Origin of the sequence: Stenotrophomonas sp. UBA7606 (assembly GCF_002477705.1) — a bacterium.
Classification (GTDB): domain Bacteria; phylum Pseudomonadota; class Gammaproteobacteria; order Xanthomonadales; family Xanthomonadaceae; genus Stenotrophomonas.
The window spans coordinates 1-49,982 of record NZ_DLJW01000069.1 but is presented as its reverse complement, the minus strand read 5'-3'; the positions used below and the strand labels follow the sequence as shown (position 1 = coordinate 49,982).

The following is a 49,982-nucleotide window of genomic DNA, read 5'->3' as shown; positions in this document are numbered from 1 at the left end:
GCCGAGGTCAGCCGGCGGGGTCGCCACCTTTTCAAGCCCTTGAGAATGGCGCTGCTGATGAAGCGGCGGCGTTGTCCGTGCGCGCCGTAGCGTCGTAGCGCCGTAGCCCGGGTAAGCGCAGCGCACCCGGGGCTTTTAGGACAGAACCTCGGCGGGACGATCGACTGGTTGCCGGCTACGGCTTGGCCTTTCAAGGACTACGAGCCACCTGGCATGCGCTCCCCGGGTGCGCTGCGCTTACCCGGGCTACGTTGCTTCGGATGGGACTGACAGAGGCTGGCTCCGGCCTTGCCCTCACCCCACCCCCTCTTCCGCAGACGGGCGAGGGGCTCAGCCCTCATTGCTCCCATCACGTTGGGCGCTACGTGCCCTCAGACTTCGCGGGGCCGAAGCCCACCACTCAGCCTTCGAACGGCTCGGCGCGTGGCGCCGTCGGTTCGGCCAACACAATGCACTCACCCGGCATCGCCACGCGGTGGCCGCGCGCGCGCAGTGCTTCGCCATCGGCGGCGCTGGCGTAGTGGTAGAGCATCATCCGCGCCCGGGTGGCGGCGTCGTATTCACGCTCCAGATCATCCACACCGGTGTGCGAGGGGTTGCCGTGCAGGCCGCAATCGTGGGCGATCAGCTCGTTGTCGGCGGCAAAGCGCGCCAGCATTTCCGGGATGGGGCGGGTGTCGCCACTCCATACCAACGCGCCCTGCAGACGAAGCCCATAGGCGGTCTCCGGCCAGTGGTGGCGCACCGGGAACACCTCCAGGCGCACGCCCTCATGCCAGAACGCCTCGCCCACCACGATCAGCTGGAAGGCATCCCAGAAGTTGGCGCCGCCTTCGGCCAGCACATTGGGGTAGTCGCCCACCCGCCTGTGCAGCAGCGGCACCAGCGGCGCCGGCACGTACAGCCGCACCTTGCCGCGCCGCTGCGCATTGAAGAAGGCATCGACGAACAGGCGCTCGAAACCGGCCACATGGTCCAGATGGATATGGGTCACGAACAAGGCATCGGGCATGCGGCCGTAATGATCGCGATAGGCAGTCAGCCCTTCACCGCCGCAATCGATGGTCAGCCACGGCGCTCCGCCGCGCTCGATCACCGACATCGGCGAACCCAGTTCCACCGCCGACGCGTTGCCGACGCCCAGAAAACGCAAGGCCCAACTCATTTCACACGCCCCGGTTCCAGGCCAGATCATAGGCGCGGCGCAGCCGCGCGTAGTCCTGCTCCACGTCCTCGCGGCTGCGCTCACCGCGCAGCTTCAACAAGGACCGCAGCAGGCGTTTGAGGTTGCGCTCGCGCCAGCGGGTGGCGGGGATGCGCATCACGCCACGATCGAAATCGATCAGCCAGCCATGGCCGTTGGCGTCAAACAGAATGTTGTGGGCATTGAGGTCGGCGTGGTCCAGCCCGGCGCGGTGGAAGCGCGCGATCATCCGCCCGGCCTCTTCCCAGGGCGCACCGCGGCCCGCCACCAGCGCACGATCGGCCAGCGAGCGTACATCCTCCAGCCGCTCCATCAGGATCGCCGCGCGGTAGCGCAGGCCCTCGCGCATGTAGAACGCCGCCAGTGGCCGCGGCACCGGCAGCTTCAGCGCTACCAGCTTACGCATCAGCCGAAACTCGGCAAAACTGCGGGTGCGGTGCGAGCCTTGCCAAAGGTAGCTGTCGCGACTGAACCGGGCAGCCACGCCGCCGCGCAGGTAGTGCCGCAGCACGCAGCGGCCAAACGGCGCATCCACGAACCAGGCACCGCCACGTCCGCCCTCGCCTACCGGCCGCGCACGCTCGCCCCAGTGGGCGGGCGCAAACAGGCTCGGTTCGGCTTGCCGCAAGCGTTCGCGGTCGAACAGAATGGCGCCATAGCCACGACCATCGCGGCACGGCGTCAGCGCTTCAGTGGCGTCAAATGCGACCATTCATTGCGAGTCTAACAACACATGCCTGCAACGTCCCCCCCACTGTGTCTCTTGCGCCTCTCCGCGCTGGGGGATGTGACCCACGTCGTCCCCCTGGTACGCACCCTGCAGGGCGCAATGCCGGGCACACCGCTGCATTGGGTGATCGACAAGGCAGGCCACAAGCTGCTTGATGGCCTGCCCGGCGTGCAGTTCCACGTCTACGACAAGAAGACCGGCCTGGCGGGAATGCGTGCGCTGCGTCGCGAATTTCCCGGTGGAGGCTTCCAGGCCCTGCTGCAGATGCAGGTTGCCGCGCGCGCCAACCTGTTGTCGGCCTTCATCCCGGCGCGGCGCCGCATCGGCTACGACAAATCGCGCTCCAAGGATCTGCACGGGCTTTTCATCAACGAGCGCATCCCCGACCGGCCTGGCATCCATGTGCTGGATGCGATCGGCAGCTTCTGCGAACCGCTGGGCTTCAAGCAGACGGAGGTGAGCTGGGACCTGGCCACGCCGCCCGAGGCGCACGACTGGGCCCGTGCGCAGTGGCAGGACGATGGCCGCCCGGTACTGATGATTTCGCCCTGCTCCAGCCACCAACGCCGCAACTGGTATGCCGAGCGCTATGCCGCCCTGGCTGACCACGCCGCCAGCCAGGGCTGGCGGGTAGTGCTGTGCGGCGGCCGCAGCGACCTGGAACGCAGCACCAGCGACGCCATCCTTGCCGCCATGCGGCATCCGGCATTGGACCTGGTCGGCAAGGACACGCTCAAGCAACTGCCCGCCCTGCTGGCCCGCGCACAACTGGTGGTCACCCCCGATTCCGGCCCGATGCACATCGCCAACGCGGTGGGCTGCAAGGTGCTGGGCCTGCATGCGGCCAGTAACCCGGCACGCAGCGGTCCTTACTCCGACCGTCGTTACTGCGTGGACCGCTACGACGATGCCGCGCGCCGCTACCTGCACACGCCTGCGGCCGAGCTCAAGTGGGGCACCAAGATCGAGTTTGACGAGGTGATGTCGCTGATCACGGTTGACGACGCCATTGCCGCCTTCGAGCGTTACCGCGCGGATCATCCGAACTGAGAGGCTGCCAGGCTGCGATGCGGGAGCTGCATAAGCCGCGAAGCGCGTGGTTCACGAGAAAGCCTGAAAGCCAACCCCTCCCCAACCCTCCCCTGCTGCGCAAGGGAGGGAGCAAAGCGAGGCAGCACTGCAGCTGTCAGCCTGCGCGATAGTCCTGGTAGGACTTCTCTTCCACGTAGCTGGAGCCCAGCGCCAGATTGATGGCCTTCTTGATGCGCGCGCGCTCGTCGTTCTGGATGTAGACACTGCGTGCCAGTTGCACGAAAGCATCATCAAAGGCCTGCGCCTTTTCCTTCAGGCGGATATCGTCCTCGATATCCCACAGGCGTTCGTTCACTGCCTTGAGTTCGCCCCGCAGCCCCGCGATGTCCTGGGCGGCAGCCGGATGCGCCGCCCAGGTGGCATCCAGTGCGGCCAGTTCCTTGCGCACATTGGCCAGCTTGGCTGCATCACTCATCCGCTCGGACTTGATCTGCAGGATCGAGATCTTGTCCAGCAACTCGCCAAAGGACACGGGCACAAGGATTTCAGACATGGAAGGCACCTACATAACGTGGCGCTTAGTCTAACCGCTCGCTGCCGCCGGCCCGGGCTGGAACGCTGCGTCATGGCGAGACGATTGCGCCGCCCCTTACCCTTAAATGATAATGGCTCTTATTTGCAAATGAGCCAGAAGCATGCGCGTCGATCCCTCCCGCTTCCCGCTGGTCTGGCTGGACAGTTCACCCGCCAACGCCGAGCCCACTGACAAGGTGCTGGACGACATGTCAGCCCTGCTTGCCCGCCAGCAGCCTTTTGTATTCCTTGCCAGAGGTGGCTTCGACGACGCCGAGCCCGATCTCGATGCACGGCGCAAGGTCGCCAGCTGGATGAAGGCCAACAAGCCCGCCATCGTGCGGTACATCAAAGCGCAGCTGCATGTTGCCGACACTGTGGAGGCACGCGACAAGGCACTGGAATTCGGCCGCATCTTCGAGAACTTCTGGGGCTATCCGCTACTGGTCGTGGGCAGCTGCGACGAAGCGGAAACCAGGGCACGTGCGCTGCTGGGTTGAATCAGCCGACCGCCCCTGCCCGCTTGCCGCCAAGCAATAGAAAGCCGCCCAGTGGGCGGCTTTTCGGTATCTGGCGGAGCGGCGATTGATTCGGCGTTTCGCATCTCACCCTTCGGCGGCTGCGCCGTCTCACCAGCTACGCCGGCGGTCGAACCCATTGGGGTTCTCACCTCCCATGCTTCCCCAAGCTGAAAAAGAAAAGGCCACCCGATGGGTGGCCTTTTCTTTTTAATCTGGCGGAGAGGGGGTCTGCCTCCGCCCAATCCGCAGCGTTCCGCGACAGCCCGTGAAACCAGTCTCAGCCCTTGATACGCCTAGGTTTCACACTCCGCCACGATCCGCCAATTTCCACTACAATCCGCGCTCAGTGGGCGGGTAGCTGGGCGGGTTGCAATGGAGGGCATTCATGGGAATTGAGCTGCACAAGCTGTCAGCCAGGAAGGTGGCAACAATCAGCGAGGCTGGCTACTACGCCGACGGCGGCGGCCTGTATCTGCAGGTGACCGCCAGCGGGGCCAAGTCCTGGATCTTTCGGTATAGGTTCGAGGGCAAGCGCCCCGAGATGGGCCTAGGGCCAACTCACACTATATCCCTGGCCGAGGCCCGGGATGCCGCTCAAGCTGCCCGGAAGCTGTTGTTAGCTGGGCACGACCCTCTGGCTGGACGGCGGCGGGCCAAGGCGACCGCAGCAGCAACGCCGACTTTCTGGGAGGCGGCCGAGACGTACATCGCCGAACGCCGGGCCGGCTGGAAGAACGCCAAGCATGCCGACCAGTGGACCAACACTCTGGAAACCTACGCCAAGCCGATCATCGGCTCCAAACGCGTGGACCGGATCGAAACCGAGGACGTGCTGGCCGTGCTGCGCCCCATCTGGGCCACCAAGACCGAGACTGCAACCCGCGTGCGCCAGCGAGTCGAGTGCATCCTCGATGCCGTGAAGGTCCAGAAGCACCGATCCGGGGACAACCCGGCCAGGTGGAAGGGTCACCTCGCCATGATCCTGCCCAAGCCAACCACCGTCACCAAGGTTGAGAACTTCCCGTCCCTGCCTTATGGCGAGATGGCGGGGTTCATGAGGGAGCTGCGCAAACGGATCGGCGAGTCGGCGCGAGCCTTGGAGTTCACCATCCTCACAGCGGCTCGCACGGGGATGACCACGGGCGCAGTGCCAGCCGAGCTAGACGCCAAGGGCCTCAACTGGACCGTGCCAGGCGACCGAATGAAGGCGAAGAAAGAACACGTCGTGCCCCTACCTCTGGCCGCGCAGGAGCTGGCCAGGCAACGGCGTGATCGTGAGCTTCTATTCCCGAACGACGCCACCGGGGAGCCCTTGTCCGAGAACGCGATGCTGGCGCTGCTGAACCGCATGGGCTACGGCCACGTCACCGTTCATGGCTTCCGGACCACTTTCAAAACGTGGGCGGATGAGGTCGGCGAGTACCCGGACGACCTTTCCGAGGCGGCGCTGGCACACACCATCAAAGACAAATCCAAGGCTGCTTATAAGCGCGGAACGATGCTTGAGCGACGGCGAGAGATGATGGAGGCCTGGGCTAAATTCTGCGGTTGCTAAAAGAGAAAATAGAACCCTCTGCCGCGCACGAATCGTTCACGGCATCAAATGCATCCTTGGTCTCCGCTACTACGTACCGAGAGCCCACAATGAAGCCGCGCGACGAGAGGTCAGCCCGAATTTGGACCACGGTCATATGCATTCTACTGGGCGCCCTTCTCTCATCGCTACTGCAAGCGATATAGATACAATTCGAGATAGATCCCTTATTGAATGACGGGGTCTTTGAACGCCACAAGCAGGCTGAACGTCAAAAAAGATCGCACGGCGAACTCTCTATTTACCATGCCTCGATCGTATGAAAAACTCCGGCTCCAATTTGATCGCCTTGCGTATCAGCTCCTGATCGAAGCGCGGAATAACCAGCAGTTGGCCCCAACACAAAACTATTAGAACTTCGGAAACTGGCTGCACAAATAGTCGCAGCAGTACGCGACCGTCAAGACGAGAATAGAATCCTATTAAACGTCCAAAAAATCGTGTTACAAGCCACAATGCATGCTTCAGCATCCACCCTAGACAACGATAACGATCCTAAGGAACCTTAAAGAAGCCGGAATCACGACGAGCCTTGCGGGCGTCACGCGCGCAGTTTGGGCTACGCGGCCGGCACGCCGGAGTTTGGGCTCGCAGCGCAGAGACCACCCTTCCCAAGAGGAAGGATGCTGATGGCCGGTGAGCCATCACCGCAAATTCTAGCTCATAGTCGCCATATCACCTAGTGGCAAAAGCACGCGCTCACCAGCGCCATCCACACAGCCAAAAGATGTGGCGCGTCTAGCTAGGGTGGAGCATGACGCGTGAGCATCCACCGACTGGATCCCAGGGCAAATGGCGATGAACCTCATATGCACCAGGCGAATGGCCTCCTATCAGTACGCACAATGCTCAACTCTCTCGGCCCCTTCAGGAGCCCACCTGCGACCCCAAAAACCATCAATCGTTGGAGAACGATCGATGGGAGAGAGAAAACAGATTCACATAGCTCTGCTATCGCGCGGAAGACCCACACCCCACCTAGGCGGAACCAATGTCCTTCAATCTTCGAATGGAATTTGTAGAACATTGACATAAGTCACAAAACAGATCGCTTAACCATTAATTTAAATCTACTTGTGGGCGGTCCCAAGGAGGCACATGATCTTCGCAAAAAGCATCGAGAGAAAGCATGACTATTCAGCAAACCCAGTATGCGCTCCTAAGATGCCGTTTTGATCTTGCAGCCCATGAGCTCATAGCGAACTCCGCGCATACGCCACTACCACAGCGATCCGCGTTATTCAAAAGGCTTTTACAGATAGCGGTTGAAATCACCAAAGAGGTTCAAGACGCACAGGACGAGGTAGCGATACTCCACAGCTTACAACGCATTCTCGAACGGGCGGGCAAGGCAGTCAGTTCTCCAGATTGCTTTAACCCATTAGTTACTTCCCGATCTCCGCCTTACCAATTCGTAGTAGACGGATCATCAGATGATGCCAACCACTCAAGGAACCGAGCTCACAGAAGCTGAAGTTACGCGGCTCCGCCACGCCTACGAGCATTATGGAGCCACGGACGGCTTTTGGCTAATTCTGGATGAAGTTACGGATGCTATAGTAAGTCGAACCAATTGCACTAAACATGCGGTTAACGTGCAGATAAGAAAAGAGTTCAAACAGTTGGCAGAAACGGATCCCCGATTCGAAGCAGCTTTCTGACAGTTTTACGTCCGTTGCATCCGCCTCCATACGATACTCTTTTCGCGAATAGGCATAAGGCGCGGAGCCCTCGGACCCGCCCAAATCCGCAATAAAAATCCCCTTCACGAACACGAGCCACTGTGGGAATGTATGCCACCCTCAGCATCAGCTACCACTATGCCCTACCGTGCCATTGCTTACATCAGCCGTGCGATCTCCGGCCTTAGGATCACAGAGTTAGACAACTTGTTGGTTGATGCTCGAGCACACAATCAGATTGCGAACGTAACGGGAATCCTTCTGTACGATGGCTCGCGTTTCTTTCAGTATTTTGAAGGACCAGCGGATGGAGTAGACCGAATTTATGGTCGAATTCGGTCGTCGACACTTCATCACGACATACAGGAACTGCATAACTACCCCATAGACCTCCCCTACTTCACTCAGTGGAACATGGGATGCAAAGACGTTGATGGCAGTGTGCTACAGAAGCTCAGCACTCAACAGTGGGTACGGGAAGCCGAACAGCTTCAGCAGATAGGCCCGCAGTCAGACTCCCCTGCGTTGTTGGATTTGCAGCGGTTCTGGACAACCGATCAGCTCTAGATTGGCTGCCCAGCAAGTCGTAGAAACACCCATCGTCAGATTGATCAGGCCGCTAGCAGTTCATCTACCTCATGATTTACTTGGGGCCACACAAACAGCCGATAGAGAGAGAGGGTTATGGAATCAGTTGCCATGTACCTAGAGGGGCCAGGACAAGAGCGTCGACCAGTGAAGCTACTCTCCACGGAGCCAATGCGACCACGCCCGGGAGCTAGCGACGGAAAGAGGATCATGCACCCTAAAGGTGCCACCGTAGAAATGCGGACCCTGATCGATGACCAAGGCAAGATCGCGAAGCAGACCGACTTCGATGGTTTCAGGTTCAAGTACCAAGATTCCGACATCCCATGGAACTTGGTGTTCGGATAAGACGACAAGAGCCCAGCTACCCCCCCCGGGCTCTTGATATGGAGCAGAACGATTGAGCCTTAAAGAGAAAAAGCCCGGCGAACCGGGCCCCCTACTCCCCAGTAGAGGGGGCGGATCATGACCATCGCCCTCAATTCAGTCAAGCATTTCTGCGAAGTCCGAGCGGAGATAGGCGGGGTTGCCCTGAAGGCCTAAAGCAAACCGAGCTGCAAAGGGGGATATCTAAGGTCCTCGCCTACCGCTTGGGCCATTGGATTGAGGTGGTGCGGTTCTGCCGCTCGTTCGCTCTGGATATGCAGGACCTTGTGCCCCCGGTGTACCAAGAGGTCCGAAATCAAGCGCCGATGGCAGCGCCACCACAACAGCTCTGCACACATCAAGGCCGTGCGCCCTTGCGCAGCTGCGGCCAAGGCTTGCTCAAGCCCGTTCGCAAACTCCGCGCTGGCCATGTGATCCGCGTACCCCTGAAATGACGAGTTTCTCCACCCGCCATTCGGCGACCCCGGCAGCACTGATCGCCGCCCTCCTAATTGAGGAATCCATTCGTAGCCAACGCCGTCCCGGGGCAATTGTGAGCTCATCGCGTCGCTGCCGAACCACGGAAACTTTCGGGAGCCAGGAAACCGCCTTACGTCCACGATTGAGTCGATTCGGTGGGCTTGCAGAACATCGACAAAGGCCTCCCAGGCGTGCGTGGAGTGGCCAATCGTCCAGATAGTCGCCGGTTCGAATCCCACCTGACTACGCTGCAATTCTGTGTTCATAGAACGGGTGCCGTTTGTCATCGAAGATGGCGTACAGGGTCTGCAGGTCCTTCGGGTCTGGGTTGAGCCAGGCCTGCACGTGCTCGGGCTTGATGTTGATGATGGTCCGGTCGTGGCCAGCTGCTGCTACCTCTGGCTCCGGGTCATCGGTGACCGCAGCGAAGCTCAGTAGATCCGGCTCCACCCCCTTCGGATCCTTCCAGTGCGACCACAGGCACGCGATGAGCATGTCCTCCCCGGTGCGCGGGACGAACTCCAGCACCTGGTTTTCGCCATCGACCTCGACGTGCTCATAGAAGCGGCTGGCCACGACCAGCCCATGCGTATGTCCGAACTCGCCCTTCCAGAACCCTTCCAGGTTGTCCCGACGTGCGTTGTACGTCCCTGGGTACTTCGCATCGTAGGCGGCAGGTTTGCCGGCCGGCCGGCACTGGTAGCGCATCGGCTTCACGACCAGCTTGCCGTTTTCGCTGACCAACACTGGGCAGTAGTAGCCCGGGAACATGCGGAAGTCGCGCGCCTCGGGCTTCGACCGCTTCAGGTCCGCGATCTTCCGCTTGATCTGCTCGATCTTGTTGCCGGCGATGCGTTGCTCGTTGGCCGCCGTCTTGGTCGGCTTCTCGGCCAGCTTCCGCTCGGCGTCGGCTAGGCGCTTGGCCTGCTTGAACAGCTCCGTCTCAAGCTGTGCGACCTGCTCGGTGTCCCATTCCCGAATCTCGTTTGCGAGGCGCACCATGGCCGGCTCCTTCGACTTCAGGAACGATAGGTCCATCGCCCTGGGCGTCTTGGGGCGCGGCTTGTCCCCTTCGCGCAGCCAAAGCTTGGCGAAGGTCTGAAGGTCAACCACCGCACCGTAGTTCAAGACGAACTTCTTGTAGTCGGCCTCAATCTGAGCTGAATAGCACACGCATCACCTCCGTTTGACCGGAGCATAACGCCCGCCGGGCATAGGATCTGTCCATGAACGCAAAACTGACCCGCTCAGAACTGGACGACCGCTTGGACGACCTGAAGGCCCGGGCGGCGATCATCGCCAAATCCAGCCCGGAAGGTGAACAGGCCGAGGAAGTAGCCGGAGAGGCCGAGGTGATCGAACAATACGTTGCCCCCGAGGACTGGGCTTACTTTCACGGTTGCGTGGATAGGATCATCCGAGAGGCTGGGATGGTTGAGCCGGATAGTGACGATGAGTAGCCAGCAGAAAGCCGACTATGAGCTGGCGTTCAACGGAATCAGCCATGCTCTGCTGCAGCACGGCGAGTCAGAGGCCTTCTGGGAGGTCTGCGACGACGTCGAAGAGCGCCTGATTGACGCCTACCCGGAAGACGAAACGGCCATGATCGAGCTGGTCGCTACGTGGCTGGTGAAGCTCGGCGTAGCGCCGGAAGGCAGCCTGCATGGGCTCGTTTAGCCCTACAGGACCGCGCCTGCGTCCACTGGCCCGCTGATTGGCGCTGCAGCCAGGGATACCCGGATGCTGACACTGGACAGCAGCACGTCGGCCCACGGTCGGGTGACCGGCTCGCCCAGAACGGCCAGCAGGCAATCCCGCGATATGACGGACGCGGTTTCAGCATCCACCACCGCCACCGGCGCCACATGGGACAGCTCGGTCACCACTGGCCGGCCCTCCGCGTCTAGGACTGGCGCACCTGTGCTGTCGATCGCCCTGGCCTTTGTGCGGAATGCCACGCCCGTGGCCACACGTTCGCAGCTGCAGCTCGTGGCCACGAGAGCGCCGGTGTCCAGCTCCACTACCTGTTCACCAGCGAGGCACGGCACGTCATTTCTCTTCTCGTAGGTCATACCGCTTGCTGCTCCGCTGCTGGGTTCTTGGCGCCGCCGCCACCGCCGCCGCCACCGATCCCGCCGCCGCCGGTAGTGGGTGGCGCGCCTACGGCAGGAAACGTGATCTTCAGGGTGGTGATCGCAATGCGGCCATTGCCGGCAGTTGATGTGATGTAGTCCTCGGTGACTCCGAGATCCACAGATCCACCCTCAAGCCGGGGGTCGTCATAGAACAAGTAGATTGTCTTCTCTGTTTCAGGCGCGCCGGCGACCGACGCGCTGCTGGCACCGTAGTTGATCGTGGTCCCTCCGATCACGAGCGTGCCGGCGCTGACGCTCACCGTCGCGACGCTGTCGGTGGCGCTGTAGGTGACCGAGGTATCCACGTCCCACACGCTGCTGATGTTGGCGACTGAGTTCACCGGCAGGGCCAAAGCCCCTTCGCGGACCGTGGACCCAACCGTGTGCTGCAGCGTGGCCGGCGCCGACATGCGCCCGGTGTGATCGACGTTTCGGATCTCCACGTCGTATGTGATCCCCCGGCGCACTGAGCGCAACTCGATGTTCTTGCCTGCGGGGATGCGATCAACGATCCACTCCGTCCCGTCAACGCCGGCAACCCGGTACCGCAGCTCCTGCGCGATGATCGTCATGCCGCAGCCCTCAGTTCCGTGTGCAGCTCCGATTGGCGGCCGATACCGATGCGAACCACCGGGGCCACGATTCCAGCATCGTCAGGGTCATCCGCAATGGAGTCACTGATGACGCCCAGGACCACGGGCACCGGCACTTCAGCGTACGTCGTTCCCGTGATCTCGCTGACGATGCTCTCCGGCGGGTCCGCCCAGAAAGGCGCCACACGCTCGTCATAGCGAACTGCGGTGAACTCTGTCACTTGCCCGCCGTCGCTGTAGCGAACGCCCGTGACCAGCAGCTTCTCCGTGACGCTCTCTGCCTCACCGATCACACAGCCGTCGCCTGGCCAAACTCTTGGCTGCGGAGACGGACCGGAGGTCATGGGAATGGACTCCAGCCAGAAGGTGTCCGTCTCGCCCCCAGCGCCAACGATGCCCACGACCACGGCACTACCATCGCTGCACCTGAGCTGCGCGCTGTATCGTTTGCCGGCTTGGGTAGTCACCATCTGGTCAAGAACCAGAGTCGGCCTGCCGGCGACGTTACCGATGCTGACCACCCTTCCCCAGCCCGCACCCCACTCGACCAGGTCGTGAGCAACGTCGATCACGTCCCCTCGCGTGGTTCCGAGGCCGGCCACGTCGCTGGTGAAACCGTAGCTCTCCGGGCGGAACTTGCCCTGGGCCAAATGGAACCGCCCCACCCGCCAAGAGTGAATCGCGTCTTGCGCGAATCGTAGTTGCATGGTTTCGAACTCTGTCGGCTCTGGCAGAGCGGACGGGTTGCCGCGCGCATCCACTCCCCGGTAGCTGTACCCGTCATCCAAGACGATTATCTCGTCGTCCTGGTAATCCGCTGCCGGATTCTTGAACTGAACCCGCAGAGCCTGCGGCAAGCGAATGAATGGCCGCGACATGGTGAAGTTGTCAATCTCGGTTGGCATGTACGTCATGCTCGAAAGTGTCTCGCCCGAGTCATAGACGATGCTGTACTTGCCATCGCGCCGGCCCAGCGATCCCAACGAGCAGGACAACATGTCCTCGATCAGCTCTGCTGCGGTGGTGGCTGCGTCAACAACACCCCGGGCCTCAAAGCTGTTGACCTCGCAGAATTCAGCGTAGTCGGCGAAGGTGTCGAGATGGATGCGGCCTGCAGGCACGTGCTTGCTGAATGCGGGACACTCGGTCAGCAGCCAGTAGGCCACCCAAGCCGGATTGAGGTTGACCGCTGGGGCGGCCCAGGTGTCTGCGTCCCGGTCGTACACCCTCACCTTTTGCCGCACGACCAGGGAGAGGCTCTGCAGGGTGCCGTTGAGCTGGTCGGTGGCCTTGATGCGCATCGCCAGCTTGTTGGTGCCGGTTGTGCTCGGCAGGCCGGGCTTGATCGACCGCAGCGAACTCCAAGTGAAGTCCGTGATGTAGGTGTTCTTGGAGCTGCCCTTGGGCGTGTCGGTCCGCGTCACCCGCACTTCGTACTGCGCCGCTGGCACGTCCCAAGCGATGCCCGCTGCGAAGGCCTCGGCCTTCTCCATGCGGATAGCGAAACGGCCATCACCCATCGGCGTCATGTACGACAAGCGCGGCGTTGCCGGCGTAACCCACGCATCGCTACTGCCGGCCAGGCGGTACTCGATGCGCCAGTGCACGCCCATACTGAATTTCTTGCCGCTGGTGCCTACGCCGTAGAGCCCACCTGGGGCAACCAGATCCAAGGCGATGCGAGTAATCCCCGGGGCAGTCGTGCGCGTCACCACGTCGGTGTCGTCCATTGATGCGCCCACCGCCACCTCCGCCACATCGTTGGTGTATATGGTCGGCGTGCGGGTGATCTCGTACGTCACCTCGTTGTACTGGCTGAGGGGAGATTCGCCGATCTTAATGTCGGCCACTTCAATGTCGCCGTGCCCCAGGTCAAAGAGGCAGTACTGGTAGCTGCTCTCGCCTACTGCTTCGCTGTAGGGGATAGCTGCATGAGGCGGGTAGAAGCGCGATTCACCGATTACGAAGGGAATGACGCCCCCCGGGTTGATCTGGTTCTGCGTGCCGGTGAGGGCGTTCCATTTAGCCGACGCATCGTTACCACCGCCGCCGGCAGTAGGCGGCCTAGTAAGGGCAGAAATGGCAAGCGTGCCCAACATGAAGGCCGCTGTGGCTGTCGCGTATCCAGCAAAACCGGTCATGCCAAGGAAAGACCCACCCCCGATCCCGCCCGCGCCCATTGTGAAGTAAGTAAGCGCCGCTATTGCGACAATCGCGAGAACCTGCCGACCAGTGTTGCCATGCAGGCTCCGACGCGTAATGTGGATTGCCGTTCCTGGCTTCGGGCGAAGCCGGCCCCAGTAGGCCGCGGGCACCTCGTGCCCACCCACGCGCACGTCGAGTTCGTCCACTGCCAGATCAGTGCCGCCACAGGCCTGCAACAGCATTGCGCGCAGCGTCTGGCCGCCGTCAACGCGCACCACACCAACGTCTTGGGAGAACTCATGGGACCGGAGCATCAAGCTGTGCGTCATTTCTCACCCTTGTAGCGGTAGTAGCCCTCGATCCGACTGGACCATAGGGGCGATGAAAGGAACTCGATGCGACTGCGGGAGCTTTCCTCGACGTGCAAGAACCGACCGCGCCCAATGCATACGCCGACGTGGTCTGGCGCAGCACCGGTGTGGAAGACCACCACGGCCAGCGGCTCAGGCTTGGGCACCCGTTCCCAGTCCGTTGCCCGCTCAGGCTTGGCCACCGCCGGCAACGGCACCCCATGCGCCGCTAGAACGCGGGCAGCGAACACGCGACAGAAATGCCGGCCCTCATACGGGACCGCCATGAATGGCTCCAGGTTCACTGATAGAGGCCTTGCGAGTTGGTTGGGCCATACGACTGCGCCGGCACGCGCTGGTTGAGGAAGTCTTCCTCGTGTCCCAGCTGCAGGGTGACCTGCATGATGTCTGCATCGGCGCTCAGGACCGAAAACTCGCAAGGCCCGAGGATAGGCCTGTCTGGGTCACTGGCGGTGACCAGCTCAAGCACCGCCTTGGGCACGCCTGCGGCGTCGCGTAGAAGCCTGGTCACGTCCCGCTCAACGTTGTCGATCCGCACTGAAACGTTGGTGCCCTTCTCGTCGCTGTCATCGGGAAACTGGGGTTCGAACGGATAGGGCTGATAGACCCCATCCGACTTCGCCAGTGGCTCGGTGTTGTTGACGATGCGGAAGATGTCACCAGCGACTATCTTCAGGCACGGCAAGAATACTTCTGCCGTGTCTTGGGCAAGGATTGCTCGGGCCTGCGCTGGGGTCAGTGCACGAGGCATCAGAAAACAGATCCGAGAAAGGCACCCACCCGGTCTGCTAGTCGCTGAAACCCAACGCCAGCAACCGGGTGCAGTCCATCAGCCAAGTAGATCGATCCGTTGTACTGGTTGATACCGGCCGTGCGATAGAGATCCAGCGCAGGAAGGTGCCGCAACGCTGCAACCTCCCTGACCGCATCGGCGAACTCAAGCAGGAAGGTGCCGTTGGTGTTTGGGTTGGCATCCGACTCAAGACCATCCCCCGCACTTCGCCTGGATCGCCACATCGGCGACACAAACGCCACCTTCAAATGCGGATATGCAGTCATCAGCTTGGTGATCGTGTAGTTGATTGCGCCCTTGAAAGTAGCTGCAGTCGTGTCTCCATTTGCCCCGAGCGGATTGTCACCGCCCCAATCATTGGTTCCAAAGGCAATGACCACGTAGTCGACGGTCGCCCAGTCAGTTGCCGCCAGCGCTGCAGCCTGGGGGCGATTGTCGTCCCCCTCCAGGGTGAAAAGATCCTGAGCTGCTGTGGTCAGTTCCGAGTAATCGCCAGACGACACATAGTCGGCCAACTTCCACATGCTCATCTTGCCGTAGAGAATTCCCGATGCCGTGTTGTTGTGGAGGCCCATCCTGCAACCACCAAAGCCAAACTTCAGCGGCACACAGCCGAGTCTGGCCGCCACCCGCTCCGGGTAATCTCCGTTCTCCGTTATCGAGTCCCCGAAGAATGCGACCTTCTTGCCCTGTAGCGGCGATATTCCTGCCGACTTGGTAGGTGCCCATGGGTAGAAGACGCCCGTATCCGTTCGCAGCGTTCTACGCCATGCAACATCTGGGGTCTGCAGGCTTGAGTATTCTTGCATTACCCACGACGCATGCACGCTGACTTCCAGGTATCCGGAAGCTGGCGCGCCGACAGGCAGGTCAGCCATTGCAGCGGTCACGAGATATCGGCCGTCCGTCACTACATCGTTAGCGCTGCCGCTCGAAAGAGCTGATCGGTACGCGTTCTGGACTACCCAAGGGTTGTAGGTCGGGCCATTGTTTGGCCGAATCGACCGCCTCCAGACCGATGTCTGACCGGTCAGGCCGAAATACTCCTGCAGAACGTAGCTGTCGCTATTGAGGGACGTGACAATCAGCATGCGGCTGGTGGGAGCGCCTGCAGGGAGATCCGCGACTGAGCCTGAAACCAGATACCGGCCCGCCGCGACTACGGAGTTGACGCTCCCGCTGCTCAGGCTGGCCTTGTAGTTGTAGCCCCCCGACAACTTCGACGCGGTAACCGAGTTCACAGCGAGCTTTGAACCTGTTACTGCGGCTGCGGCAAGCTTTGTTTCAGTAACCGCGCCGTCCGTGAGAGGAGCCGTTACGGCCTTTATCCACGACCCTGACCCGCTTGCGCCAAGTTTCCGGTACGTTCCGTTGTTCGATGAGCTTGCGTCGTTCGTCACAACCGCCAGAGATCCTGCTACATGCGCGAGGTCGGCATTCAGGTTGGCAAGTGAATCGAACCCCATCATCCCGCTGGAACGGATGGCCTCAACATCGTCGATCTTCTGACTCAGGACCGAATCGGCGGCAGCGGATGCTGCGGAAGCCTCCGCGATCTTACCCTGCAAGAACTGCTCGCTATCTTCGATCAGCAAAGGCACGGCAGCAGGAACAGGCAGATCCGATGCAAGCGACAGAAACGACTTCCCGCCTTTAACGACGCGGACGAAATCTGCAGCACCCGCCGCGCTCACCGGCAGATCGCGCTCTGCAATTTTCTCGATTGTGCTCACGTGGTCAACCCCTCGTCGGTGTCGGTTTCGAGCTGGCTATCCAGCTCATCTGTCAGTGGGAACAAGCCGTTGAACGGCGTGCGAAGTTCGAGTTGGATATCTGCGTACCAAAGCCAGCCGCAGCCTGCCGGTGTATAAGTCGGCCGCTGCTTGAACGCGTAGACGGCGGGGCGCTTAGCTGGGTCGCGGAACTCAACCCACTGCATTGGCAGAACGTCGGCGAGCGTGTAGATAACCAAGTCCGAAAGAACTTGCACGCCTGCGCGGTTGAGCAACAGCCGGAAGCTGACATCCTCATAGGAACTCGTGAACCGTCGCCGTGACTTACTGCCCCCCGCGAAGGGTGAGCGGATCACGTTGTTCTGCTGCGGGGCATAGGTCACCCCTTCCACCAACGGAGTTGGCAGACTTGAAGGCCAAACTGGAATGGTCACTTAGCCCCTCGCTGCGCCTTGACGCTTTATTCCGAATGACTGGCCCATGACGGCGTCAAACCCGCCCCGTGCCATGTCCCGCTTCACCTCGCCGGTAACAAGCTTGATCAGCATTGAGCCGTCTGGCATGGACTGCGCTTGAGCGCTCTGAACTTCCTGCTGCTGACCGTTGTTCGTCCATTCGATCTTTACTGCCCCCGTCCCGCCCGAAGCCGATACACCAAGCCGACCATCGCTGCCACGCTTGAGCGGCATGATCGCCTCGGGGCCTGCCTCGCCGAACACGCCAGCGCCTTTGGCGAACGCAAAGTACTGCGGGCTGTCATACACCTTGCCCGAATAGGCTGACAGGCTTGGCGAGTCGTAGATGCCACCCTTCACATGTGGAGTCAGTCCAGCCGATAACCCTGCGTTGATGCCCTGCGTCCCACTGCTGACCAAGGAATTGCCAGTTGCCGTCACCCCTCCCCCCATCCATCCCGCCATCATGTTGCCGAACAAGCCGGTGATCATCTGCTTGGCCGCAATACGGGCAAGATCGGAAATGATCGAGTCAGCCAGGTCGGAGAACGACAGCTTGCCGGTCTTCACAAACTGGACGATTGAATCCTCTGCGGCTCCGAAGGCATTGGCGAACATGTCGCGGGATTGGCTCGCCACGTCGGCTGCAGCGAACAGGTAGTCCTCAAGGGCCGCGTTCGCACCCACTCGCCAGTCACCCATCAACGCCAGGCGCTGGTTCTGGAAATCCCGTTCCACCCCCAGCATGCGTTCACGGCTGGCCCGAAGTGCAGCCTCCTGCTCGGTCCACTCGGCAGAGTCCTCAGCAACACCGCGATCCCTGAGCCGCTTTAGCTCGTCTTCGTACTCGCGGTGAATGTCCAACTGCCGCCGCAGCATGTCCACAGCGTCACCACCTCGACCGTAGCCCATCAGGTCCAAGGTATTGGCACGTAGCCGATTCTCCTCGCTGACAGCAATCTGAGCGTTCAACCTGGACAGCTGCTCCTTGGCCTTGACCTCGCGCTCATGTGCTGTTGCCAGATCTCCACTGACGTCCAGCTGCTTCAGCATTGCGTTCAGTACAGTGCGACGCTCAGGGCCAGCCTTACTACCAAGGCTGGACAACTCCTGCTCAACCTGGATGCGTAGCCGCTGACTGGTCGTGAGCTTGGCCTCGCTCTGCAGCTGCTCCGTGTTCAGCGCGATCTGCTGCTGGATGCGCTTGGCAAGTGCAATTGTCGGATCATCCGTCTTGCTGCCAGCCGACCGCTTCTCTGACTCCGCGAATCGCTGGCGCGAGGCTGCGATCTGCGCATCAATGTCGCTCTGCTTCTTGCCCAGCGCGTCGCCCGCCGCCTGAATCCGCTTTTCCTCAGCCAGCTGCTTGTCCCGCTTGCTCAGGTTCTGGTCCTGCCAGCGGTTCCACTCGTCGTCTGCCTTCTTGCGATCCTCGCGGGCCTTGGACTCTTTCGGGTCAACAATTTCGCTTTCGTCCGAGTAGATCCCAGCCATGCGGACCTTGACCGGCGCGGCGGCGCTGGCGGCCTGAGCGCGGCTCATATCCCGCATGAAGTTGATGCCGCCCCATGGACCCCAAGTCTGCCAATCGGAGCGTTTTTTTAATTGCTCCTGCGTGGCTGCAAGGAATTCGGCGAAGTCTTTGACCTCGGCCCAAGCTGCGGAGGTTTCCTTGCGTAGTTCGCTCCACAGGCCAGCAAGATGCGGACGAGCTGCTTCAGCGGCATCGGCAACATCATCAAGATGCTGCTTATAGATGGCAGTCGCTTCAGCAGCTGCACGCGTTTCATCCCCCTCCGCAATGAGCGCATCCACCCTTTCGAGCTGCTGGCGGGTTAAGAAGTGCTCTGTCTCATTTAGCTTCAGAAGTGCGTCAACAGGAGACTTTCCGATCTGCTCAAACTTGGAGATCGTCTCTTCAATGCTCTGCCCGGTCGTTGCCTCCATACGGGCCGCAGCCTCAGCCACCTGGAGAAACTCATTGCTGGCGAATCGGCCCGACGCCGCCACGGCAGTGAGTGCCTCGACAGCGCCACCTTTCGTCACCGACTGCAGGTCGGCGAGCTGCTCAACTAGACCCTTGAACTGAGCAGTGCTCGCACCGGCATAGCCGCCCGTTTTGATGAGAGCAGCGTTAAAGGCCTGCTGCTCGTCCGCCCCCTCCTTCCATGCCACAGCCAATGTAGCCAGTACCGCTGCAGCAATCGTTGCTGGGTTGATCATGGCTGCAAGCTGCGTCCCCAGCGCCTGCGCGGCCGGGACGATGCCTCCGAACATGTCCTTCAGCTGACCACCTTGCTGCAGAAGGACTGTCATCGGCCGCTGCCCGCCCTGCAGGCTGACGACAATGTCCGTCATCTGGGCTGGCACACCACGCATGGCCGCCTGCTGCTGCTTGAGGCTGATCCCTTGCCTCTCTACTTCCGCCGTGTTCCTTGCGAGCTTCTTGGTGATCTCATCAAGCAGAGGTCCACTCGTTCTCAGCGAGGCCGAGTAGGCAATCTGTTCTGCCTTGTTCATGCTGACAATGTCTGCCTGCTTGATCAAGGTGTCGATTCGCCGTTTCTCGGCAGTAGCGAGCTGCTGATACTGCTGCTGAGCAGATGAGGACATGTCAGCCACAGATCGCTTGGCAGCAGTAATCGCTGAGTCGAACTGGGAGGTATCAACCTCAACCTCAATTCGAGCAGTACCGATGGCGGTGTCGGTCATGACTTTCCTTTGGGCAATAAAAAACCCGCCGTTTGGCGGGTCTCGTTTCTCGTTCTGGCCGAAGTTAGGGGTCTCGCCCCCACTTAGCCTTGAACTCTTCTCGCATCTGTTTGCATGTATTGGAATGGAAACGCAGCATGTCTGGCGTGTACTGCCTATCTGCGTTCATTTCCTTGTATCGCTTGTCGCAGAATTCAATGGCGGCCGCAGCCCGGTGCCGCTCGGCGTCTGCAACCGGGTCTCTGCTCCGCCTGGAACTGTCTATGAAGTACGCAAGTGCACCACCGCCAATAAGCAGCACCCCAATAATCACGAGCGCAGCTGTGGCTGAGGTTCCTTTTGCAGGTTGCCTAGCGATCTCTTGCTTGATGATGGACGTCGGCGCACCACACCCAGGGCATGCCGCCGCCTTATCGCTGACTTCCTTCCCGCATTCCGTGCATTTGATCAGTGCCACCGGCCAGGCCCTCGCTTCTGGATGGCCGAATGTTACCAAACCGCTAGTTCCTGGACGAGGCGAAGCTCGCAAGGGCCGCCGCTTCGATCACTCGGATGCCTGCCATCACCTCGTCCCTCTTTTCACCCTCAAGCCCCTCCCGGTCCATCTCGTAGAAGACGACGCCGTAGTCGAGCCCAATCGGGCCACCGGCACCAACGCGCCACTGGGTAGCGACCCTGCTGTAAATCTCGATAGGCAAGGCGCACTCCGGCCATAGGTCAACCTCGGGCGGCTGGAAGTGCTTGGCCTTGAGGCCTGATCCTGCAAGCTCGGCCTCGGTGGGGGCGCGCCAGTACATCGCCCCCACCGCCTCTGTCAGTTTCCCTTGCGGGCGACCTGCACTGCCTGGGCATAGCCGTGGATGATTGCCGTGTCCAGGCCGATCTGGTGCTGCAGCGCCAGCTCTACGCCCTCGGTATCCAGAGTAACGTCCGCTTCCCAGCTGCTGACCATCTCGAGGATCACCTGCGCCGAGGTCAGCTCGCCCGCTGACAGCTTGTCCACCAGCGCCTTGTACTCGTCCTTCAGCATGTGGCGATACGTGAGCTTGAGCTTCTGCTCCCGGCCCTGACCAATAATGGTCAGAGTGGCGTCGAACTTCTCGGGGGCTTTGACCTTGAACATTACTCAGCCTCCACCAGCGTTGCCTCACCCTGCGAAGTGAAGGTCAGTTGATTTTGCATCGGGTTGTTGGCATTCATCGACGGATTCGAGTTGAAAGCCAAGTAGCCGTATCGGTAGATTTCGTCACCGTCAGACAGCTTGCACCGCAGGACAACCGGAGCGCGCTTAACCGCCGCCGCCTTCAGGGCTGCGTACCACGGCTTCTTCGGGTCGTAGTAAAGCGGAAGGGTCAGCTTCTCGGCCGTGAGGCCAATCGGAATGCTGATCTCGCGCCCGAGGGGATCTTCCAGAAGCGTGCCCGTCCACTCCTTCGACTCTCCGCCCGACGTGGACGGGTCGCCCTGCTGGTCAACATCCACGAAGCTCGACGCCTTGTAGAAGGTCGCAGCTGCCTTGCCAGCTGGGAACAGGGTCACGTCGGAGGTGTCCAGGCCGCGCAACGGGACGTCACCAGCACTGACCTCACCTGCGACGGTGACAGAGTTGTTGATGAGGGGCCAACCCGATGCGATCACCAGGACGTCATCGGTCGCTACCGCGCCAGTCGTGACTGTTGCCTCTGCCGGGTTTGCATTGGAGATGGCCGATACGGGGATGGCCGCAGACAACGCGGTGGAGATGCCGAACACCGAACCATTCGGGAACTTGAGTGCCATTCTTGATTACCTCGCTGGGTCAATAAAAAACCCGGCGAGTGCCGGGCGGTGGTGGTTGCTCACGGGTCCGGATACCAGAACCCGAAGTCTTGTCTTGCGCTGTACTTCTTGATTGCGTCTTCGTAGCCGCCGACCATCGCGCCGAACGGCTCCGCGTTCCGCAGTCCGGTGCAGATCGCTCCCTCGATCTGGCGCATCAGTTGGTTGGCCTGCAGCCGGGTTTCCGCCCATACCGTGATCTGCACGCGGGCATGTTTATGCCCCGGCATCGCGCCTTCGCGGAACCACAGCGATTGGCCGCCGACCTGCTGGTAGACGCCGCAGGGATACTTGGGCGCATCTGGTGGAACGTCGGGGAAGAACTTCCCGCCCATCAACGGTCCAATCAGGCCGGAAAGAGTGGCCTCATAGGTCATCAGCACCTCCTCCGGCCAGCAGCTCGGGCAATCGCTCGCGCCCTCGTGCCAGCATCGCCTCCTTCGCTCGGGCCATCCCCCCGTCCAGCGCGGGGCGTAGAAACGGCGTTGCCGGAACCCACTTTGGTGCCGCCAGCTGAGCGCCTGTGTACCAGTTGCCGTCCTTGCCCTTGTAGCGGGCGTGGGTCTGCCAGTGCCCAAACTCGATCAAGTGCCCGTGAGGGGCCTTCTTTGCGTTCCAGCTGACCGCATAGACCTGCTTTGCGTTCGTAGACGCCTTGTCACGGTAGGCCACGTAGATGGATCGCTGCAGGCCGCCAGGATTCTTGCTGCCTCCTTCATCTGTCCCCACTGGCGCACGCATCTTGGCCTCATCCCGGAGCACCTTCCCGCCCGCGACGGCCATGGACCGGGCAAGCCGGGCGCGAACTTCACTCAGCTTGTCCAACCCTGCTACGGCATCCTTGAAGTCAACGTTCGCCTTGATGGTCATCCGGTGTTCCCACCCTGCTCGGTCAAGATGTAGGCCGCCTGCCTGTCCTTCAGATCCCGCGTAGCTCCCTTTACATCGAAGATCAGGCCGTCGTAGACGATTCGCATGCCCGCATCGATGCCCAGGCGGCTGATGGCCTCAAACCGCACCTTGAAGCTGTACCTAGCGATGGATGCAGGAACGCCCCCTTGCAGGCTGGACCGGATCGCACCCAACCCTGTCTCACCGGCGATGCCCGCCCATAGGTGATCGACCAATTCCCAGCCCTGCACCGGCTGCCCTGCTGCGTCTTGCCCAGCCCCGGGACGCTCGATACGGATTCGCCGGTTCAGTTCGCCCGCTCTCATGGCAACACCCGTCGATAGGGGAAGATCATCGTCTGGAAGGCCGGGTTGTCGTGCAGCTGCACCGGGACTGACGCCTCCGTGTTGGCCAACATGTCCCCCACCAGCAGCAGGATTGCGGTGCGCAGCGCCTCCGGGGCGGGGCCTGGCGTCGTGGTGAACAGAATGGGCCGCGCGCCTGCCTCGCTCGTCACCGTTGCAGGCTGGATCGGCAGCACGTCTCCCGCCCCGATAGGGCTCCACGCGTATGACGCCTCTGCGAGCGCGTAACCCGTCTGTTGCTCAACGATCTCCCGGGCTGCAGAAATCATCTTGCTGATATCCGCATCCAGAGCATCCCCGTCAAACCGCAGGCGGGACTTCGCCTCCGCGACCGTCACCGGCTCTGCAGTGGCGGCGGTCATCAGGTACAGCATGGCTTACCCCTCTTTGGGAAAGGCGTTGGGATGGGTATCGATCAGCCCGCCCAGGCGTAATGCTTCAGCGTGGGCTGCGGGAACATCAATTACCTCGCCAACCTTGCCCAGGTGGTTGTTGCTCAGCACCAGGGCCTTGACCGACTCGATGGGTTCAGCCGGATCAGCGTGCGATTGGTCGTCCTCGCCAGCGTCGGCATCAGCCTCCACCTCATCGGCCTGCGCAACGGCTTCCGCACTCTCCGCGACGCTGGCTTCGGGAGGCGTGGAAACGGATTCCACAACATCCGCAGGCTGACCTACCGGCGCAACCTCCGCCTGTGCCTTGGCGGCGGCCTGAGGCGCTTGGTTCGTCTTCTTCGACATGACTTCCTCCAGACGGCGGCCACTCTGGCCGCCGTCGTTCACTGGTGGATTAGGCGGCAGCGCCGTGCTGGAAGGTCTTCACCGCACCGCCAACGTCGATCAGGTTGCCGCCAGTGCGCATCCACGCCAGGAAACCGACCTGGCCCTTCTTGACGTAGGCCGAGTCGTTGAAGCGGAACATCGTCACCGCCATCACGTCGCGGATCTTGTAGTAGCTGAAATCACCGAACGCGATGGACTTTGCTGCTGCAGCCGGGGAGGCAACGTGCTGGTTGATCTGGATATCGCGGTTCAGCAGACGATCCGGCGCACCGCCCGGGTTGCCCTGCTCGTAGCCCGGGACGAAGATCGGGCGGCCCTGGTCGTCCTTCACCTTGCGGATCAGCTTCAGCATGTCGTCGTGGAACATCCAGCGACCGTTCGCACGGTAGGCCGTATCAACGCTGTGCTCCAGTTCCACCAGGTCGTCGTAGGTGATGACCGGCAGCGCGGAGACTGCGCCGATCTTGCCAACGGTGGCGGCAGTGATCAGGCCCATCGGCTGGCTATTGCCAGTGCCCAGCGTGTAGTGGCGGTTGGTGACGCGGCCCAGGCGCGACTGCAGGCGACGTTCAATGAACCCTGCGATATCGGCGGTGCTGTCCTGCAGCAGCTCCCACGGCACGGTCACGACCTTGGAGCTGTACTTGTAGACCTGCAGGCCCTTGGTGCCGAAATCAACGTCATCGTCCGTTGCAGAGCTGTTCTCCGCAACGATCTCGCCCTCTTCCGAGGTGCCGTCGCTGGTCGGGTACTGCATCGGCTCGCCACCGGCAGTGCTGAACACATCCGCCACTTGACGCATGCCGCCGTAGGCCTTGAGCGCGTCCAAGATCTGCTCGGCCAGGGTGGTCGGGACGGTATAGCCACCCTGCTCCGGGTTGACGGCAGGATTGCCGGACATGGCCGCGTTGACCTGCTTCCACTCCTCGGCGCTCAGCGCCTTGTCGCCACCACGCGCCCACTTGTCGAACAAGCGCACGTCACTCGACGCGTTCTTGTCGCCCTTGCCGCCACCATGCTCACGGACACCTGCATCATGCATGGCGTTGTCGGCGGTCAGATCCATCACCTTCTGGTGACGGTCAATGGCGGCATCGATGCGCTCGATTTCGGCCACGTTCTCGTCGTACTTGGCCTGGTTCTCGGCGGTCCAGGTGTTGCCAGCACCGGTGCTGGTGTCCAGCAGATTGCGGGTGTCCTTCGCCAGCTGGGTGCGGCGCTCCCGCTCGGCCTGAATATTGAAAGCCATAGGTCTTGATTCCTCTTTGGGCAATAAAAAACCGCCTTTCGGCGGTATCGGTTTCGGCAAGCGGGAGTCGCTTAGGCCGGGGTGCGTTCCAGCAGCGACAGTCGCCGCTCGAGCGCATTTCGGTGCGCCGTGATATCCCCGTCATCGGGGGCGGCGTTGTTCGGTTTGGCCAGCAGCGCAGCCGGGGTGTTGGCGTAGGCGGAAAGATCCCATTGATTCTTTGCCTTCTTCTTGCCAACCACCTCGACCACACGGTCGGCGAAGCCATGCTCCTTGGCCTCATCGGCGGTGAACCAGGTCTCCTCGTCCATCCACTGCGTGATCTGCTCCTGATCCTTGCCGGTGCGTGCGGTGTAGTCCGCAGCCAGCCCTGCATCGATCTTGCCGAGAAGCTCGACCGTCTTTGCCATGTCGGCTTTATTGCCCAGTGCGATGGTCCAGGCGTTGTGGATCATGAAACCTGCACCTTGGGTGATCTCCACCTCATCGCAAGCCATGCAGATTCCGGTAGCCGCTGATGCCGCCAGACCGTCCACATGGGCGATGACCTTGGCCTTGTGCTGCGAGATGGCTGTCATCATTGCCCGGGCCCCGAACACATCACCGCCTGGCGAGTCGATCCGCAGGTGGATGGTGTCCACGTCCAAGGCGGTCAGGGCCTTCACGAACTCGGTTTCGTCAATATCGCCCCAGTAGCCGCCGATCACGCCATGCAGATACACGGTGGCCTCTGCCCCGCTGGTTTCGGCGCGCAGCGGCTGGGATGCCGCAGCGTTACTCTTCGCCAGCTGCAGCAGCTTCGGAATCGTCATCGTTCTCGTCCTTCTTGGTGGTGTCGCCAGGCCGTGCCTGGTAATCCGTGGGGTTGTAGAGCCGGTCCCCGCCCTCGACGGGCGGCAGGTTCTTCATCCGGCGCACTTCATTGATCGTCATCCAGCCCTGTGTACCGGGGCCGCCGAGCGCCTTGCCGAAATACTCACCCTGCGCCTTTGAGTCACCGGCCATGAGGCCGTCAACGTTGTGCTCCACGAAGAAGCGCGAGGTCAGGAACAGCTTGCGGTTCAGCTCATCGCGGAACCGCTTCAGGTGCGGCCCCAAGGTGTGCTTGACGAAGCCGATGCTCATTTGCTCGATACCCGAGCCGAAGCTACTGGCCTTGGTCGTCTCGCCGATCATGTGCGGAGGAACCCCGAAGGCCCGGGCAACATCGATCACCTGCCACTGCCGCGACTCCAGCAGCTGCTGGTCCACGGCGGACATGGTTAGTTCCTTGACGTCCAAACCCTGAGTAAGGATCAGCGGGATTCGTCGGTTGCCTTGGTTGCCGCCGTACTTCTTCACCCAGGCATCGCGGAACTCGTCCTGCTGCCCCGTTGTCATCTTGCCCGTCGTGGTGATCGCCACCTCGGGCTTGCCGCCCTCGCTGAAGAACTTCCCGGCGTGCTCGTCGCCCTGCAACGCGATGCCAATGCCATTGCGCGCGCCCCACTGGATCACGGACATGGAGTGGATACCGTTGAATCCAAATCCCGGCAGATGCAGCACGTCGGCCTGATCGACGGTGAAGTAACCCTCCTTGTCGGAGAATGTGTACTGAAGACGGCGCTCATCGCGGGGCGAATTCCGTTCCTGCTCCAGGATCTGCACCTGGTTGCGGGGCCAAGGCAAGATGGCAGTCACCTGTCCTGCGCGATTCCGCTTCAGGTAAGCAATCCCGTCCCCGCGCAGCAAGACCTGGGCAACCAGGTACTCCCAAGCTGCAGCGGTCGGCCAAGCCGAACTCATCTGCTCGTTGAGAAGCCACCAATAGTCATGGTCGGCCCGCTTGCGCGACTCCTCCGTGCGCTCGTAGACATGTAGTGGCAGCTGCGAGATGGCTCCCGCGATCAAGCTCACGCAGGAGAACACCGCCGAGACGCGCATCGCGCTGTCGGGCGTCACCACAGCGCCAGATGCAGTGGTCGGATTGCCGAAAATCTCGAACATTCGCAGGCTGGAAGACGAGGCTGTCTCGCCCTCGGCCACGTTTCCGATTGTCGGCTCTACCCGGTCTCGCGGGTCAGGGCGCGGGCTGCTTCCAAATAGTCCAAGCATCAGTTCATCACCACGAAGCCTTGTGAAATAACGCCGTTCCCCGCTTCGGGGTTCAGCTCCATGAGCGATACCGCATCAAACACCGCCATCAGCGGGTCGATCTTTGCCGAGCCAGAGGCCTGCTTGGTGATCAAGATTGCATTCCCGCGCGGCTCGATCTTCGCGTTGCTGACACTCCAAGCCATGAGGGGCTGCCCGCTGTGCTGCAGCGAGCCCTCAGCTAACCGGCGCTCGGTTGTCTTGATTGCGCCGCCGAGACGCCAGCCTTGCGATACGGCCTTGATCTTGTCTTGCGGGACGCCAGCTTCCTCCAGGGCATCCAAGACCGCGCCAATGCCAGCCGGGTCAGCGCCGACGCCAGCAAGCAACCCGGCATCCTCAAGGTCTGCAACACAAGCGGCCAGCTCTCGCACGTCGTCGCCGATCTGCTCGACCAGCCCCAGATCACCGTCTGCAGCGAAGTCCCGCAAGCGCGGAGCGATATCCTGCCGCCGCTGCAACACAGACGGGTGCGCCCAGGCCCGCGTCCACACCAACCAGTTGCGGGAATCCGATTCACGCCCCACCACCGCCAGGCCCAGCAGATCGTCCAGGCCGCCGCCGTCTATTCCAACCGTGACGACCTCGCAACGGGCCATCAGGCTGTCCAGCGTAAGCCCCGGCAGCGCGCGCGCCAGCCAGTAGTCAGCACCGGCCCAGCGGTCGGACCTAAGCGCCAGACCAATCTCCACATTGAGGTGCTTGGCCAAGAACTCCTGCAGCTTGCCGTCGCGGGAGTTCTGCAGGCGTTTGAGCTGCCCCTCGATCCACTCCGCATTGACCGACCGGCCAATGTTCGGGTTGGTGATGTAGTAGTTCTGCGGCTTCAGGTAGTCCTTGGCCTCAACCATCGCCTGCGGGAACTCATAGAGAACGCCCAAGGTGGCCGGGTCCAACGTCACGCCGTCGCGCACATCCCGCCAATACTGCAGCTTCTCCTTGAACACGCCTGCGGGCGCATCGTCTGCCTGAGTGGTCAGGAAGATCACCCAACCCTCATCGCGGGACACCTGCCCGCCCAGCGCCTCCAGGAACATCGCCTGGGCGTTCGCTTTCTTGCCGAACAGCCATAGCTCATCGACCAGCACCCGCCCGGCCTTCTTGCCGGACACCGTGTCCGTATCAGCGGCCACCACCTTGAGCGTGTTCCGGCTCACCCGGTGGGTGATGGTGCGCAGGTGCTCCTGCACATGGAACATCGCCTGCAGCTCTTCGTCGGCGCGGATCATGCCCGCCGCTGGCTTGAAGCTGTTGTCTGCAACTTCCTTGGTTGGGGCAAGGATGAGGTGCTCTTCGTCCTCGCGCCAGCACAGAATGGTTGCCGTCAGCATGATCCCAGCGGCAATGGTGGACTTGGTGTTCTTCTTGCTGATCAGCAAGCCGTACTCGCGGATCAGCTGCTTGCCGGTCTCCGCGTCATAGCCGCCGAAGATGGCGCGCACGAAGTCGAACACCCACTCCTCTGACACCTCGCCAAAGGTCGGCTTGCCGGGCAAGTCCACAATGCGCAGCGCCTTGAATATCTCAAGGGCCTGCTCTGCTTCGTTCGGGTAGATCGGCGGAGGGATGATGCCGCGCTGGTCGATCAGGCGTTGCTCCCAGTCGGGGCAGGCCGTCGTCCACGCGGGCATCATCCCTTACCGCCCTTCACCAGTCGCATCGGCGCTTGTCCTGGGCCGAACTTCCCGGCCCCAACCACGCGCTCAGCAGCCGCCTGCTTCTGATCTTTGATGCCCCCGGCCTTCTTCGGGTACTGGTAAGGCATGAGGGCCTTCGCAGCATCCACCCGAAGCTTGATATCCGTCTCCTGGTCGTTCATTACGCCCTGCAGGAACTTCTGCGGATCACTCGTCAGCAGAAGCTCCGACATGTTCAGTACGGGCTCTTTGGGAGGACGGCCAGCACCAGGGCGAGCACCACCCGAATTCTCGCGCGGCCCTCCGCTGCGCCCCTTCTTACCTGCCATTTGCTGATTACTCCTGAATCGGCATAAAAAGTGCACATGCGAGGACAGGTGGTTTCCGGTCGAGAATCACTCTCACCTTTGACCCTCCCCCTACCCTTGCGTGGAACATCACCGCCGTGGAACCGGTCGGCCCGCCTTGGCTATGTCGCCCTGCGTCTTGGCTGCATGGCACTCAATGCACCTCACGCAGCAGTTCGCATCCGTGTCCTCGCCACCGTTGACCAGCGCCACGTCGTGGTCGAGCTCAAAGCCATCGGGGTAGCGCGTCAGTACGTTGCAGTCCTTGCAGGCTGGGTTGGCCGTCCAGATGCGCAGGCGTCGTGCCTGTAGCCGTCTGCCAGTGAGGCGCTGCCCTCCCGGGGTAGGAACCCATGCGAGGCGCTGGCCTGCTGGCTTGAGGCGTGGCTGGATCGTCTTCAGCCTTCCCATCGCGCGCCCTCTCCTCGGGTGGAGTCGGACTCCACATGGCACCTCATGAGCTGCGGCCCTCTGGCTTCGCCTCGCGCCAATACAGCGCGCGACGAGCCCAGTACTCCACCCGCTCCGTACTGGGCCTGAGTCCAGTCAGCTGGGCCGTGAGGATTACTCCCCGGACGTACCACTTCCACCACCAGCGGAAGCACAGCCGTCCAGTCACCTGCGCCATGTTCACTCCCACAAAAAAGCCCCGGGGTTGCCGGGGCTCTTGGTTGCTTGATTGTTCTGGGCGCTTACGCGTCTACCACCGACAGCTCCAGGCGTTTGCCCAGGGCGCTCAGTGCATCGGCGATTGCGTCCACCTTGGTTGCATGGCTCAGGTTCACCGTGCGATTGACTGCTTGCGGTGAGGTGCCCAGCCTGCGCGCCAGCTCAGCCGGCGTGACCTTCTGGGCCAGCATCTCGTTCAGCAGCAGCACCTTCGCAGAGAAGGCTGCAGCCAGCGGGATACCCACCTCACCACGTCCCACCTCGCTCGGCAGCGGAACCTGCCTGCCGTCCTCGAAGTAGAACTCCATTGCGGTTGCGAGGGCATCGGCAGCCATCGCAATGGCCTCCTCCCTCGTATCGCCCTGAGTGATCGCCTCGGGGATATCCCGGAACGTCACAACGAACCCACCGTCTTCCGGTGCGAGTTTTGCTGGATAGAGCATGTGATCAGATGAATCTTGCGAGTCCAAGTTACCGCCCCTTATCGGGGCGGCTCCTCGATACCCAGCTGTTTGAGGATGGCCTTCCGTGTGCCTTCCTTTAGTTCAGCTGCGTGCCTTGGCAGTGTTGATCGCTTGTCCCGGTAGATCAGCTTGGTGTGATTGGCTCCTTCCTTCATCACCACGCCTTGGGACTGCAACCACCGCCTAAACTCGCTTGTCTTCATCAGCCTCCTAACGTTGTCTTGTTGGGAGTAAGTATAAACACATTTGTTTATGCGTCAACACTTTTGTTTATAGCTGTTTGGCATCAGCGGGAGCGGCAAGCGCCTGATACCGGTCGATCACTTCGTCTCGCTCGGACTGGACTGACTCGACGTCCCGAACAATTCGTGCCGCACTTTCGCGGCGTAGTCGGTCTTGTCCTGCAGCTTCTGCGGCAGTGGCTGCACGCTCGGACAGACGGTCGGTTTCACATTGGCCCCACAGCTGGGAAAGCCTGCCGTGATCCCCACCATTGCCAGCAGAAGCCAGCCTCTCGTCGTAGTCCGCATTGATCTGCGCCTCTCTCTTGTCTGCCGTGTCGGCTGCCGCTTGCTGGGCCTGCGATTGCTTCTGCTCTACCGCCCTGGCCTGCTGCTCTGCCTGCACTTGCCCGGCCAGCTGCTTTACTTCCTGCTTGCCTGCGGCAATCTCGGCGCTGCGGTCCCGCCACTCCCTGCCCAGAAGGCAGCCAGCGAGGAACAGCAGCAGCCCTGCGAGGATCTGGGCGCGGGTCATTCATCGCCCCATGGATCGAAGCCAGCTTCACGCAAGACTGCCTTCAGCTCATCCCGCATCTCGGGGATCGCCTCATTGATGGCCGCAAGACGAATGTGATCTGGCATCGGGATGGCCCCGGCCGCCGCGTAGTTGTCCAACCGGTCGGCCAGCTGGCCCAAACGCTCAAGCTGATCGTCGTTCACTCAAACCTCCACGCCCACAAGGGCTGTCATGGGTCCATTCCTATCTCGCCGTGCCAGTACGCCAGCGAGGCGACGGCGAACCCGACTGCTCCACCGATCAGCAGCCAGACCATCAGCGAGTCCCACAGGGCTGGGGGTCTGCGTCAGGGTCGAAAGGCGGTGGCTCCAGGTTCGCTGCGCGCATCAGCCCTTCTAGGCGGTAGATGTGGTTCAACATCCGACCGCTGCGCTTTTCCAACTGGTCAACCTTCGTGGTCAGCCGGTCAAGCTCAAGGCGGACCGTTTCGTACAGCCGGGACTCGGTGGTCACCATCTGGTCGTCGCGCTTGCGGCCGAGCTTCCCGGTAAACCAGCCGGCTGCCGAAGCAACCAACAGGAGGGCCCATTCCGGCAGGCTCTTTGGGATCATGTCAGGCGTCATGCAGCGATCTCCCCGCCTGCTGCACGGTACGCCGCCAGCAGGTCATCGAGCTTCTGCTCATGCTGCCCATACCCGGCGCCCGGAAGGCTGGCCCAGATATTGCGGACGGCCTTGATAGCCTCGACCACCTGGCCCGATTGGATCAGGGGCAGCGCGCGACGTTCGCGGATCTGCTGCAGCGCAATCAGGTCTTGGCTCAACGGCGAGAAATCGCGCAGGCTGAGCGTCTTGCGGTATGAGTCGAAGTAGCGGCGCAGCAACTGGTAGCGCCCTGCTGCCGTGGACTGAATCCGCAACTTCGGCAGGTCTATCAGCACACGCGGATGGTCCGCATAGCTGGTGAACAGCTGGCCGCCGACGAGCACGTCGTAACCGCGATCTCGCGTCCGCTGTTTGCCGTTGTCGGTTCCTTCCGACCACGCCAGCATGTCCAGGAATGCCACGACGTTCACGCCGCCAGCCTGTTGGGGAGTGATCTGCGCCATAGCTCTCACTGTTGATGGGCAAAAGAAAAAGCCCGCACATGGCGGGCTGACGTTGGTATTCAAAGCCGGTAACCGGAGTCCGGCGCTGGCGTGAGCCCCAGCGGTTTACGCTCGGCCCGCGAACGGCCAAGCCATGAGGTCTGCTTCAAGGGGTACGCGAAGAATTCCGCACACCCCGGAGGCGTCCTATTGGGCGAATGTGTCGCCGGTCAGACGCAAGCCGCGCGCGCCACCGAGGCAATGGCGAGGCGCTGCATGGCGAACGGGGCAGGACTTGAACCTGCAACCTGCGGCTTAGAAGTCCGCTGCTCTGTCCCTTGAGCTACCCGATCAATTGGAGCGGGCTACCGGGGTCGAACCGGTGTATGCAGCGTGGAAGGCTGCAGCCTGACCACTCGGCCAAGCCCGCGAATCTCTGAAACGAAAAAACCCGGCGCGGGGCCGGGTTCCATCGGGATTACTCCGCGATAACGAAACTTATCGCACATCGATCCGATTCTGTCAAACACTTATTGCACGCCACATCCATCCTTTTGCTTCCGACACCCTATCGCGGTAGACGCCAACCTTTACCCCAAGCTGCGGAGCCTTTTCCTTCGGGCTCCCTGCAGTGCAGTAACGCAGGCGCAGTGCAAGGGCAAGATCCTGGTCAACTCGGCGCAGCTTGAACCATTCCTCCTCAATCCTTTGGATCTCTCGCGGCAGCGACCATTCACGCGGCCCGGGAGTCTTGGGGCCAGAAACCCGCGTCTCACTGCATGCAACGTGCGCAAGCGCCCACGCGGGGACTGCCCTCCCCGTCCCTGCTGCTGCTCCATGGAGCCGCCTGCGCGCCAGCCCGCCCCGGTCCATCGTCGTCACTTGGCGAATGGGCTGCACGCAGATGCGCGCCATTGGCGAGTCCCCGTAGTCGCTCGACTCGCTTTCCGCCTCCAGCGCCTCCCTCTCCGGCCCATATGCCTTGCCCCAGCGGCGCATCAAGCCCTCAAATTCCTCTCGCTTCACTGAGCGCCCCCTTTCAGTTCCTGGGTGATTTTTTCCAGCTGCGCAGCCTCCTGCCGGGCAATGCTCGCCGCCGTTCGATACACCTCGCCCACGAATGAGGTTCGACCACGGCCATGATTCATCACCACATCACTGCGCGCCGCTTGTTGCTCCAATCTGGCCGCCAGATTGCGAAGTGCCTTCGGCCCGTCTGGGATCAATTGACCTTGATTACTCATCGGCTGCGCCCCCGTTTGCCCGGTAGCCCCGCCTTGGGAGTGTGGGAATTTTCTTGCGGAACGCTGGCCTATCTGGCTCCTGCCTTACAGGGGGCGCATCCATCGGCGTGAACCGCTGCGTCTCCATTTCTGCCCGCAGGTAGAAATCTGCCAGCGCGCCGTTTCTGTTCTTGGCAACCTTGACCTTGACGGTGTGCCGATCTGACTTGTCTGGGCGATGCAGGAAAATAACCACGTCGGCGTCCTGCTCAATGGCACCAGAGCCACGCAGGTGCCTCAACTCGGGTTCGTCATCACCATCCCGGTTCAACTGAGACAACAGGATCACCGGAACTTTTAGTTCCTTCGCCAGTGCCTTGAGGCTTCGGGTTACGTGCTGAATCCCCTGCTCCTGCGTGTCGTTCTTCGGCAGATCGATGTAAGTCAGGTAGTCGATGGCGATAAGGGCCAAGCCTTCCCGCGACTTGAGCTGCCGAGCGCGCGCGCTGATGGCCTCAACAGTGAGGCCGGAGGAATCGTCCACGTACAGCCCAGAGGACTGCAGCGCCTTGAAGGCTGACGTGCTGCGCGCCCACTCTTCGTCCTCCATCAACTTGGGCTGACGAATGTGATTGGCATTGATGCCACCCAGGTGCGAGATGGCGCGGTCCGAAAGCTGCTCACCAGACATTTCAAGCGATGCAAACAGCCCAACGTTCGCCTGTGCGCCGGAGGTTCCGTGCAACATGGATTGCATAGCGAACGCTGACTTACCGATGCTTGGGCGCGCTGCCACGATGATCAAATCAGTTGGCTGCCAACCACTCAGAACCGCATCCAGCGGCTCATAGCCCGTAGCCAAGCCAGTCATCAGCCCTTCGGCCTCGAAGCGCCGCATCAGCCCATCTTTCGACATGCGGGCGAACTCGGAGATGTGCCGTGGCCCAGCTCCCAATGTGCGCGGCTCACAGTCCGCCACCAGCCGCCTCGCCGTAGCGAATGCCTCACCAGGGTCTTGTAGCGCAGCAATTGCGCGGCCAACGGCCTGAAGCTTCCGCAGGCAAGCCTTGCCTGACAATGCCTCCGCGTAAGTGCGCAGGTATCGCGGAGAGCCAACGGTATTGACCTCGATATCCATAGCCAGGTCGCCCAGGTGCGGATACTGCTCTCCGATTGTCACCGCGTCCGCCGGTCGCCCGTCCCTGATCTCGCACACCAGCGCCTGGAACAGCGCGCGATTCTGCTGGTCGTGGAAGTCTTCCGGAACAAGCACGTCAGCAGCGCTCCAGAATGACTCACGGTCGCGCAGGAGGCAGGCAAGTACCGCGCTTTCGGCGTCGTAGCTGGGCCGCCTCATTCGATCACCTCGGCTTCATCCATCAGGGTGTTTGCGATCTGCAAGAATCGGTCGTCATCGACCAGGGTTTTCAACGATTGACGCCAGCGCGAATTGTTGGGGTTCGGCTTATCACCTCTCAGCCACGGATCTTTAAGGCAGGCGTTGAAGTACATCTCCCAGAACTCAACAGGCGCATAGACAACATCGTTGTCCGCGCAGGTCTTGCGGGCGTCCCGATCAACCTGCTGCAGCCGTCGTGCGAACTTGGCGTTGATTGCCCTGCAGGCAATGCAGCCTTTGCGCTTCCCCAGGATCTCGTTGTAGGCATCTCGGATGATCTCCGGTACAGCCCTGCTATCTTCCGAATTGGCAGCCAGCTCCAGCGATTCCGCGTCAGCGGAAATGCCACCATGGATCTCTTGATGGTTATATGACGGATTGGGTGCAGCTCCTGCACCCCGTTCGGTCGTCATTTGCACCCCGTTGGTGTCGTCATTTGCACCCCGTGCCGATTTTCGGCCTGCAGCTCCTGCACCCCGTTCGGCATTTCCCTGCACTGTTTTCGACAACACCAGGTCGTAGCAAACTGGTCTGCGATCAGACCGATCGATGTAAGCGGCGACGATCTTCTGATTTCCTCGCCTGATGTGGCCCTCCTTCTCCAGCATGTCCAGCTTTGCGCGCACAGTCCGGGTGGAAAGTCCGGTGTCTTGGCACAGCCGACCGACCGCTGGAAACGCCGCACGACCCTCCTGGTCGGCGTAGTTGGCCAGGCACAACAGCACGTGGCGCGCAGTAGCATCGGTGACAGGAGCCTGCTCAATGGCCCACGCCATAGCTTGAATACTCATGCGGCGACACCCTCCGGAAAGGCGCGCAGGATCAGCGTCGCAAACACCTCGATATGGCGCTTGGTGATCCAAGCCTTGGGGGTTACCTGCTGCACCCATTCGAGTGCCTGCCGGAAATCGCGCAGGTAGAAGTCATACTCCGGCTCCACTCCGTCCGGATATCGCTTGCGGTCGAAGAACTCGACAGCGATTCGGCCATCGTCCAGGCGCTCGCCGAGCCGGACAAGCGGGAATTCGCGCTCTCGATGAAGTTGCTGCGTCAGGTCGTCTAGCGCATCCGCGATTGGTCGCAGGCCCGGCTGGCGCAGTGAGTGATTTGACACTGGGGTATTTAGGCGTTGCATAATGGCCTCGTTCGCACGAAGCCTCGGCACCTGTCCGCCAAGACAGCCGGGGCTTCGTCGTATCTGACGTTTGAATCGCTGGCAGCGATCCGCCTTGCGCCAGACACCCACATGGCCATTTCCACATGCAGGGTGGTCGCCGTCCTTGCCCCATCGCGCTCAATCCGTTGAGCGAGTACCGCTTGATCCCGTGCCGCTGCGACTACCTGGAGCCGAGCGCGACAGCCTTGCCCACTTCTGACTCATCTACAGCGGCGCCGAAAGCCACAACGCGGCCATCCGCGTCGAACCGCTCCGGGTACCGTTCACGCAAGAACATCTGCCACGGCCGCGGGATACCGCGCTTGCGCCATTGGCTAACCGACGGCTCACTGACCTGGCAGGTACGCGCCACCTCGCCCGTACCGCCCAGCGCATCGATCAGGACCGAGGCGTCTTCAATTTGGTTCTCCATTGCTCCATCCATTGTGGGTGCGGCACAGATTTACACCTCCTAATTTACATTGCAAGGGAAATCCGCGTAGCATTCGTAAATTAGTTAACGGAGCCTAATCATGGACCTAGCTTCAAGACTGCGACTTGCCATGACCCGAGCCAATCTGACGCAACTTGAGCTGGCGAAGGCTGCCGGCGTGTCTGCGCCCAGCGTCAACGGCTGGCTTAGCGGGAGATCCCAATCAATCCGCAGCGATGTCCTGGTCAAGACCGCGCGCGCCCTGGGAGTGTCCACGGCCTGGCTCGCTACCGGCGAAGGATCGATTGATGACCTATCAGATGCACCCCCACTCTCGGCCCGTGAGACGCCCCCCGGATACCTTCGCATCGAGCTCTTGGATGGAGGTGCTGGCATGGGTATTGGAGTCGTCAATGAGGATTTTCCCGAAGTGATCCGCAGCATGGACTATGCGGAATGGGACATCCGGCAGCGCCTTGGCTTCCTCCCGAAGCCCGGCCGACTAAAGCTCATCACAGGCCGTGGCCCTTCCATGGCACCCGTGATCAACAACGGCGACGTGGTGATGGTCGACACGGCTATCGACTACTACGACGGCGATGCTATCTACGTGATCAGCATCGGCGGCGAAACCCAGATCAAAGGGCTGCAGCGCCGCGCCGACGGCGTGTACATCGTGAGCGCCAATCCCCTCTTCCCGCCTTATGCCGCTCCCGACGATCTCCACATCGCTGGCAAGGCCGTCGTGCAGTACAGCGCCAAGCAAATCGCCTAGTACCTGAACCGTTCAAAAAATTAACGAAGGTAAATTTACATTTCCATTGCGTCCTGAATTTACATCTCCTAATCTAACCCCATCGCGCTGACGCAGAGCGCCACGGGGCAAGACGATGGAAAACGCAATCGGGGCAATCGGGGCAATCGAAATCGGCCGGCGGGTTCACTACCCCGGCGACGTGGCAAACGAGTCTGGCGACGGCGTAATCGTCGCGGTCAACGAAGCACTCAAGCAGTTCGACGCAATCCTGTTTGACGGTCGGAGCTTCCGCCGCAGCAGTTTCTGCAGATTCTCCGGGGTGCGCGCATGGCGGTTGCTCGATCGGCTGCATGGCCCGGCGATCATCGAAATGGCCAAGCGCAAGGTTGCCGAGCGGGACGCTTCCATTGCCCTGCAGAAGACCATGGCAAGCCAACAGCTTGAAGCGAACACCGCTCAGCTGATTGCTGCCAACCCCCACCTCACCCCTTGCACGGATCGGTACGACGGAAACATTGTCGGCAAGAATCTGCGCGCGATGCTTAAAGCCGAAGGCATCAAGGCCAGCGTCCGCAAAAGCGGCAGCGCCTACTACGTGCATGTAGCAACGAAGGTAAGCCCTGAGCGGTTCGCCGAGATCGACGCCATGTGCGACCGATTCAAGGCTGGCAGCTTCGATGGCATGACCGATTGCTACCACTACCAGCGCAGCGCCTGGGGAGAGGCCTTCGGAAGCGTTCAGTACGTGATTGTGCAGAGGGCTTCGGAATGAACGCGGCCCAGCGCTACGGGTTTCGTGTCAGGCACTTTCCGCACACCAATGCATACCGCTCAGCGGTCAGATTGGGAGGCGTCTGCACCGCGATCGCAGGGCTGCTCTTCGCACCAATCATCGGCGCTAACGCCTCCATTTTTTCGCTATCCGGCCTTTCGCCGGACGGACTCCCACGCTCGCATTTTGTCGAGCAAATCCACGTAACACCATCAAGGAACACCCAAGCCATGCGTAGGAAAACACCTACAGGCAGCGCACATCTACCGGGCGCAGCGATCCTGCAAATAGCGACCGGTGAAACCGTCCATATCGGCCCGGACGTGCAGGTCCATCTCACGCGAACCGCAGATGGACGGGCCGAACTCTCCATATGGGCACCGCGGAATCACAGGATCGATCGCAGCAAAAACTTTCGGCCAAACGAAAAAAGTGACGGCCAGGGCGCGCCAACGCCCCAGCCGTCGTGCCAGGCAGTTCCGTCATCGACCAAGAATCAGGAGTAATCACATGGCGAGCACCAATGTAACCGAAACCCCCGCGCTCGGCGTGACGCTGAGCCAATCGGACGAGATGTCGAGCCTGATCCGACGCATTGTCGCGCTGTTTGACGTGATTGCAGTGGGTGGGCTTTACAACGCGGCCGACTCAACTGCTCCCGCCATCGGTGAGCAAGGTGTGGAGTCGGCTGCGCGCCTGCAGCACCTCATCAACGCGATGGAACCTATCAAGAGCGCCGAGCTGCGGCCGCGTCTCGATAAGGAGCAAGATCAATGAGCCGCCCTAAGAAGGTCACAACTAACGCCGAGTTCCACTTCATTCCAGTTGACGACAAGCGGCTGTTCAAGATCGCCGAAGGTGTAGACACGATGTTCGCGCTGTCCGTCGCCGAACTGGCTGGTGATTTCGTCCATCGCTACTTGCAGGAGGCGATGGTGAACAAGACCACCGGCATAAACGTGGAGATCCATTACGACGACGTAATGGTGCTGGACCTGCTGCTGGAAATGGCAGCGGCACTGCGCACCGCCGCAGGAGCAACGGCATGAGCTCGAACATCTGCTACCGAGTCACACTCACCCAAGAAGGCGGCAAGCAAGATTTAGCCCGCGTGGTCAACAGCGTAGCCGCGAACCTGGCGGCAGTAGGCGGGACCATTGATCGAATCATCATGGACGCGCCAGGTGAATACTCCGAAATTGCGGCTGCAGCCTCAGAGCTGCTTCACCTGCAGAACTTGATCTTGCAAGAGGTCGGCCAATCCTTGCAGAAGAACGGCAAGGCAGCGGAGGTGGGGGCATGAGATCGCGTCCGAGTAGAAAGCGCCAGAACGAACTCGCCAACGCATTGGACGAGGCGCTCCTCGCCCTTTGGGACATCGCCGGTCTGTACGAGCTCCTGCAGCAAGAGGGAACTATCGGTGAAGCCGCATTCCCAGATCACGTTGCGTCAGCGATTCGCATGATCGGCTATCGAACGCAGACGGTGATCGAGAAAATCGAGCGCGTCCCATGAAGGCGGACGAGTGGCGGGACATTCCGGGGTGGGAAGGCAAGTATCAGATCACGATCGACGGGCACGTGCGCTCAGTCGTTCGTCTTGGCAGGTGCGGTGCCACCGGCGTGCGTAAGCGCGATGGGAAAGAGCTCCGCCCCTTCACCAAGGCCGATGGCGGAACTCCCCGGGTAACTCTCTACAAACCAAGCGGGAAACGGACCTGCCTGGTGCGGGGCTTGATCGCTCTTTCCTTCCCCGAGATAGAGCCCAGCAACAAACGAACCCGCACCGAGGTGCGCTCACCCAGCGGCCTACGGATGTTGTGGAGCACCCCAGCCTCGACAACCCAACAAGCATATGGAGGCCCCAATGCGTTTCGATGATCTCATTCTGGAGTTGCGCTCGGCAGCGGCGACCTTGCGTGCGCCCACCGGGTCTTTCCTCCCGGCGCAGGACCGCATCACCGCCGAACTGATTGACCGTGCTGCATTGGCCCTGTCGGAATCCCAAGAGTTCAAGGTCATGGCCTATCAGGAGGTATTGCCGACCGATGACCCGGACGTGTTCGACGCCAAGATCTGGGCGCTCCCGCCGGGCATGAAAGTGCCGGATGGCTGCACACCACTGTACTGGCGCGTTGGCGAAAACGTCCCGCACTACACGAGCCTCAACGGTGATAAGTGCTTCACGGTTGAAGACTTGGCACGCGCGTTTCCGCTTCCCCGTAGCACTTTGCAGTCGCCCGAGTGGTCGGAATTCCCCGCGTGGGTGAACTTCATCGCCATGGACAGTGACGGCCGGTGGCACGGCTTTGGCAAAGAGCCATACGTCGAGGATTCATTCGGCGGCAACCTGATGGGGTGGGATGTTATCGACGGCGGCAGCATGGCCTACCGCGACCGCAACGCCCCACACGTCGCTGGCTGGCGAGAATCTCTCCGCGAGCGTCCGGAGGCTTCGGCATGAAGCACCGGGTAATGATCACCAGCACCCTCGCCGGTATCCCCGATAACGAGTACGGCACCTATGGATCGAAGTGGCAGGCCGCAGTGGTGGCTTGGTTCTTCAACCTCACGCATGTGCATTACGTCGTCGCCTACGTCGAGGAGGTGAGCCACCATGGCCGATAAAGAACCGGAGCGCCTGCTCACCATCCACGGTGTATGCGACCAGGCCGGGGTGCGCTCGTCCTTCATCTACGAGCGGATGAAGGGGGGGAAATTCCCCCAGTCCATCCGGGTAGGCCGCCGCGCCATGTGGCTGCAATCGGAGATTCAGGCTTGGATTCAGGACAAGATTCGAGCCAGTCGCCCGGGCGAAACCTGAATTCCTCACGAGGCGTTCAGGTTTATATGACTACAGGTTATCCAGAATTGTCCGTACCGTGGTGGGCGGTGATGTGGTATGGCGACCAGCCCTGCTGGGGCACTACAATGTGTCCAATGACTAGTTGCCGCGTTTTAACCGCCGGCTTGATGACCTCTGGGGGGAATAGATGACAAACGCCGTCGATGTAGCGAAGTACATCCTGACGCTCATGGATGAAGACTCAGGAGATCTGATTTCCCACTTGAAGCTTCAGAAGCTTGTCTACTATTGCCAAGGATTCAGCCTCGCAATCTTGAACAAGCCCATGTTCGAGGATCAGGTTCGCGCTTGGCAGCATGGCCCCGTTGTCCCGCGTGTTTGGGAGGAATTCAAGAATTTCGGTTCAGCGCCGATCCCCAAGCCTGAGGGATTTGATCGCGATTTAATCCCTCAAGACTTCCGAGAAGTCATTGACGAGGTCTACACCGTGTATGGTCAGTACTCCGCATGGAAGCTCAGGAACATGACCCATGATGAGGCTCCTTGGGCATCGGTTGAGATCAACGATGAGATTACCCAGGGCTCAATGAAGAATTACTTCGACAGCCAGTTGGTCAACTAACTATGGGCGGCAAGATCAGGGGGCACGCCGCTCAAGGCTCAGCGAGAATTCAAGCTGCTGCGCAGGCCACGGGAAAGCCCGCGCAGCTGTCTTACCCTGTGTTCTGCCTGCGCCATCTTCAAACAGGACACGATATCGAAGACTTGTTGGCGGATGATCAAGCCGCACTTATCAAGAGATTTCGGACACTAAGTAAGATGGAGTGGGGGCAAATCGAGCAAGCCCCGCGCCATGGACTTGGCAAAGAGAATATTGCTCAGACATCGATAAAACGAGCATTGCCCGGGGTGGTAACGAAAGACGTCAAGCTTTGGGCGCTTCGTTATGCCAATAACAAGCCGATGGTCGGGTTTCGTAATGGCGCAGTTTTCCACGTCTTGTGGATTGACCACTCTTTTGATGTGTACAACCACTGAGTTCCCGCTCTGGTTTGGCATCGGGCTGAAGTCCATCATCTGATGGCCTATGTAGTGAAATCCCTGGCTACATCGACAGAAACCCCGCTCCGGTGGGGTTTTTTGTTGCCCAAAGGAAAGTCGTCTGGGGCCAATCAGTACACGAACGAATCGTCCACGCGCGCCAAGGCTTGGAACGTCTTCTGCAGCTCTAGCACGGCCATCGACCGGTCGCAGCCATATCTCGCGGCGGCCGCCGCGAGAACTTCCTCGTAGCAACCCCAGAAGCCGTCGCCCGTCCCGTACTGCACGTACGCGTTGCGGAGGCGGGTTAACTCGTCTTCGGTGATGCAACTGGCAGGGCGGGTGATCTCTTCCATACTAATTGGGCGAGGAAAGCCCCGGCTGGCGGGGCTTTGACGGGGCACTCACTCCTTCTTAAAGGAGCCCTTGGGCTTCCATTGCATTCCCTGCTGGCTTGGAGTCGTCTGCGCGGGAACCGTGATGTTCTCAACTCGGGCCCCAGTACTCTGAGCGTTGCCCTCGCCTAAGCACTGGAATTCCTTGGTAATGGTCCAGTTTGCGCAACCTCCAAAGCCACCCATTTGGTTGCACTGCTTTGTAACGCCGCCGAAAGCTTCTGCGCCCGTGTATCCCCATGTCGCACAACGGCGGGTCGCAAGATCAATACCCTGCGATTCGTTGACGGTGACACTTTCGAACTCGCCCTGCGTGTAGGACAGCCGGACTACGCCATCCGATCGACTACCACCGGTTGCCGCCCAGTCCTTTGTCGTCGCACAGCCTCCAGAAATTGCGACGAGGCACGCCGCAAGCCAAATCTTGTTCATGTTTTCCCCCTGTAGATGGCGTCTGCCGTTTAACCGAATCTTTTGATTCAATTCCTTTTTCGCCCTGCACACGTAGAGCAGGAACGGAGAGGATAGGACTCGCCAGCTGCAGCGACAACATTCTCAGCGCCCATACGCGCAGAAGAGCTTTGGCACGGGATGGGTAGGCGGGCGGGTACAGAACAGCAAAGCAACAAAAAAGCCCCTATTTCTAGGGGCTTTTTTGAGGATCTGGCGGAGAGGGGGGGATTCGAACCCCCGAGGCGCTATAAACGCCTGCCTGATTTCGAGTCAGGTACATTCAACCGCTCTGCCACCTCTCCAGATGGTCCCCGGCGAACCGGGCTGCGCATGATAAAGGGCATCGCCATCTTCGACAAGCGGTTTTTTCACAAACCGTCCTGTGCGCAGGCACAACGCGCGCTTTCCAGCATTTGCGCCGGGCGGTCACAGTGCTTGCCCTACACTTCCATGAACGCGATGATGCAACGCATCTCCTGTTGATATATGGCCCATCCGGGCACCCATGATCGAATTCGGACATTTAAGCCACGCCGGCCTGCGCCGCCAGCTCAATGAAGACACCTACTACGGTGACGGTGAGCTTGGCCTGTGGCTGGTGGCTGATGGCATGGGTGGCCATGCCTGTGGCGAGGTGGCCAGCGCGTTGGCCCGCGAAACCATCGTCCGCGAGGTCCGCAATGGCGCGCCGCTGGTGCAGGCCATCCGCACCGCCGATGAAGAGATCATCCGTACCTCGCGCCGCCGCAACGACAGCCTGCCGATGGGCACCACCGTGGTCGCCGCACGGGTGCAGGGCAATCGCTTTGAAGTGGCATGGGTGGGCGACAGCCGCGCCTACCTGTGGCGTGACGGCAAGCTGGCCCAGCTCAGCCAGGACCACAGCTACGTGCAGGAGTTGATCGCCCAGGGCACGCTCACCACCGAGCAGGCACGCGCCCATCCGCACCGCAATGTCGTGACCCAGGCCCTGGGCGTGACCGACCCTGCCCACCTCAATGTCGCCACCATGACCGGCGAACTGCGCCCGGGCATGCAACTGCTGCTGTGCAGCGATGGCCTCACCGAGGAAGTGGACGACGCCGGCCTGGCCGAGACCCTCGGACACGCCGACTGCAGCGCACAGGAATGTGTGGATGCGCTGGTGGCCGCCGCACTGGATGGCGGCGGCTCGGACAACATCACCGTCATCCTGGTCCGCTGCCACTGACGGCAGCGGGCCCTGCCGGCTTCAGGCCGGTTCCGGATCCGGCTGGCGCTCGCCATCCCACCAGGCGTGGCCGGATTTCTTGCGCAGCCTGGCCAGCCGCGCCTCGTGCGCTTCCTGCTCCGATGCGGTAACCACCACCCGCGGGCGCGGCAGCAATACCGCGCTGTCGAACGCCTGTGCGGCGGCGCCACCGGCGGCGGCTTCCACTTCGGGCAGGCCAAAGCCGATCTCTTCCTGGCCCGAGGTCAAGGCGATATAGACGTCGGCCAGGATCTGCGCATCCAGCAGACCGCCATGCAGTGTGCGGTGGGCATTGTCCACGCCCAGGCGCTTGCACAGCGCATCCAGCGAGTTGCGCTGGCCCGGGTAACGCTCGCGCGCCATTGCCAGGGTATCGGTCACCGTCACCCGGCTGGCCAGCCGGCCGCGCCCGGCCAGGGTCATCTCGTTCTCGAGGAACCCCATGTCGAACGAGGCGTTGTGGATGATCAGCTCGGCCCCGTCCACATAGGCCAGGAACTCATCCACGACTTCCTCGAAGCGCGGCTTGTCGGCAAGGAAGTCCAGCGACAGGCCGGTCACTTCCGCCGCGCCGGATTCAAAGTCGCAGTCCGGCTTCAGATAACGGTGGAAATTGTTGCCACTCGGGCGCCGCTCCAGTAACTCGACGCAGCCGATTTCGACCACGCGGTTGCCCTTCTTCCATTCCAGGCCGGTGGTTTCGGTATCAAGCACGATCTGGCGCATCAGCCCACTCCATTCGCTGCGGCGTCAGCGCGCACGCGGATTGCCGCATCGCGGGCCAACTGGTCCACGCGTTCGTTGTCCGGGTCGCCGGAATGCCCCTTCACCCAGCGCCAGTCGATCCGGTGCCGCTGGGTGGCCGCATGCAGGCGCTCCCACAGGTCGCGGTTCTTGACCGGGTCGCCGCCGGCGGTCTTCCAGTTGCGCCGCACCCAGCCGCCCATCCACTCGGTGATGCCCTGGCGCACGTACTGCGAATCGGTGTGCAGCACGATCTCACAGGGCTCGGTGAGGGTTTCCAGGCCCATGATCGCGGCCATCAGCTCCATGCGGTTGTTGGTGGTATGGCCTTCGCCGCCAGCCAACTCTCGCTCGTGCCCCTTGTAGCGCAACAGCGCCGCCCAGCCACCGGGGCCGGGATTGCCGAGGCAGGCGCCGTCGGTATGTACTTCGATTGACTTCATGTTCTTCCGTTGGATTTCAGGTCGCCACCGGGTTGCGCCATGCCACCTTGAGCGGAGTTGGCCCGATGAATGCCTCACTTCGTTTTTCTGCTTCCAGCACGCACAGGGCGCGCAGCACCGGCAACGCGGTACCCGGCGGGGCACTGGTCTGCTGCCATAGCGGGCCATAGTGCCGCAACGAGCGGGCGCGTATGCCCTGCCGTGCCAACAAGGCCTGGCAGCGCCCCACCGACGGCGGCCGCGCGCCCTGCCATTGCCAGTGCGCCCGGTAGGGACTGCAGCGGTTGAGCAGGGTCATCCAGACCCGCCCGCCCGGCATCAGCACCCGTCCGCATTCGGACAGCAGTGCCTCCAGATCGGTCGGCGCGGCATGCTGGATGACGATCACCTTGACCGCTTCGGCCGGCAACGGCAGCGGCAACCCGCAGCGCAACTGGCCGGCCCATTGCTGGCCGTCGGTACTGCGGTGCAGGCGCAGGCCACGGCCCGCCGGGGCGGTTTGCGGCAGCCAACTGGCGCTGGGCCCCAGCCACAACCACGGCTGCGACGGAAATCCGCGCAATTGTTCAGCCAGGTAGCCATGCTCCCAATCTCGCATCGCCTGCGCCCCGGGCTTCTCAAACCAGGCCGAGACTGCAGCTTGACGGGGGAACGGGGCGGCAGGCATTTTCCAATTCTATGCGACTGACCGCCCTGCCTGCATTCCAGGACAACTACATCTGGGCGCTGCAAACGCCCGATGGCCTGACTGTGTTCGTCGACCCGGGCCAGGCAGCGCCGGTACTGGAAGCCGCCGCGCAGGGCATGCAGCCCGCCGCGGTGCTGCTTACCCATCACCACGACGACCATATCGGCGGCGTGGCCGAACTGCGCCAGCGCTGGCCGCGCCTGCGCGTGTTCGCTCCCGAAGATGAACGCATTGCACTGGAATGTGAACGGGTCGGCGATGGTGACCGGGTAGAATTGTCCGGCTTCGGCTTCACCGTGATGGACGTTCCCGGTCATACCCGCAGCCACATCGCGTATCTGGGCCACAACCATCTGTTCAGTGGCGACATGCTGTTCAGCCTGGGCTGTGGGCGCATGTTCGAAGGTACGCCCGCCCAGATGCTGGCCTCGCTCAAGCGAATGGCCGCCCTGCCCCCGCAGACATGGGTCTGCTGCGGGCACGAATACACGCTGGCCAATGCCGTGTTCGCGCGGCATGTCGATCCCACCAACGCGGCATTGCAACGCCGCCAACAGGAAGCCATGGACATGCGCAGCCGTTCCCGTCCTACCGTCCCCGCCGCATTGGCGGTTGAACTGCAATGCAACCCGTTCCTGCGTACCGCCGATGCGGCGATCGTTGATGCGGTCAGCGCACGGCTTGGCCGCGCGCCCACCGACGAGGTGGAAGTGTTCGCCGAATTGCGGCGGTGGAAAGACGGTTTCCGCGCGTGAGGGGGCATACCCTCGCAGTGGCGCTGGGGCTGTTGCTCGGTGCCACCAGCAGCATTGCCAGCGCCCAGTCACTGCCGGTCAGCCACGGCCTGAGTCAGAACATCGGCACCTTGGGCGTGTTGCCACTTGATCCGGCCTCGCTGCCGGAACCCACCCACCGCAACGGCCGCGAGATCTTCGCCAATTTCCGCGAGGGCCTGGCCGCGCCGCAGTGCGATGCCGAAGCCACCAGCCCACGCTGGCGCAAGCAGTTCGCGCACGCACCTGCGCGTCTTGGCAATGTCGAGGACGACGCGCTGCCGCTGTTCGGCTATGTGGTCGATGAGCTGCGCAGTGCCGGCCTGCCTACCGAGTTCGCGCTCATCCCGTTCGTGGAAAGCGGTTACCGCCCCGGCGCCCGCAATGCCAGCGGCCCGGCCGGGCTGTGGCAGTTCATCGCCACCACCGCCCGCAACCACCGCGTGCCGATGGAAAGCGGCTATGACGGCCGCCTGTCCGCAGTGGATTCCACCCGCGCCGCGGTCCGCTACCTGAAGACCCTGCACGGCATGTTTGCCGGCGACTGGCAGTTGGCGGTGATGGCCTACAACGCCGGCGAGTACCGCATCCTGCAATCGCTGCGCCGTGGCGGCATGAACGCGCAGAATGCCAATGCAGCCGAACTGCCCGGGCTGTCGCCGATCACCTACGCCTATGTCGAGAAACTGCATGCGCTGGCCTGCGTGCTCGAGCAGTCAGAGAACAATCCGGATGTAATGGCCGCACTGGATCGGCCGGTCCCCATTCTCAAGGGCCATACGCTGCCAGCCAATACCACGCTGGCCGCGTGGTCGGCACAGAACGCGCTGGACCCGGCCCGTATCGCCCGGCTCAACCCGGCACTGACCAGCTCCCGCGCCGGCACCCGCGTGCTGGTTCCGGCTGCTGCCATTGGTACCGACGACATGGCGGCCGCCACTGAAACCGGCACCCTGCTGGCCAGCACGGCGGCACCGGCGGCACCGGCGGCAGCAGCCACGCCCGCTTCCGCATCCACTGGCAACGCGCGTGCGCTTGCGTCCACCAGCAGCAACAGCGCCCGCCGCCACACCGTGCGCAGCGGCGAATCGGCCTGGACCATCGCCCGCCGTTACGGTATCTCGGTGAAGACCTTGCTGTCGTTCAACAACCTGGACGCCAGTGCCGTACTGCGCCCGGGCATGGTGTTGCGCTACGAGGAAGTGCGCTGAGACCAGCGCTCGCCTCGCCACGAATGCCCGGCCACGTGCCGGGTATTTTTTTGCCCAGCCCGGAATGACGTCAGCCGCAGAGCCGGCATCACCCCGTATCGCACGCATCTGCCCGGCCCTGCGGCGCGCGCAACTGCCAATGCCGGGAGGGCTCCCGACACGGTAGTGCCGAGCCATGCTCGGCAGCGCCCTTGCCGCCAACACCACCACGCCACACACGCAAGAAAGCCCGGTCAGCGACCGGGCTTTCCGAAGCATGTGCCGCCAGCTATCGGAGTTGGAATTCCTGCACCTTGTCGCGCCCGCACTTGCCGCCAACATGGGCCTTGGCGGCACAGCCACGCACCCGACACCGTAGTGCCGAGCCATGCTCGGCAACGCCGCTGCCAGCGCGCCACATGCACAAACAAAAAAGCCCGGTCAGAGACCGGGCTTTCCGAAGCGTGTGCCACCCACTATCAGAGCTGGGATTCCTGCACCTGCACCTTGTAACGCTTGCGCATGCCATCAACATAGGCCTTGGCGGCAGCGGCGCCATCAATCTGGCTCAGCTGCTGCTTGAGCATGGCCTGCTGCTGTTCCGGCACTTCGGCAACGTTGCCCGGGGTGACCTTGGTCACCGCGAACACCGCATAGCGGCCGTCTTCCAGTGCGACCTTGCCATAGCTGGGCTTGTCAGCGGCCGGCGGTGCCGCGCTGAACACTGCGCGGTTGGCTGCTTCGCTCGGCATCGGTGCGCCGCGCGGCAGGCCCGGGACCGGCAACAGCTGCAGCTGCTCGGCAGCGGCCAGTGCCTGCAGCGTCTGGCCACCATTCAACTTGGCCAGCAGCGCGTCGGCGGCCTTCTTCGACGCTTCCTCGGCACGATGCGCACGCACGGCGGCAATCACCTTGTCCTTGACCTGGGCCAGCGGCGTGGCCTGCCCCGGGGTATGCGCGGTAACGCGGATCATCACGCTGTGGTTCGGGCCGATCTCGATCGGATCGCTCACCGTGCCGTCTTCGGTCAGCGTGTCGGAGAACGCAGCCTTCAACACCGCCGGGTTGGCTGCAATGCCAGTGGCGGTGGCGCGGGTGAACGGACCCACGGTCTGCACCGGGATGCCAACTTCCTTGGCCGCCGGCTCCAGCGCGGTCGGGTTCTTGTAGACCAGGTCGACCAAGCGGCCGCTGAACTCACTGAACGCCTTTTCGGTATCGGCCTGCAACTGCTCGGCAGCCAACTGGTCGCGCACTTCCTCGAACGAACGGCCTTCGCCGCCCTTGATCTCGCGCAGCTTCAGCACGTGGTAGCCGAACTCGGTCTTGACCGGGCCAACCACATCGCCAGCCTTCATGGCGAACAGCGCGTCTTCGAACGGCTTGACCATCACGCCCTTCTCGACCCAACCCAGGTCGCCACCGGCGTCCTTGGAGCCCGGATCATCCGAGTTGGCCTTGGCCAATGCGGCGAAGTCGGCACCCTGCTTGGCTTCGGCAGCCAGCTTGGCGGCCTTGGCCTCGGCAGCCTGCTGCGAGGCGGCATCGCTGCCGGCGCTGATCAGGATGTGCGATGCCAGGCGCTGGTCGGCGGTAACAAAGCGCGCCTTCTCTTCTTCATAGCGATGACGCAGCGTTGCTTCGTCGGCAGCGGTCGCCGCCGGCAGGGTTGCGGCGTTGAGCTCGACATACTCAAGTGCCACGGTTTCCGGCTGCAGGAAATCCTTCGGATGCGACTTGTACCACTGCTCCACCTCGGCATCGCTGACGGCGGCGGTATCGGCCGCCGGCGCCGGCAACATGCCGAACTCGACGTCGCGGGTTTCACCCAGCAGCTTGAGCAGGCGCTCGGCCTCGCCCTTGGTGGTGAAACCGGACTGCGCCAAGGCGGTGGGGATGATCGACTGCTGCAGGCTGGTGCGCACCAGCTGGTCGAACATGTCCGGCGTACGCGGCGGATTACCCTGTGCCAAGGTCAGGCGGTACTGGTCCGCATCGAACTTGCCGTCCTTCTGGAAGGCCGGGATGGCGGTGATGTAATCGCGCACGGCCTTGTCGCCAATGACGATGTGCGCATCTTCGGCAGCCAGGCGCACTACCTGCTCGTCCACCAGCTGATCCAGCACGGCCAGCTTGTTCTCGGTGGTTTCGAATTGGCGCGGGTCGAAGTTGTCGCCCTGCTGCTCGCGGGCCTGCACACGCGCCTGTTCAAAGCGCGTACGGAAGTCTTCCACGCTGATTTCGTGGTGGTTCCACAGGAACGACATCGGCCACCACGACGGCGCCGAACGCCACCAACTCGGCGGTGCCGATACCTTGGCCACGTTCTGTGCGCCGACGCCACCGAGGTAGCTGTTGTCGATCACGAACAGGAACGGGATCATCAACAGGCCCATGATCACGGTAACGATCCAGCCTGAGGTCTTGTCGCGAAGTTTCTGCAGCATGGGCAAATCTAGGCCTGAGTGGCGAGCCGGGCAGTTTAACCCGCTTCCCGCCCCGCGCCCAACTCGGGCGCCTACCCGTACCCACAAAAGAAAAGCCCCCGGCTTGCACCGAGGGCTTTGAGACAACTGGCGGAGCGGACGGGA

The 49,982-nt window shown here is 61.7% G+C and carries 65 protein-coding genes, 3 tRNA genes and 1 pseudogene; 22 read left to right on the top strand and 47 right to left on the bottom strand.

Annotated features, from left to right (window positions below):
- Positions 1 to 400: 400 nt before the first annotated feature.
- Positions 401 to 1,165 carry an MBL fold metallo-hydrolase gene (locus tag B2527_RS09370; RefSeq protein WP_293708703.1) on the bottom strand — a complete coding sequence of 255 codons (765 nt, stop codon included), beginning with the start codon at positions 1,163 to 1,165 and terminating at the stop codon, positions 401 to 403.
- Position 1,166: 1 nt separating this feature from the next.
- A complete protein-coding gene (locus B2527_RS09365; RefSeq protein ID WP_293708701.1) occupies positions 1,167 to 1,916 on the bottom strand; it encodes a 3-deoxy-D-manno-octulosonic acid kinase in 750 nt (249 codons plus the stop codon).
- A gap of 21 nt (positions 1,917 to 1,937) precedes the next feature.
- Here B2527_RS09365 and B2527_RS09360 point away from each other — a divergent pair, with 21 nt between their 5' ends.
- Positions 1,938 to 2,984 carry a glycosyltransferase family 9 protein gene (locus B2527_RS09360; protein ID WP_293708700.1) on the top strand — a complete coding sequence of 349 codons (1,047 nt, stop codon included), beginning with the start codon at positions 1,938 to 1,940 and terminating at the stop codon, positions 2,982 to 2,984.
- A 136-nt stretch (positions 2,985 to 3,120) separates the two neighbouring features.
- On the opposite strand, the gene B2527_RS09355 is transcribed toward B2527_RS09360, so the two are convergent.
- Positions 3,121 to 3,519: a DUF6165 family protein gene (locus B2527_RS09355; RefSeq protein ID WP_293708699.1), complete on the bottom strand. Its 399-nt coding sequence runs from the start codon at positions 3,517 to 3,519 to the stop codon at positions 3,121 to 3,123.
- 142 nt (positions 3,520 to 3,661) lie between these two features.
- Here B2527_RS09355 and B2527_RS09350 point away from each other — a divergent pair, with 142 nt between their 5' ends.
- From B2527_RS09350 to B2527_RS19580, 3 genes are all read left to right on the top strand, one after another.
- The gene (locus tag B2527_RS09350) at positions 3,662 to 4,039 is read left to right on the top strand and encodes a hypothetical protein (RefSeq protein ID WP_293708698.1); all 378 of its coding nucleotides are present in this window, start codon (positions 3,662 to 3,664) and stop codon (positions 4,037 to 4,039) included.
- Between the two features lie 406 nt (positions 4,040 to 4,445).
- A complete protein-coding gene (locus tag B2527_RS09345) occupies positions 4,446 to 5,615 on the top strand; it encodes a tyrosine-type recombinase/integrase (protein ID WP_293708696.1) in 1,170 nt (389 codons plus the stop codon).
- A 1,832-nt stretch (positions 5,616 to 7,447) separates the two neighbouring features.
- Positions 7,448 to 7,903 carry a BLUF domain-containing protein gene (locus B2527_RS19580; protein ID WP_414717054.1) on the top strand — a complete coding sequence of 152 codons (456 nt, stop codon included), beginning with the start codon at positions 7,448 to 7,450 and terminating at the stop codon, positions 7,901 to 7,903.
- 560 nt (positions 7,904 to 8,463) lie between these two features.
- Here B2527_RS19580 and B2527_RS09340 read toward each other — a convergent pair.
- Together B2527_RS09340 and B2527_RS09335 are read right to left on the bottom strand one after the other, a co-directional pair.
- Positions 8,464 to 9,036 (bottom strand): DUF488 family protein, encoded by a 573-nt coding sequence (locus B2527_RS09340; protein WP_414717052.1) that lies wholly within the window; start codon positions 9,034 to 9,036, stop codon positions 8,464 to 8,466.
- A complete protein-coding gene (locus B2527_RS09335) occupies positions 9,014 to 9,943 on the bottom strand; it encodes an SOS response-associated peptidase family protein (RefSeq protein WP_293708692.1) in 930 nt (309 codons plus the stop codon). The genes B2527_RS09340 and B2527_RS09335 overlap by 23 nt, the downstream gene beginning before the upstream one ends.
- A gap of 53 nt (positions 9,944 to 9,996) precedes the next feature.
- Here B2527_RS09335 and B2527_RS09330 point away from each other — a divergent pair, with 53 nt between their 5' ends.
- On the top strand, positions 9,997 to 10,230 hold the full coding sequence (locus B2527_RS09330; protein ID WP_293708690.1) for a hypothetical protein: 234 nt from the start codon (positions 9,997 to 9,999) through the stop codon (positions 10,228 to 10,230).
- Positions 10,223 to 10,447 (top strand): hypothetical protein, encoded by a 225-nt coding sequence (locus B2527_RS09325; protein ID WP_293708688.1) that lies wholly within the window; start codon positions 10,223 to 10,225, stop codon positions 10,445 to 10,447. The genes B2527_RS09330 and B2527_RS09325 overlap by 8 nt, the downstream gene beginning before the upstream one ends.
- 2 nt (positions 10,448 to 10,449) lie before the next feature.
- Here B2527_RS09325 and B2527_RS09320 read toward each other — a convergent pair whose 3' ends face one another.
- The 8 genes from B2527_RS09320 to B2527_RS09285 all read right to left on the bottom strand — a co-directional run bounded on the left by B2527_RS09320 (position 10,450) and on the right by B2527_RS09285 (position 19,707).
- The gene (locus B2527_RS09320; protein ID WP_293708687.1) at positions 10,450 to 10,653 is read right to left on the bottom strand and encodes a hypothetical protein; all 204 of its coding nucleotides are present in this window, start codon (positions 10,651 to 10,653) and stop codon (positions 10,450 to 10,452) included.
- 185 nt (positions 10,654 to 10,838) lie between these two features.
- Entirely contained in the window at positions 10,839 to 11,477 is a 639-nt protein-coding gene (locus B2527_RS09315; RefSeq protein WP_293708686.1) for a hypothetical protein, read from the bottom strand.
- Positions 11,474 to 13,972, bottom strand: a complete 2,499-nt coding sequence (gene gpJ, locus B2527_RS09310) for a TipJ family phage tail tip protein (RefSeq protein ID WP_293708684.1) — start codon at positions 13,970 to 13,972, stop codon at positions 11,474 to 11,476. The genes B2527_RS09315 and gpJ overlap by 4 nt, the downstream gene beginning before the upstream one ends.
- Positions 13,969 to 14,280 (bottom strand): NlpC/P60 family protein, encoded by a 312-nt coding sequence (locus B2527_RS09305; RefSeq protein ID WP_293708682.1) that lies wholly within the window; start codon positions 14,278 to 14,280, stop codon positions 13,969 to 13,971. Before B2527_RS09305 ends, gpJ begins: the two co-directional genes overlap by 4 nt.
- Positions 14,281 to 14,294: 14 nt before the next feature.
- Positions 14,295 to 14,765: a DUF1833 family protein gene (locus tag B2527_RS09300; protein WP_293708680.1), complete on the bottom strand. Its 471-nt coding sequence runs from the start codon at positions 14,763 to 14,765 to the stop codon at positions 14,295 to 14,297.
- Complete coding sequence (locus B2527_RS09295; protein WP_293708678.1) at positions 14,765 to 16,540, bottom strand: GDSL-type esterase/lipase family protein; 1,776 nt, start codon at positions 16,538 to 16,540, stop codon at positions 14,765 to 14,767. Before B2527_RS09295 ends, B2527_RS09300 begins: the two co-directional genes overlap by 1 nt.
- Positions 16,537 to 16,923, bottom strand: coding sequence for a hypothetical protein (locus B2527_RS09290; RefSeq protein ID WP_293708676.1), 387 nt, complete (start codon positions 16,921 to 16,923; stop codon positions 16,537 to 16,539). Before B2527_RS09290 ends, B2527_RS09295 begins: the two co-directional genes overlap by 4 nt.
- Before the next feature lie 51 nt (positions 16,924 to 16,974).
- Positions 16,975 to 19,707 (bottom strand): phage tail tape measure protein, encoded by a 2,733-nt coding sequence (locus B2527_RS09285; RefSeq protein WP_293708674.1) that lies wholly within the window; start codon positions 19,705 to 19,707, stop codon positions 16,975 to 16,977.
- On the opposite strand from B2527_RS09285, the gene B2527_RS09280 reads away from it, so the two are divergent.
- Entirely contained in the window at positions 19,691 to 20,038 is a 348-nt protein-coding gene (locus tag B2527_RS09280; RefSeq protein ID WP_293708706.1) for a hypothetical protein, read from the top strand. The two genes, B2527_RS09285 and B2527_RS09280, sit on opposite strands and share 17 nt — an antisense overlap.
- A gap of 54 nt (positions 20,039 to 20,092) precedes the next feature.
- On the opposite strand, the pseudogene B2527_RS09275 reads toward B2527_RS09280, so the two are convergent.
- From B2527_RS09275 to B2527_RS09150, 27 genes and pseudogenes are all read right to left on the bottom strand, one after another.
- Positions 20,093 to 20,164: pseudogene (locus B2527_RS09275) on the bottom strand (zinc-ribbon domain-containing protein); the annotation flags it as partial.
- A gap of 43 nt (positions 20,165 to 20,207) precedes the next feature.
- A complete protein-coding gene (locus B2527_RS09270) occupies positions 20,208 to 20,504 on the bottom strand; it encodes a DUF1799 domain-containing protein (protein ID WP_293708672.1) in 297 nt (98 codons plus the stop codon).
- 17 nt (positions 20,505 to 20,521) lie between these two features.
- Positions 20,522 to 20,830 (bottom strand): phage tail assembly chaperone, encoded by a 309-nt coding sequence (locus B2527_RS09265; RefSeq protein ID WP_293708670.1) that lies wholly within the window; start codon positions 20,828 to 20,830, stop codon positions 20,522 to 20,524.
- Entirely contained in the window at positions 20,830 to 21,486 is a 657-nt protein-coding gene (locus B2527_RS09260) for a phage tail tube protein (protein WP_293708668.1), read from the bottom strand. Before B2527_RS09260 ends, B2527_RS09265 begins: the two co-directional genes overlap by 1 nt.
- A gap of 59 nt (positions 21,487 to 21,545) precedes the next feature.
- Positions 21,546 to 21,902: a DUF3168 domain-containing protein gene (locus B2527_RS09255; RefSeq protein ID WP_293708667.1), complete on the bottom strand. Its 357-nt coding sequence runs from the start codon at positions 21,900 to 21,902 to the stop codon at positions 21,546 to 21,548.
- Entirely contained in the window at positions 21,892 to 22,395 is a 504-nt protein-coding gene (locus B2527_RS09250; protein WP_293708665.1) for an HK97-gp10 family putative phage morphogenesis protein, read from the bottom strand. The genes B2527_RS09255 and B2527_RS09250 overlap by 11 nt, the downstream gene beginning before the upstream one ends.
- Positions 22,392 to 22,742: a phage head closure protein gene (locus B2527_RS09245; RefSeq protein WP_293708663.1), complete on the bottom strand. Its 351-nt coding sequence runs from the start codon at positions 22,740 to 22,742 to the stop codon at positions 22,392 to 22,394. The genes B2527_RS09250 and B2527_RS09245 overlap by 4 nt, the downstream gene beginning before the upstream one ends.
- Positions 22,739 to 23,155 carry a head-tail connector protein gene (locus B2527_RS09240; protein ID WP_293708661.1) on the bottom strand — a complete coding sequence of 139 codons (417 nt, stop codon included), beginning with the start codon at positions 23,153 to 23,155 and terminating at the stop codon, positions 22,739 to 22,741. Before B2527_RS09240 ends, B2527_RS09245 begins: the two co-directional genes overlap by 4 nt.
- Before the next feature lie 3 nt (positions 23,156 to 23,158).
- The gene (locus B2527_RS09235) at positions 23,159 to 23,521 is read right to left on the bottom strand and encodes a hypothetical protein (protein ID WP_293708659.1); all 363 of its coding nucleotides are present in this window, start codon (positions 23,519 to 23,521) and stop codon (positions 23,159 to 23,161) included.
- 49 nt (positions 23,522 to 23,570) lie between these two features.
- On the bottom strand, positions 23,571 to 24,812 hold the full coding sequence (locus B2527_RS09230) for a phage major capsid protein (protein WP_293708657.1): 1,242 nt from the start codon (positions 24,810 to 24,812) through the stop codon (positions 23,571 to 23,573).
- A gap of 71 nt (positions 24,813 to 24,883) precedes the next feature.
- The gene (locus B2527_RS09225) at positions 24,884 to 25,624 is read right to left on the bottom strand and encodes a head maturation protease, ClpP-related (protein ID WP_293708655.1); all 741 of its coding nucleotides are present in this window, start codon (positions 25,622 to 25,624) and stop codon (positions 24,884 to 24,886) included.
- Complete coding sequence (locus B2527_RS09220; RefSeq protein WP_293708653.1) at positions 25,587 to 26,798, bottom strand: phage portal protein; 1,212 nt, start codon at positions 26,796 to 26,798, stop codon at positions 25,587 to 25,589. Before B2527_RS09220 ends, B2527_RS09225 begins: the two co-directional genes overlap by 38 nt.
- A gap of 107 nt (positions 26,799 to 26,905) precedes the next feature.
- Positions 26,906 to 28,576, bottom strand: a complete 1,671-nt coding sequence (locus tag B2527_RS09215) for a terminase large subunit (protein WP_293708652.1) — start codon at positions 28,574 to 28,576, stop codon at positions 26,906 to 26,908.
- Positions 28,576 to 28,911: a hypothetical protein gene (locus B2527_RS09210; RefSeq protein ID WP_293708650.1), complete on the bottom strand. Its 336-nt coding sequence runs from the start codon at positions 28,909 to 28,911 to the stop codon at positions 28,576 to 28,578. The genes B2527_RS09215 and B2527_RS09210 overlap by 1 nt, the downstream gene beginning before the upstream one ends.
- A 710-nt stretch (positions 28,912 to 29,621) precedes the next feature.
- The gene (locus B2527_RS09205; RefSeq protein WP_293708648.1) at positions 29,622 to 30,068 is read right to left on the bottom strand and encodes a type II toxin-antitoxin system HicB family antitoxin; all 447 of its coding nucleotides are present in this window, start codon (positions 30,066 to 30,068) and stop codon (positions 29,622 to 29,624) included.
- A gap of 11 nt (positions 30,069 to 30,079) precedes the next feature.
- Entirely contained in the window at positions 30,080 to 30,265 is a 186-nt protein-coding gene (locus B2527_RS19575; protein ID WP_414717050.1) for a type II toxin-antitoxin system HicA family toxin, read from the bottom strand.
- A gap of 67 nt (positions 30,266 to 30,332) precedes the next feature.
- The gene (locus B2527_RS09200) at positions 30,333 to 30,818 is read right to left on the bottom strand and encodes a hypothetical protein (RefSeq protein WP_293708646.1); all 486 of its coding nucleotides are present in this window, start codon (positions 30,816 to 30,818) and stop codon (positions 30,333 to 30,335) included.
- Positions 30,815 to 31,003 carry a hypothetical protein gene (locus B2527_RS09195; RefSeq protein ID WP_293708644.1) on the bottom strand — a complete coding sequence of 63 codons (189 nt, stop codon included), beginning with the start codon at positions 31,001 to 31,003 and terminating at the stop codon, positions 30,815 to 30,817. Before B2527_RS09195 ends, B2527_RS09200 begins: the two co-directional genes overlap by 4 nt.
- Positions 31,004 to 31,115: 112 nt before the next feature.
- Positions 31,116 to 31,424 (bottom strand): hypothetical protein, encoded by a 309-nt coding sequence (locus B2527_RS09190; protein ID WP_293708642.1) that lies wholly within the window; start codon positions 31,422 to 31,424, stop codon positions 31,116 to 31,118.
- Positions 31,421 to 31,909, bottom strand: coding sequence for a glycoside hydrolase family 104 protein (locus B2527_RS09185; RefSeq protein WP_293708640.1), 489 nt, complete (start codon positions 31,907 to 31,909; stop codon positions 31,421 to 31,423). The genes B2527_RS09190 and B2527_RS09185 overlap by 4 nt, the downstream gene beginning before the upstream one ends.
- A 256-nt stretch (positions 31,910 to 32,165) precedes the next feature.
- A tRNA-Arg gene (locus B2527_RS09180) sits at positions 32,166 to 32,241 on the bottom strand.
- A gap of 3 nt (positions 32,242 to 32,244) precedes the next feature.
- Positions 32,245 to 32,318 (bottom strand) — tRNA-Gly (locus tag B2527_RS09175).
- 592 nt (positions 32,319 to 32,910) lie between these two features.
- Complete coding sequence (locus B2527_RS09170) at positions 32,911 to 33,132, bottom strand: hypothetical protein (protein WP_293708639.1); 222 nt, start codon at positions 33,130 to 33,132, stop codon at positions 32,911 to 32,913.
- Positions 33,125 to 34,468, bottom strand: a complete 1,344-nt coding sequence (locus B2527_RS09165; protein ID WP_293708637.1) for a replicative DNA helicase — start codon at positions 34,466 to 34,468, stop codon at positions 33,125 to 33,127. The genes B2527_RS09170 and B2527_RS09165 overlap by 8 nt, the downstream gene beginning before the upstream one ends.
- Entirely contained in the window at positions 34,465 to 35,301 is an 837-nt protein-coding gene (locus B2527_RS09160; protein ID WP_293708635.1) for a helix-turn-helix domain-containing protein, read from the bottom strand. The genes B2527_RS09165 and B2527_RS09160 overlap by 4 nt, the downstream gene beginning before the upstream one ends.
- The gene (locus B2527_RS09155) at positions 35,298 to 35,645 is read right to left on the bottom strand and encodes a hypothetical protein (RefSeq protein WP_293708634.1); all 348 of its coding nucleotides are present in this window, start codon (positions 35,643 to 35,645) and stop codon (positions 35,298 to 35,300) included. Before B2527_RS09155 ends, B2527_RS09160 begins: the two co-directional genes overlap by 4 nt.
- Before the next feature lie 202 nt (positions 35,646 to 35,847).
- The gene (locus B2527_RS09150; RefSeq protein WP_293708633.1) at positions 35,848 to 36,099 is read right to left on the bottom strand and encodes a hypothetical protein; all 252 of its coding nucleotides are present in this window, start codon (positions 36,097 to 36,099) and stop codon (positions 35,848 to 35,850) included.
- Between the two features lie 100 nt (positions 36,100 to 36,199).
- Between B2527_RS09150 and B2527_RS09145 the strand changes: the two genes are divergently transcribed.
- The 12 genes from B2527_RS09145 to B2527_RS09090 all read left to right on the top strand — a co-directional run bounded on the left by B2527_RS09145 (position 36,200) and on the right by B2527_RS09090 (position 41,471).
- Entirely contained in the window at positions 36,200 to 36,874 is a 675-nt protein-coding gene (locus B2527_RS09145; protein ID WP_293708631.1) for a helix-turn-helix domain-containing protein, read from the top strand.
- Positions 36,875 to 36,989: 115 nt separating this feature from the next.
- Positions 36,990 to 37,628 carry an LPD29 domain-containing protein gene (locus B2527_RS09140; protein WP_293708629.1) on the top strand — a complete coding sequence of 213 codons (639 nt, stop codon included), beginning with the start codon at positions 36,990 to 36,992 and terminating at the stop codon, positions 37,626 to 37,628.
- A gap of 510 nt (positions 37,629 to 38,138) precedes the next feature.
- Complete coding sequence (locus B2527_RS09130) at positions 38,139 to 38,405, top strand: hypothetical protein (RefSeq protein ID WP_293708627.1); 267 nt, start codon at positions 38,139 to 38,141, stop codon at positions 38,403 to 38,405.
- Positions 38,402 to 38,677: a hypothetical protein gene (locus tag B2527_RS09125; RefSeq protein ID WP_293708625.1), complete on the top strand. Its 276-nt coding sequence runs from the start codon at positions 38,402 to 38,404 to the stop codon at positions 38,675 to 38,677. Before B2527_RS09130 ends, B2527_RS09125 begins: the two co-directional genes overlap by 4 nt.
- On the top strand, positions 38,674 to 38,931 hold the full coding sequence (locus B2527_RS09120; RefSeq protein WP_293708623.1) for a hypothetical protein: 258 nt from the start codon (positions 38,674 to 38,676) through the stop codon (positions 38,929 to 38,931). Before B2527_RS09125 ends, B2527_RS09120 begins: the two co-directional genes overlap by 4 nt.
- A complete protein-coding gene (locus B2527_RS09115; protein WP_293708621.1) occupies positions 38,928 to 39,143 on the top strand; it encodes a hypothetical protein in 216 nt (71 codons plus the stop codon). The genes B2527_RS09120 and B2527_RS09115 overlap by 4 nt, the downstream gene beginning before the upstream one ends.
- Positions 39,140 to 39,508 (top strand): NUMOD4 domain-containing protein, encoded by a 369-nt coding sequence (locus B2527_RS19570; RefSeq protein ID WP_414717048.1) that lies wholly within the window; start codon positions 39,140 to 39,142, stop codon positions 39,506 to 39,508. Before B2527_RS09115 ends, B2527_RS19570 begins: the two co-directional genes overlap by 4 nt.
- Positions 39,495 to 40,091 (top strand): hypothetical protein, encoded by a 597-nt coding sequence (locus tag B2527_RS09110; RefSeq protein ID WP_293708619.1) that lies wholly within the window; start codon positions 39,495 to 39,497, stop codon positions 40,089 to 40,091. Before B2527_RS19570 ends, B2527_RS09110 begins: the two co-directional genes overlap by 14 nt.
- Entirely contained in the window at positions 40,088 to 40,255 is a 168-nt protein-coding gene (locus B2527_RS09105; RefSeq protein WP_293708617.1) for a hypothetical protein, read from the top strand. Before B2527_RS09110 ends, B2527_RS09105 begins: the two co-directional genes overlap by 4 nt.
- A complete protein-coding gene (locus B2527_RS09100) occupies positions 40,245 to 40,451 on the top strand; it encodes a helix-turn-helix transcriptional regulator (protein ID WP_293708615.1) in 207 nt (68 codons plus the stop codon). The genes B2527_RS09105 and B2527_RS09100 overlap by 11 nt, the downstream gene beginning before the upstream one ends.
- Before the next feature lie 169 nt (positions 40,452 to 40,620).
- Positions 40,621 to 41,055, top strand: coding sequence for a Panacea domain-containing protein (locus B2527_RS09095; RefSeq protein ID WP_293708614.1), 435 nt, complete (start codon positions 40,621 to 40,623; stop codon positions 41,053 to 41,055).
- A gap of 2 nt (positions 41,056 to 41,057) precedes the next feature.
- On the top strand, positions 41,058 to 41,471 hold the full coding sequence (locus B2527_RS09090; RefSeq protein ID WP_293708612.1) for a hypothetical protein: 414 nt from the start codon (positions 41,058 to 41,060) through the stop codon (positions 41,469 to 41,471).
- 134 nt (positions 41,472 to 41,605) lie between these two features.
- Here the strand turns inward: B2527_RS09090 and B2527_RS09085 are convergent, their stop codons facing one another.
- From B2527_RS09085 to B2527_RS09075, 3 genes are all read right to left on the bottom strand, one after another.
- Positions 41,606 to 41,830 carry a hypothetical protein gene (locus B2527_RS09085; RefSeq protein ID WP_293708610.1) on the bottom strand — a complete coding sequence of 75 codons (225 nt, stop codon included), beginning with the start codon at positions 41,828 to 41,830 and terminating at the stop codon, positions 41,606 to 41,608.
- Between the two features lie 48 nt (positions 41,831 to 41,878).
- Positions 41,879 to 42,301, bottom strand: a complete 423-nt coding sequence (gene yecR / locus B2527_RS09080; RefSeq protein WP_293708608.1) for a YecR family lipoprotein — start codon at positions 42,299 to 42,301, stop codon at positions 41,879 to 41,881.
- A gap of 232 nt (positions 42,302 to 42,533) precedes the next feature.
- A tRNA-Ser gene (locus tag B2527_RS09075) sits at positions 42,534 to 42,624 on the bottom strand.
- A 203-nt stretch (positions 42,625 to 42,827) separates the two neighbouring features.
- On the opposite strand from B2527_RS09075, the gene B2527_RS09070 reads away from it, so the two are divergent.
- Entirely contained in the window at positions 42,828 to 43,532 is a 705-nt protein-coding gene (locus tag B2527_RS09070; RefSeq protein WP_293708606.1) for a PP2C family protein-serine/threonine phosphatase, read from the top strand.
- A 21-nt stretch (positions 43,533 to 43,553) separates the two neighbouring features.
- Here B2527_RS09070 and dnaQ read toward each other — a convergent pair whose 3' ends face one another.
- The 3 genes from dnaQ to B2527_RS09055 are packed head-to-tail and all read right to left on the bottom strand — an operon-like array spanning position 43,554 to position 45,338.
- Positions 43,554 to 44,279 (bottom strand): DNA polymerase III subunit epsilon, encoded by a 726-nt coding sequence (dnaQ, locus tag B2527_RS09065; RefSeq protein ID WP_293708604.1) that lies wholly within the window; start codon positions 44,277 to 44,279, stop codon positions 43,554 to 43,556.
- Entirely contained in the window at positions 44,279 to 44,740 is a 462-nt protein-coding gene (rnhA, locus tag B2527_RS09060) for a ribonuclease HI (protein ID WP_293708603.1), read from the bottom strand. The genes dnaQ and rnhA overlap by 1 nt, the downstream gene beginning before the upstream one ends.
- A gap of 16 nt (positions 44,741 to 44,756) precedes the next feature.
- Positions 44,757 to 45,338: a class I SAM-dependent methyltransferase gene (locus B2527_RS09055; protein ID WP_293708601.1), complete on the bottom strand. Its 582-nt coding sequence runs from the start codon at positions 45,336 to 45,338 to the stop codon at positions 44,757 to 44,759.
- A gap of 80 nt (positions 45,339 to 45,418) precedes the next feature.
- On the opposite strand from B2527_RS09055, the gene gloB reads away from it, so the two are divergent.
- Together gloB and B2527_RS09045 are read left to right on the top strand one after the other, a co-directional pair.
- Positions 45,419 to 46,183, top strand: coding sequence for a hydroxyacylglutathione hydrolase (gene gloB, locus B2527_RS09050; protein WP_293708599.1), 765 nt, complete (start codon positions 45,419 to 45,421; stop codon positions 46,181 to 46,183).
- Positions 46,180 to 47,412 (top strand): lytic transglycosylase domain-containing protein, encoded by a 1,233-nt coding sequence (locus tag B2527_RS09045; RefSeq protein WP_293708597.1) that lies wholly within the window; start codon positions 46,180 to 46,182, stop codon positions 47,410 to 47,412. The genes gloB and B2527_RS09045 overlap by 4 nt, the downstream gene beginning before the upstream one ends.
- Before the next feature lie 458 nt (positions 47,413 to 47,870).
- On the opposite strand, the gene B2527_RS09040 is transcribed toward B2527_RS09045, so the two are convergent.
- Entirely contained in the window at positions 47,871 to 49,838 is a 1,968-nt protein-coding gene (locus B2527_RS09040) for a peptidyl-prolyl cis-trans isomerase (protein ID WP_293708595.1), read from the bottom strand.
- Positions 49,839 to 49,982: the final 144 nt, after the last annotated feature.

What these genes read in the sequence shown, in the direction of transcription:
- B2527_RS09370 (WP_293708703.1), bottom strand. Translation starts at nt 1,165, where the DNA reads ATGAGTTGGGCCTTGCGTTTTCTGGGCGTCGGCAACGCGTCGGCGGTG.
- B2527_RS09365 (WP_293708701.1), bottom strand. Translation starts at nt 1,916, where the DNA reads ATGGTCGCATTTGACGCCACTGAAGCGCTGACGCCGTGCCGCGATGGT.
- B2527_RS09360 (WP_293708700.1), top strand. Translation starts at nt 1,938, where the DNA reads ATGCCTGCAACGTCCCCCCCACTGTGTCTCTTGCGCCTCTCCGCGCTG.
- B2527_RS09355 (WP_293708699.1), bottom strand. Translation starts at nt 3,519, where the DNA reads ATGTCTGAAATCCTTGTGCCCGTGTCCTTTGGCGAGTTGCTGGACAAG.
- B2527_RS09350 (WP_293708698.1), top strand. Translation starts at nt 3,662, where the DNA reads ATGCGCGTCGATCCCTCCCGCTTCCCGCTGGTCTGGCTGGACAGTTCA.
- B2527_RS09345 (WP_293708696.1), top strand. Translation starts at nt 4,446, where the DNA reads ATGGGAATTGAGCTGCACAAGCTGTCAGCCAGGAAGGTGGCAACAATC.
- B2527_RS19580 (WP_414717054.1), top strand. Translation starts at nt 7,448, where the DNA reads ATGCCACCCTCAGCATCAGCTACCACTATGCCCTACCGTGCCATTGCT.
- B2527_RS09340 (WP_414717052.1), bottom strand. Translation starts at nt 9,036, where the DNA reads ATGAACACAGAATTGCAGCGTAGTCAGGTGGGATTCGAACCGGCGACT.
- B2527_RS09330 (WP_293708690.1), top strand. Translation starts at nt 9,997, where the DNA reads ATGAACGCAAAACTGACCCGCTCAGAACTGGACGACCGCTTGGACGAC.
- B2527_RS09325 (WP_293708688.1), top strand. Translation starts at nt 10,223, where the DNA reads ATGAGTAGCCAGCAGAAAGCCGACTATGAGCTGGCGTTCAACGGAATC.
- B2527_RS09315 (WP_293708686.1), bottom strand. Translation starts at nt 11,477, where the DNA reads ATGACGATCATCGCGCAGGAGCTGCGGTACCGGGTTGCCGGCGTTGAC.
- gpJ (WP_293708684.1), bottom strand. Translation starts at nt 13,972, where the DNA reads ATGACGCACAGCTTGATGCTCCGGTCCCATGAGTTCTCCCAAGACGTT.
- B2527_RS09305 (WP_293708682.1), bottom strand. Translation starts at nt 14,280, where the DNA reads ATGGCGGTCCCGTATGAGGGCCGGCATTTCTGTCGCGTGTTCGCTGCC.
- B2527_RS09300 (WP_293708680.1), bottom strand. Translation starts at nt 14,765, where the DNA reads ATGCCTCGTGCACTGACCCCAGCGCAGGCCCGAGCAATCCTTGCCCAA.
- B2527_RS09280 (WP_293708706.1), top strand. Translation starts at nt 19,691, where the DNA reads ATGGCGGTGTCGGTCATGACTTTCCTTTGGGCAATAAAAAACCCGCCG.
- B2527_RS09285 (WP_293708674.1), bottom strand. Translation starts at nt 19,707, where the DNA reads ATGACCGACACCGCCATCGGTACTGCTCGAATTGAGGTTGAGGTTGAT.
- B2527_RS09270 (WP_293708672.1), bottom strand. Translation starts at nt 20,504, where the DNA reads ATGTACTGGCGCGCCCCCACCGAGGCCGAGCTTGCAGGATCAGGCCTC.
- B2527_RS09265 (WP_293708670.1), bottom strand. Translation starts at nt 20,830, where the DNA reads ATGTTCAAGGTCAAAGCCCCCGAGAAGTTCGACGCCACTCTGACCATT.
- B2527_RS09260 (WP_293708668.1), bottom strand. Translation starts at nt 21,486, where the DNA reads ATGGCACTCAAGTTCCCGAATGGTTCGGTGTTCGGCATCTCCACCGCG.
- B2527_RS09255 (WP_293708667.1), bottom strand. Translation starts at nt 21,902, where the DNA reads ATGACCTATGAGGCCACTCTTTCCGGCCTGATTGGACCGTTGATGGGC.
- B2527_RS09250 (WP_293708665.1), bottom strand. Translation starts at nt 22,395, where the DNA reads ATGACCATCAAGGCGAACGTTGACTTCAAGGATGCCGTAGCAGGGTTG.
- B2527_RS09245 (WP_293708663.1), bottom strand. Translation starts at nt 22,742, where the DNA reads ATGAGAGCGGGCGAACTGAACCGGCGAATCCGTATCGAGCGTCCCGGG.
- B2527_RS09240 (WP_293708661.1), bottom strand. Translation starts at nt 23,155, where the DNA reads ATGCTGTACCTGATGACCGCCGCCACTGCAGAGCCGGTGACGGTCGCG.
- B2527_RS09235 (WP_293708659.1), bottom strand. Translation starts at nt 23,521, where the DNA reads ATGTCGAAGAAGACGAACCAAGCGCCTCAGGCCGCCGCCAAGGCACAG.
- B2527_RS09230 (WP_293708657.1), bottom strand. Translation starts at nt 24,812, where the DNA reads ATGGCTTTCAATATTCAGGCCGAGCGGGAGCGCCGCACCCAGCTGGCG.
- B2527_RS09225 (WP_293708655.1), bottom strand. Translation starts at nt 25,624, where the DNA reads ATGACGATTCCGAAGCTGCTGCAGCTGGCGAAGAGTAACGCTGCGGCA.
- B2527_RS09220 (WP_293708653.1), bottom strand. Translation starts at nt 26,798, where the DNA reads ATGTTCGAGATTTTCGGCAATCCGACCACTGCATCTGGCGCTGTGGTG.
- B2527_RS09215 (WP_293708652.1), bottom strand. Translation starts at nt 28,576, where the DNA reads ATGCCCGCGTGGACGACGGCCTGCCCCGACTGGGAGCAACGCCTGATC.
- B2527_RS09210 (WP_293708650.1), bottom strand. Translation starts at nt 28,911, where the DNA reads ATGGCAGGTAAGAAGGGGCGCAGCGGAGGGCCGCGCGAGAATTCGGGT.
- B2527_RS19575 (WP_414717050.1), bottom strand. Translation starts at nt 30,265, where the DNA reads ATGAAGACAAGCGAGTTTAGGCGGTGGTTGCAGTCCCAAGGCGTGGTG.
- B2527_RS09200 (WP_293708646.1), bottom strand. Translation starts at nt 30,818, where the DNA reads ATGACCCGCGCCCAGATCCTCGCAGGGCTGCTGCTGTTCCTCGCTGGC.
- B2527_RS09190 (WP_293708642.1), bottom strand. Translation starts at nt 31,424, where the DNA reads ATGACGCCTGACATGATCCCAAAGAGCCTGCCGGAATGGGCCCTCCTG.
- B2527_RS09185 (WP_293708640.1), bottom strand. Translation starts at nt 31,909, where the DNA reads ATGGCGCAGATCACTCCCCAACAGGCTGGCGGCGTGAACGTCGTGGCA.
- B2527_RS09170 (WP_293708639.1), bottom strand. Translation starts at nt 33,132, where the DNA reads ATGAGTAATCAAGGTCAATTGATCCCAGACGGGCCGAAGGCACTTCGC.
- B2527_RS09165 (WP_293708637.1), bottom strand. Translation starts at nt 34,468, where the DNA reads ATGAGGCGGCCCAGCTACGACGCCGAAAGCGCGGTACTTGCCTGCCTC.
- B2527_RS09160 (WP_293708635.1), bottom strand. Translation starts at nt 35,301, where the DNA reads ATGAGTATTCAAGCTATGGCGTGGGCCATTGAGCAGGCTCCTGTCACC.
- B2527_RS09155 (WP_293708634.1), bottom strand. Translation starts at nt 35,645, where the DNA reads ATGCAACGCCTAAATACCCCAGTGTCAAATCACTCACTGCGCCAGCCG.
- B2527_RS09150 (WP_293708633.1), bottom strand. Translation starts at nt 36,099, where the DNA reads ATGGAGAACCAAATTGAAGACGCCTCGGTCCTGATCGATGCGCTGGGC.
- B2527_RS09145 (WP_293708631.1), top strand. Translation starts at nt 36,200, where the DNA reads ATGGACCTAGCTTCAAGACTGCGACTTGCCATGACCCGAGCCAATCTG.
- B2527_RS09140 (WP_293708629.1), top strand. Translation starts at nt 36,990, where the DNA reads ATGGAAAACGCAATCGGGGCAATCGGGGCAATCGAAATCGGCCGGCGG.
- B2527_RS09130 (WP_293708627.1), top strand. Translation starts at nt 38,139, where the DNA reads ATGGCGAGCACCAATGTAACCGAAACCCCCGCGCTCGGCGTGACGCTG.
- B2527_RS09125 (WP_293708625.1), top strand. Translation starts at nt 38,402, where the DNA reads ATGAGCCGCCCTAAGAAGGTCACAACTAACGCCGAGTTCCACTTCATT.
- B2527_RS09120 (WP_293708623.1), top strand. Translation starts at nt 38,674, where the DNA reads ATGAGCTCGAACATCTGCTACCGAGTCACACTCACCCAAGAAGGCGGC.
- B2527_RS09115 (WP_293708621.1), top strand. Translation starts at nt 38,928, where the DNA reads ATGAGATCGCGTCCGAGTAGAAAGCGCCAGAACGAACTCGCCAACGCA.
- B2527_RS19570 (WP_414717048.1), top strand. Translation starts at nt 39,140, where the DNA reads ATGAAGGCGGACGAGTGGCGGGACATTCCGGGGTGGGAAGGCAAGTAT.
- B2527_RS09110 (WP_293708619.1), top strand. Translation starts at nt 39,495, where the DNA reads ATGCGTTTCGATGATCTCATTCTGGAGTTGCGCTCGGCAGCGGCGACC.
- B2527_RS09105 (WP_293708617.1), top strand. Translation starts at nt 40,088, where the DNA reads ATGAAGCACCGGGTAATGATCACCAGCACCCTCGCCGGTATCCCCGAT.
- B2527_RS09100 (WP_293708615.1), top strand. Translation starts at nt 40,245, where the DNA reads ATGGCCGATAAAGAACCGGAGCGCCTGCTCACCATCCACGGTGTATGC.
- B2527_RS09095 (WP_293708614.1), top strand. Translation starts at nt 40,621, where the DNA reads ATGACAAACGCCGTCGATGTAGCGAAGTACATCCTGACGCTCATGGAT.
- B2527_RS09090 (WP_293708612.1), top strand. Translation starts at nt 41,058, where the DNA reads ATGGGCGGCAAGATCAGGGGGCACGCCGCTCAAGGCTCAGCGAGAATT.
- B2527_RS09085 (WP_293708610.1), bottom strand. Translation starts at nt 41,830, where the DNA reads ATGGAAGAGATCACCCGCCCTGCCAGTTGCATCACCGAAGACGAGTTA.
- yecR (WP_293708608.1), bottom strand. Translation starts at nt 42,301, where the DNA reads ATGAACAAGATTTGGCTTGCGGCGTGCCTCGTCGCAATTTCTGGAGGC.
- B2527_RS09070 (WP_293708606.1), top strand. Translation starts at nt 42,828, where the DNA reads ATGATCGAATTCGGACATTTAAGCCACGCCGGCCTGCGCCGCCAGCTC.
- dnaQ (WP_293708604.1), bottom strand. Translation starts at nt 44,279, where the DNA reads ATGCGCCAGATCGTGCTTGATACCGAAACCACCGGCCTGGAATGGAAG.
- rnhA (WP_293708603.1), bottom strand. Translation starts at nt 44,740, where the DNA reads ATGAAGTCAATCGAAGTACATACCGACGGCGCCTGCCTCGGCAATCCC.
- B2527_RS09055 (WP_293708601.1), bottom strand. Translation starts at nt 45,338, where the DNA reads ATGCGAGATTGGGAGCATGGCTACCTGGCTGAACAATTGCGCGGATTT.
- gloB (WP_293708599.1), top strand. Translation starts at nt 45,419, where the DNA reads ATGCGACTGACCGCCCTGCCTGCATTCCAGGACAACTACATCTGGGCG.
- B2527_RS09040 (WP_293708595.1), bottom strand. Translation starts at nt 49,838, where the DNA reads ATGCTGCAGAAACTTCGCGACAAGACCTCAGGCTGGATCGTTACCGTG.